The following is a 57,671-nucleotide window of genomic DNA, read 5'->3' as shown; positions in this document are numbered from 1 at the left end:
GATTAAAACAAAGTTTGTTGTTTGTGTTCGCTCTCATGATTTATAAGCCATTGCTTTCTGTGTAATCCTCCTGCATACCCTGTTAAGCTACCATCACTTCCAATAACACGATGACAAGGTATAATTACCCAAAGAGGGTTTTTGCCATTAGCATTGGCAACAGCTCTTATCGCTTTTGGGTCACCAATTTTCTTTGATAATTCTAGATAAGAACAGGTTTTGCCAAACGGAATTTGCTGTAAGTACTGCCAAACTTTTTTTTGAAAATCGGTACCACTAGGGTTTAACTTTAAGTCAAAATCTTGTAGCTCTTCTCTAAAATAGGCCTTGAGTTGCGTAACACAATCCAATAAATCTTCAGGAATAAGTTCTGATAACTCTTCAGTTGTATCTCCTATTGAAACTTTAGATATACCATTAGCGTCACCAGTAATTTTGGCGTGACCTAATGGCGTCTCAATAGTGCAGCTTTGCATTAATCTTCTGTATTATCTTCTTCAATAATGCCCAAACGTTTGGCTCTTGTTTCCCAACTTTTTCGTGCTAGCATTTGAAGGTCAGAAACATTATCACTCTCATCCATAATTTCAAGCCCAAGAAGCGTTTCAATAACATCTTCCATAGTCACTAAACCACTTACTGAACCATATTCATCTACAACTAAAGCCATGTGGTTTCGACTTTCTACCAATTGCTCAAATAAGGTTGGAATTGGCAAACTTCGATTAATGATAATGATATCTCGTTTTAACTCAGACAAGAGTTTAGCACCATTTCCAAAGGCCATTTCTTTAAAAACATCATCTTTTAAAACTAACCCTGTAATATTATCGGACTCGTCCGTATAAACAGGGATTCTAGAAAACCGTATGTTAGAATTAGCATTAAAAAAGGCTTCAACAGTCATGGTTTCATTCTCAGTTTTCATAACTGTTCTAGGTGTCATGACATCTTTGGCTTGTACATCTTTAAAGTTGAGTAAGTTTTTGATGACTTTACTTTCATTTTCTTCAAAAACGCCTTCTTCATGTGCAATTTCAGTCATAGCCACAAAACCTTCACGGCTTAAAACACTACCGTGACCTTTACCGCCAATAAGTTTTGTTGTGAGTTGTAATAGCCATAAAACACCTGTCCATTTCAATGGAAATATTAAAACATTGAGGGCTTTTGTAGTAAAGTTTGCGAGTTGTTTCCAATATGTAGCACCAATGGTTTTTGGGATAATCTCTGAAGCGACTAATATTAAAATGGTCATAACTGTTGATACGACACCAACCATAACATCTTCGGTAAATTCAATACCTAAAACAGAACGTGTTTCAGTGCCATAAATTTCTGCATAAGCTACTTTAGCTTGCACACCAACTAAGATGGCGCCAACAGTATGCGCAATGGTATTTAAGGTTAATATAGCAATTAACGGACGGTCCACGTCTTTTTTTAACGCTTCTAAATCGGAAGCATAAGTTTTGCCTTCATTCTTTTTAAGATTAAGAAAAGTAGGAGTGATACTTAAGAGTACAGCTTCTAAAATGGAACATAAAAACGAAAAGAATATTGAAATAACTGCGTAAAAAACGAGTAAACCCATTAATTGTATATTGAATTAGTTACTGCTAATTTACGAAATGAAAGATTAAAAATAAATCAAAAGCCCATAACTCTTAATGTTATGGGCTTTTATGTTTTTTAAAGGAATTTTATTAATTCTTTTTGGCGCGTTCAGCAGCTTTTTTACTACGTTCTAAATCTCTTTGGGCACGCTCAAGGTCACGTTGTGCACGTTCCATATCGCGTTTAGCACGCTCTACTTTTTTGGCTTGTTCTTCTTCCTTACTAGAACCTGAGATATAATATTTTAAATCTTGCCCCATGTTTTTAAGCTTTGCTAAAAATTTATCCGAAGTTGATTCTAAATCTAAATAGATTCGAAGTTTTCCACTGGTTAATTTACATTCAAAAACCTCATCTCCGTTTTTACTTTCTGACCATAAATAAGTATTCCCGTTTACTTTCAAACCTTCTCGACCAAGCTTATCTAGTAAAATTTGCTTTACGCCTTGGTTTTTAGATTTGTGATAACTTGCTCTAAACTTGTATGTATCATCTGATTGCGAGATAGATACAGAGCTGTTAAGTGTCTCATCGTCGTCATTATCAATAGTTATGGAATAAGACGTGCCTGATGATGTTACAGATGGAGGCGTTGGAGGTTCTGGCGTTGTTTGTGCACTAAGACTTAATGTTGAAAATAAAGCCATAATAAACATTAAACAAACAGTTCTTTTTACATCTACTATTCTGATGCTTTGATTTACGTTTTTTGATTTTTTGAAATTCATAAATATTCGTTTTTAATTGATTATGATACGAATGTAGATGACAAAACCCGTGTAAAAAAGAAAATGCTAAACGTTAACCTAGCATTAACCAAGCACTTATGTTGTATTAACTTACTTTGAATTCTAGTCCAACATTTCTAATACTTTCTATAGAAATTGATGGGTCTTGTTTGAAGTATTTACGAAGTCTACTAATAAAGACATCCATGCTACGGCCAGAAAAGAAGTCGTCATTTTTCCAAACGGCTTTTAAAATATCTTCTCGTTTTAAAAGCTGATTTTTATGATTATATAAAAAGAGGATGAGTTCGCCTTCTTTTTGAGTGAGTTGTTTTTTATAGTCGTTACAGGTCAATTCTAATCTTTTGGTGTCAAGACTGTAATTACTAATCTTTATAGTTTCAGATTGCTGTAATTGTGTCGAAGCTTTTTCTGTACGTTTTAGAATATTTTGAAGGCGTAAAACAAGCTCATCAGCTTCAAAAGGTTTAACGATATAATCATCAGCTCCGAGTTTAAGACCTTTAATTTTATCTTCTTTGAGTTTACGAGCTGTTAAGAATATAAAAGGAATCTCAGGATTATAATCTATTACCTTTTCTGCCAACGTAAAGCCATCCATTTTTGGCATCATCACATCAAAGACACAAATATTATAGGTGTCTTTTTTGAGTAATTCCAAAGCTTCTTTACCATCTTTTGCCCAAGTAATGGAGTAGCCAGAGATTTCTAAATATTGTTTTAGAATATTTCCGAAATCCAAATCATCTTCAGCTAATAAAATACGTTTCATAAGACAAGATTTTTTAGTTAAAAGGAATGATTAAAATAAAAGTAGTGCCTTTGTCTTTTTTACTTTTAACGTTAATATCTCCATGATGTGCTTTTATAATTTGATTGGTATAATACAAACCAAGTCCAAGCCCTTTTACATTATGAATCTCTTTATTTCCAGCTCGGAAAAACTTCTCGAAGATTTGCTGTTGGTCTTTGTCAGAAATACCAATACCATTGTCTTTAATTTTGATTTTTAGAGCCTTATCTGCTGTTACTTGACAATCGATTACTAATACGTTACCAGAATATTTCACAGCATTTTCTAAAATATTGAGTAAGGCTGTAGTAAAGTAAAACTTATCGATGTTTATAGTTTTAGTTTTACCAGAGAACATCCTATTTACAGTAACATTTTCATCATTTAGAGATAACTCAAAATCATTTAAAAGGGTATTGATATAGTCTTCTATAACAACGCTTTCTTTAGTGAGTTTAATTTCTTGATAGCCTAAACTATTATTTAGAACTTGGTCAATAAGTTTTTGTAAGCGCTTATTTTGGCGCTCAATCGTATTTACAGTATTGTCAATAATCTCAGGTTGTTGTTTTACATTGTCTGTTTTTAGCATTTTGGTAGCTAAAGTCAATGTGGCTAAAGGTGTTTTTAGCTCGTGTGTAATATTATTGACAAAGTCGGTTTTAATATCCGCAATTTTCTTTTGTGTGATTAAACTTTTAATAGAGTAGTAGAGTAAGCCAATAACAATCGCAAAAATAAAAAGCGAGAGCAATAAAAGACCACGCATTCTATTAAATACAAGTGTTTTCCAGCCTTCGATATCCATGACATCGTTAGTGAGTAGTGTAATGTCAAAAGTTATATTTTTTTGTTTGCCATCAACCACACGGTCAGTGGTATAATCTGTTTGCCATAGTGTATTACTGACGTTAATAGCTTTATCTTTTTCGATAAAATCCCCGAGAATAATATTTCGAGGTGTCTTTTCATTATCAAAAATGGTATCATTTCTAGTAGAATCTTGAATGATAAAAGCCTTAATTTTTTTATGAAATTTTATGCCATATGGAATATTTTTCTTTAATAACTCTTCCTGATACTTTTCAGCATAAGGCACATTTATGGAGTCTATTGTATTTTCTAAGGTTCTAATAATATCTTCTTTTGATGCTTTACCAATCGTATAGTCTGCCATTTTATTAAGAAAGGCATCTTGCCAGATTTCGGCAATAGAATCTAGTGTGGGTGAATAATCATCAATTCTGGAAATTGAGCCTCGAGTTTCACTTATAAAAGCATCTTTTTTAAGTTTGTAAGTGTTATTAATTAAGTAGCCTTGAATAACGGATAATGCAATTAATCCAAGGATAGAGGTAATTATTAGCAGTTTGATTTTTATTTTCATAAGATTCTGTAAGTTAAAAATAAAACAGCGTTTACAGTTTTAAGCTTGATTGATTTTTTTGATTGATGATTGTCGTAAACGCTGTCCTTAAATTTCGAAACCATTATCTAAAGCGTCTTTTAATATTCCAGTTATAGGCTCTAGTTTTTTGATTTCTTTCTGTGATTTGATTGTTGTTTAAAGTTCTCATGATTAAATAATTTTTTTGATTGATGATGATACAAATCTAGAACAGGAATTTTAGAAACACGCATAAACAATTAAGGTTAACCTATCGTTAACCTTAAAACATTGGAAAAGTACTGTGTTTACTAAGAAATAAAGAGTTTGATTAAACTCTTGTTAACAAAGAAAATTATATCTAAGACATTAATTTAACCACATCTTTTGCGAAGTATGACGCTATAATATCAGCGCCAGCACGCTTAATGGAAGTAATTTGTTCTAGCATTACACTATCATGGTCTAACCAACCTTTTTCTGCGGCAGCTTTAAGCATGGCGTACTCTCCAGAAACTTGGTAAACGGCAATTGGGACATCAAAACTGTTTCTGATATCACGAACAATATCTAAGTAAGATAATCCTGGTTTTACCATAACAATATCTGCGCCTTCGTTAATATCCATTTCTGTTTCACGTATGGCTTCTTCACGATTGGCAAAATCCATTTGGTATGTTTTCTTATTCTTTGGTACATTTTGAATATCTACCGGAGCAGAATCCAAAGCATCTCTAAATGGTCCATAAAAAGCAGAAGCATATTTTGCAGAGTAACTCATGATACCAACATCTATTAAATTAGATTGGTCCAAAGCTTCACGAATACCTATAATGCGACCGTCCATCATATCACTTGGTGCAACAAAATCTGCACCAGCTTCGGCATGAGAGATACTCATTTCGGCTAAAACTTCAACGGTAGTATCGTTAATGATTTTTCCGCCTTCGATAATGCCGTCATGACCGTAAGAAGAAAATGGGTCAAGTGCTACATCTGTCATTACCAACATATCTGGGCAAACAGATTTAACTGTTTTAATGGCGTGTTGCATTAATCCATCTGGGTTTAGGGCTTCTGTACCTTTATTATCTTTAAGATTATCCGGCACTTTTACAAAGAGTAAAACGGACTTGAGACCTAAACTCCAAAGTAGTTTTATCTCGTCTTTTAGTAGATCTAAACTGTATCGATAATAGTTAGGCATCGACCCAATTTCTTCTTTAATGCCAGAGCCTTCAACTACAAAAAGCGGTACTAAAAAGTCGTTTGGTGAGATATAGGTTTCTCTTACTAAACTTCTAATGGCTTCGTTAGTTCTTAGTCTTCTATTTCTTCTAATTGGGAACATATCTTTTAAGTCATAAGTTGTAAGTGTAAAGTTATGAGTTTCTTACTCAAACTCTAAACCCAATCTACGGGGTTCTCTAATGTTTTAATTAAGTGTTCTTCTTCGCTGCCCGCTTCTGGATGATGGTCATAAACCCATTGTACATGTGGTGGTAAACTCATAAGAATACTTTCTATGCGTCCATTTGTTTTTAATCCAAATAATGTGCCTTTATCGTGCACAAGATTGAATTCTACATAACGTCCACGACGGATTTCTTGCCAGTTACGTTGTGCTTCGGTATAATCTAAATCTTTTCGTTTTTCTACAATTGGCACGTAAGCATCTAGGAAGCTGTCGCCAACTTCGGTCACAAAATTATACCAATCTTGCATTTGTATTGTTCCATCAGCTTTACAATAATCAAAGAATAAGCCACCAATACCCCGAGCTTCGTTTCTATGCGCGTTGTAAAAATACTCATCGCAGCGTGCTTTGTATTTTGGATAGAATTCAGGGTTATGTCTGTCGCAAGCAGTTTTACAAATCTGATGAAAATGTTTAGCATCTTCATCAAACAAATAATAAGGCGTTAAGTCTTGACCACCGCCAAACCATTGGTCTGCAATATTTCCTTCGGCGTCATACATTTCAAAATAGCGCCAATTGGCATGTACTGTTGGCACCATTGGATTTTTAGGATGCAAAACTAAACTCAACCCACATGCAAAAAAATTAGCGTCTGCAACTCCAAAATGTTGTCGCATAGTTTTAGGTAGCTCGCCATGAACAGCAGAAATATTGACACCACCTTTTTCGAAAACACGACCGTTTTCTATAACTCGTGTGCGTCCGCCACCGCCTTCAGGACGTTCCCATAAATCTTCTTGAAATCTTGCAATGCCATCAACAGTTTCAAGTTTTGAGGTGATTCGGTCTTGTAAAATTTGTATGTATCCGTAAAATTTATCTTTCATTATATAATTCAAACAACTCCATGTCTAAATGTTTTTCACCAGGAGGAGCATATTCTTCTTTAAGCGTTTTAATCCATTTAAAACCATTCTTTTCAGCAACTTTTATACTTCCAATATTGGTTTTATGAGATATGATTTGCAGTATATCTAAGCCCAAATTCTTAAAAGCATACTCTGATAGCACTTCAACAGATTGAGAGATTAAGCCTTTGTTTTCAAAATTATAACCTATGCAATAAGCAAATTCGCCTTGTTTTTTGTTCCAAGCAAGCTCTTTAATATAAATCAGGCCTGCAATCTGTCGTGTTTCAATATATTTTAAAGTGAATAGAAATTCATCTTTAGCCTCAAACGCTTTCACCTTTTTATCTACAAAATATTGAGATAATGTTGGGTTCAGATTTTGTTCTAAAGTTTTCGGAAAATACTTTTTAAACCGTTCTGCATTAGCAACACATAAGTCACAAATTTTCCAAGCATCTCCATTATGCACCGGGTTTATTTCAAAGCCATTGAATTGTGCGACCATTATCTGTTTTCTATTATTTCAAAAGGCTCAAAGCCAATGTGCTCACCTTCATCATCATCAAATAATAAATCAACAGCAATTATAGACGCTGAGGTAACGCTCAATGGTAATACTAGTATTACACCAATTACAGGTATAAATAATAAAAGTAAAAAGCCAATACCATTCCCTATGGCTAATCCGCGATGTTTTTTGATAAAAGCAATGCTCTCTTTATAAGTAAAATGGCGTTCTAGAGTATAATCCATATTAGAAACACCTGCGTAATACGCCTGAACTAAAAATAATAATGCTGTTGAAAATATATTAACAACAGGAATAAACTTTAAAAGCAAAATTGGTAAAGTGAAAATTAACTCTTTAGTAAGGTTTCTAAGTCCTATTCTTATACTTCTAGCTAGCTGTTTTGTAAATGTAACATTGGTATAATTTTCAGCAGGTTGTCCCGTAAAGTAAGATTCAATTTTTTCTGAAACAGGACTCATAAATGGCGAGGATAACGCCATAATAATGTGTTTGTATAGAATAAGACCAATAGCAAAAATAAAAATCCCAGCTATAAAGGTTGAAATAGCCGTGAAGGTATCTTTGCCGAACTCCCAAGTCCAAATGCTGGCAATCCATTCTCCGAGATTGTCTGAAAGGCCGTAAGCCGTAACAAAAATCAAAATAAAAACGACAAGACTTATAAGCATTGGTATAACGAAATACTTCCATAATTTCAACTTAGAAATTAAGTCATAAGCACCAGTATAAACCTGTAGTCCTTTGAGTATATTTTGAATCATCTTTTTAATTTTTGATTAATAGAACTTGTCTATTAAACAAGACGCATAAACAGATAATGTGTTACGCGAAAAGTTTCTACAATTTAAGACTTATATTCTTTTACCGCATCTATAAATGCTTTGGCATTATCAAGCGGGATATTTGGTAAAATACCATGACCTAAATTTACGATGTATTTATCTTTTCCAAAATCGTCAATCATTTGATGTACCATCTTTTTGATTTCTGCAGGCGGAGAAAACAATCGTGTTGGGTCAAAATTACCTTGTAATGTTATGTTTCCACCTGTTAAATAACGTGCATTTCTAGCGGAACATGTCCAATCTACACCTAGTGCAGAAGCACCAGATTTTGCCATGTCACCAAGAGCAAACCAGCAGCCTTTACCAAAAGCAATAACGGGTGTTTCGTCTTTTAAAGCATCAATGATTTGTTGAATGTATTGCCATGAAAATTCTTGATAATCTACTGGAGACAACATGCCGCCCCAAGAATCAAATACCTGAACAGCATTAACACCAGCTTTCACTTTTTCTTTTAAATAAGCGATAGTCGTATCTGTTATTTTTTGAAGTAAATTATGCGCTGCAATAGGATTTGTAAAACAAAATTCTTTGGCCTTATCAAAGTTTTTAGAACCTTGTCCTTGCACACAATAGCAAAGAATAGTCCATGGTGAACCAGCGAAACCTATTAAGGGAATTTCGTCGTTTAGTTTTTCTTTAGTAGCTTTTATCGCTTGGTAAACGTAATCTAATTCTACCGTCACATTAGGCACGATCACATTGTCGACATCTTTTTGAGAACGCACAGGATTAGGCAAATAAGGTCCAAAATTTGGCTTCATCTGTACCTCAATATTCATTGCTTGAGGAATCACTAAAATGTCACTAAACAAAATTGCAGCGTCCATACCATATCTTCGGATAGGTTGTACGGTAATTTCACTTGCCAATTCAGGAGTTTGGCAACGTGTAAAGAAATCGTACTTAGCCTTTATTTCCATGAATTCTGGTAAATAACGACCAGCTTGACGCATCATCCAAACTGGAGGGCGTTCTACAGTTTCTCCCTTTAATGCCCTTAAAAATAAATCGTTCTTAATCATATTCTAAACGTAGTATTCGTTTACTAATTCTATAACACTTTCAATCGTTGGCACTTTTGCAACCCTAACATCTTCGAAGTGTTTTTTTGCAATATTTGCTGTTGTTTCTCCAATACAGAATGCAATACCGTTTGCTTTATTTTGTTTTAAGAAACTATCAATTGTGGATGGACTATAAAACATAATACCATCGACACTATCCTCTAGTTTTACAGCGTCATATTTAGTTTGATAAGCTTCAACTTCGTTAACTGCAATATTATTTTCAGTTAGAATGTTTGGTAAATCATCCAAACGTAAATCACTACAGAAATAAGTAATTTCAGTACCATCTATATATTCTACCAAATATTCTGCTAGCTTTTTCGCATTTGGTGCCATGTGCGTGACTTTACCAATACGTTTTTCAATCATACGTTTAGTACGTCGACCCACACAATAGATATTTTTGAATTGTAATTCTATAGCAGAAAAGTTAGTTAATAAAGCTTCAACAGCATTCTGACTTGTGATTATTACATTCTGAATTTCGTTTCTAACAATTTTTTTTGGAATTCGGTTGAGGCTAATTTTTATAGCATCATTACTTTCAGAAACCACTTCGTTATGAAACAATAACTTTTGATCTTCTGTTAATGTTTTTGTCGAATAAATAGTCGTCTTTTTGTCGCTACGCTGTAATTGGTCAATTAGTGTTTTCCCACCTTTTCCTATAATATAATTAGCGCAGAATTCTGCAATTTCATGATGCTTACCTAATGGGACAACTTTAGCCACTTCAATTTTTCGAGAACCATCTTTACTTAAAAGAATACCTTTAAAATGAACTTCTTCATCTTTATTCACATAACAAATAGCACCGATTGGGGCAGTACAACCACCTTCAAGACGATTTAAAAATTCACGCTCAATAGTTGTGCCTATCTCAGTTTCAGGATGATTAATTTCCTTACATATTTCTCTTACTTCATCATCGTCTTCCAAAGCAGCAACCATAACTGCACCTTGTGCAGGAGCAGGAATCATCCAATGTAGGTTGATGGAGTTTTCAGGTGTTATGTTTAAACGACCCAAACCAGCACCAGCAAATATGGCACCATTCCAATCATTATTTTCTAATTTCTCGAGTCTAGAATTTACATTTCCTCTCAATCCAACAATAGTATGAGTTGGGTAGCGATTAAGCCATTGTGCGCGACGACGTAAGCTACCAGTAGCAATGACAGCATCTTTAGCAGAAAGGAACTCTTCGTTTTTTTTGAAAACAAGTGTATCATTTATGTTTCCACGTTTTAAGACTGCTGCTTGTACAATACCTTTTGGTAAAATAGTTGGCACATCTTTTAAAGAATGTACAGCTACATCAATATCGCCATTAAGCATAGCAATATCTAGAGTTTTTGTAAAAATCCCAGTGATACCTAGCTCGTATAAAGGTTTGTCTAAAACAATATCTCCTGTAGATTTTACAGGAACTAATACGGTTTTATGACCTAAATGTTCAAGTTGAGATTGAACAGTTTTTGCTTGCCACATAGCGAGCTGGCTGTCGCGTGTGCCAATGCGAATTATTCTAGACATTATCGGTAGTTTCTAACTGAAATATTTTTTTGATGAGTTCTAAACTCTCATCAGAAGAATTGTTATCCTCTCTTAAGTGATGTGCAAATTGATTGGTGATTTTCTGAATCAAGTTATTAGTAATCAATTCGGCTTGTTCTTCGTTAAAATCGTTAAGCTTTTTACGTTGTGTAGAGACTTCAGAATTTTTTAAATCCGTCAGTTTGTGTTTTATGGCTTGTATTGTAGGGACAAATTTTAAAGTGTCTAACCAAGCATTAAACTCTGTCATGATTTCTGAAATAATAGCTTCAGCTTTAGGTATATAAGCTTTTCGCTTTTCTAAAGTCTCGTCAGTAATCTTAGCTAAATCATCCAAGTGTACTAAAGTGACGTTGTCCAAATCCCTAACATTTTCATTGACGTTTTTTGGAATGGATAAATCCAAAATCAATAATGGATTGTCTGTTTGTATTAGTGACTTGTAAATTGTTGGGTCTTGTGCACCAGTAGCTACAATTACGATATCAGAAGTATTTACTTCTTCTTGTAGATTACCATAATCTTTAACCAAAAGATTGAACTTACCTGCAACAGCTTCAGCCTTATCTTTGGTTCTATTGATAAGCGTAATATGTGGATTTTTAGTATGCTTTACTAGATTTTCACAAGTGTTACGTCCTATTTTACCAGTGCCAAAAAGTAGAATATTTTTGTCCGAAATATTCTTAATGTTGTTCATAATATAATGAACAGAAGCAAATGAAACAGATGTTGCGCCAGAGGATAATTCTGTCTCCGTTTTAATTCGTTTACTTGCCTGAATAACTGCATTTAGTAAACGTTCGATATAAGAATTAAGTAATCCAGCGGCTTTTGATTGTCGAGCACCAGCCTTTAGTTGACCGATAATTTCAAAGTCACCAAGGATTTGGCTATCCAAACCAGAGCCTACTCTAAACATATGAGAGATGGCATCACTATTTTTATGTACGTACGCTACTTTTTGAAACTCTTCAACAGTCCCTTTTGTGTTTTCACACAATAAATGTATAAGTTGATATGGATGTTCCGCAAAACCGTATATCTCCGTACGATTACAAGTAGATACAAGTAATAGACTTTCTATACCATTTGTTTTGGCTTGTTCCAAAACAGCATTCTTGGCAGCATCACTTAAACTAAAGTGCCCACGAACCTCAGCATCAGCTTTTTTGTAGCTGAGTCCAATAGCATAAAAATGTGTATTCTTTTGTTGCATTCGCTGTTTTACCTGACTAGGAATTAACAGCACAAAAATATATTTGTTAATTGCATAAAAATAACGCTCAAAGAACTTAAAGTGTCGTTTCGGGTTTTTTAAGTTTATTTTTTATTAAAATATGATAATTGTCATACTTTTGTACTGAATTCAAGGGTTTACAACAATATTGTTTAGAATGAATCTAAATAACAATTAAATGAAAATTGAAAAATCTAGCTTAAAAAGTGTCGCTGTAGGTTCTTTTGATGAGACCTTTCTAGAGGATGGCTTTTTTGTGTTAAGCTATAAGAATGATAATGAGGCTGTTGAGGTTGTAGAGCGTCGTATTGATAGTAGTTATATACAGTTTCATTTTTGTACAAAAGGAGAGGCTACTTTTGTCTTTAATCAAGGGACATACCGTCTTCCAATTCATCAAGATACGTCTTTATTGCTGTACAATCCACAACGTGATTTGCCTATTCATTTAGAAGTGCAACCAAATTGCTGGTTGTTGTCTTTGGTGATTTCTTTAGAGAAATTTCATGGATTATTTTCACAAGATGCCTCGTATGTTACATTTTTATCAGACGATAATCGGGATAAAAAATATTATAAGGATGGTGTTATATCACCATCAATGGCTGTAGTTTTAAATCAGTTGCTAAGTTTTAATCTAAATGCCTCAATCAAATCATTATACTTTAGAGGAAAAGCATACGAAATGCTAAGCCTCTTTTTTAATCGAAGTGAAGACGCTAATATTGAGCAATGTCCATTTTTAGTAGATGAAGAGAATGTTGCTAAATTAAAAAAGGCAAAAGATATTATAATAGCACAAATGGCAGAGCCGCCAACACTACAAGAATTGGCAGATACTATAGGCTTAAGTCTTAAAAAACTCAAAGAAGGTTTTAAACAAATCTATGGCGATTCGGTTTATAGTTTTCTCTTTGACTATAAGATGGAAGTCGCTAGAAAACTTCTAGAATCTGGAGATTATAACGTTAATGAAGTAGGTCTAAAAGTGGGTTACAGTACTGCTAGTCATTTTATTGCAGCGTTTAAGAAAAAATATGGTACTACGCCAAAGAAATATATCACTGAAACCAATTAGTGAAGTTTTGAAACTATACTAATATTACAAAATTCAATACCGCAAGCTTAATTGATAAACAAATTGAATTGTATTTTTACATTTGAAAAATTGAAAGATGAAAAAAGGAATATTACTCGTTAATTTAGGTTCACCAGATACACCAAACCCTAAAGACGTGAAACGTTATTTAGGTGAATTTTTAATGGATGAGCGTGTGATTGATGTGCCGCTTTGGGCACGAAATCTTTTGGTAAAAGGGATTATACTAAACACGCGACCTAAAGCCTCTGCGAAAGCGTATCAAAAAATTTGGTGGGATGAAGGTTCACCATTAATTGTGCTATCAGAAAGACTACAAGAAAAAGTACAAAATAAAGTCGATTATCCTGTTGCTTTAGCGATGCGCTATGGAAGTATGACTATTAAAAAAGGACTCCAAGAGCTAGTAGATAAAGGCTGTACCGAAATTAAGACGGTTCCTCTATATCCACAATTCGCCATGGCAACTACTGAGACTATCGATGTAAAAGTAGACGAATTGGTGTCTGAGTATTTTCCTGAAGTGAAAATTACCAGAACACCTGCTTTTTACCATCGTAAAGATTACATTAATGTACTTTCTAAAAGTATTGCCGAAAAGCTTGATGGTTTAGATTACGAACATATTTTGTTTAGTTATCACGGTGTCCCTGAGCGTCATATCCGTAAGAGTGATGTGACAAATGGTAATTGTAAAATGGATGGTAGATGCTGCTTCAAAAAAGGAAGTGAACAACACGAGTTTTGTTACCGTCATCAATGCGAAATCACTACGGTTAATATTGCCAAAGCTTTAGGCTTAAAGAATGGCACTTATTCAACTAGCTTTCAATCAAGATTAGGTTTTGATCCATGGTTAAAGCCATATACTGACCGTACGATTGAACGTTTGGGAAAAGAGGGTACTAAAAAAATGGCGATTGTAACTCCGGCATTTGTTAGTGATTGTCTAGAAACTTTGGAAGAAATTGCCATGGAAGGCGAAGAAATTTTTCATGAAGTTGGTGGTAAAGAGTTTACGGTAATTCCTTGCTTAAATGACCGTGACGATTTTGCTCAAGTACTTACCAATATTATTGAAGAATGGGCTTCTAAAGAAAAAGCTTTAACCGCTTAATGGCTAAAGTAACATCACAAGATTTAGGTCAAGAACCTATTGGGAAGTTATTAATAAAGCAAGCTGTACCAGCCTCAATAGGTATTCTGGTGATGTCACTTAACATCCTTATAGATACTATTTTTGTTGGTAATTGGATTGGTGCAAATGCTATTGCAGCTATTAATGTTGTATTGCCTGTTTCGTTTTTTATTGCTGCTTTAGGTATGGCAATTGGTGTTGGGGGCTCTTCGATTATTTCGCGAGCTTTAGGTGCAGACAATACTCCCAAAGCTTTAAAAACTTTTGGAAATCAGTTGACGCTTACCTTTTTATTTACCATTTCATTTGCTGTTTTTGGGTTATTATTTGTAGATACTTTAATTCCTGCCTTTGGAGGAAAGGGCAACATATTTGCACCTGCTAAAATCTATTACGAAATCATTCTTTATGGGGTGCCTGTTTTAGGTTTTGTGATGATGGGAAATAATGTGATTCGAGCAGAAGGCAAACCAAAATTTGCCATGTATGCTATGATGATTCCCTCTGTCGGGAACCTTCTTTTTGATTATATTTTTATAAATATTTTGGATTGGGGAATGGCTGGAGCTGCATGGGCAACCACAGGCTCATATATCGTATCATTTATATTCATTCTGTGGTTCTTTCTTTCAAAGAATTCAGAATTAAAAATTGATTTTTCACACTTTGCATTAAATAAAGAAATTGTTTCAGAAATCGGATCTCTAGGTTTTGTAACCTTAGCGCGACAAGCTGTGGTTAGTGTTACTTTTTTATTGGTAAATAACGCACTTTTCAATTATGGCGGAGAAACATCGATTACAGCTTATGCTATTGTTGGTCGAATGATGATGTTTGTGTTGTTTCCAGTCTTTGGTATTACCCAAGGATTTATTCCTATTGCAGGATATAATTATGGTGCGGAACAATTTGCAAGAGTAAAAGAGGTAATCTATACGGCCATAAAATATGCAACTGTTTTAGGGACAATTGTATTTATTGGATTAATGGTTTTTCCAGAAGTCATTACCAAATGGTTTACAGGCGATGCCGACGTCATAAGAATAACACCAAACAATATGAGGTTAGCATTTGCTGCTGTACCTATATTAGCAGTTCAGTTGGTAGGCGCAGCATATTTTCAAGCTGTAGGTAAAGCAATTCCTGCTTTGATTTTAACATTAACAAGACAAGCCATTTTCTTTATCCCGTTGATGTTTATTTTACCTGTTTTCTATGGAGAATTGGGTATTTGGATTGCTTTTCCAATATCAGATGTATTATCTACAATTGTAACGTATTACTTCTTAAAACGAGAGGTTAAGTTAAAGTTGGAAACTGCATAAATCTTCTGACTTTTATTCTTTATTTTTAGATTTCGAAAACTAACTAATAATTTCTCATGCGATTATCAACCATTCTGGCAGTTGTACTGCTATCGTTTTTTAGCTTAAATCTTGATGCACAAAATTTTGACGAATCTCATTATTCGGGATTAGAATATAGACTCGTTGGTCCTTTTAGAGGTGGGAGAAGCGCTGCTGTAACAGGCGTGCCAAATCAGCCAAATCTTTATTATTTTGGAGCCACAGGTGGTGGTATTTGGAAAACAACTAATGGTGGTCGTCAATGGGAAAATATTTCGGATGGCTTTTTTGGAGGAAGTATAGGTTCTATTTCAGTTTCAAAAAGTGACCCTAATGTAATTTATGTTGGTGGTGGTGAAAAAACGGTTAGAGGTAATGTATCTTCTGGTTATGGTATGTGGAAAAGTGTTGATGCAGGAAAAACATGGACAGCTTCAGGTTTACCAAAATCGCGTCATATTCCACGCATCGCAATTCATCCTACAAACCATAATATAGTGTTTGCAGGTGTTATGGGAAATCTATACAAACCTACTGAAGAGCGAGGTGTTTATAAAAGTATTGATGGCGGCAAAACGTGGAAGAAAACCTTGTTTGCAAATTCTAATGCTGGCGTAGTAGATTTAATAATTGACCCAACTAATCCGCGAATTTTATATGCATCTACATGGCGAATTAATAGAACACCTTACAGTTTAAATTCTGGAGGAGAAGGTTCTGCGTTGTGGAAGAGTACTGATAGCGGTGAGACATGGACAGAAATTTCTAAGATGAAAGGATTTCCTGAGGGCACATTAGGAATTATAGGCGTGACAGTATCTCCAATAAATAATCAACGTGTTTGGGCAATTGTTGAAAACAAGGATAAAGGCGGTTTATACCGAAGTGATAACGGCGGCGAATCTTGGACACAAGTTAATAGTGAACGTAAATTACGTCAACGTGCTTGGTATTATACACGGTTATATGCTGATACAAAAGATATCAATACCGTTTACGTATTGAATGTAAGCTACCATAAAAGTACCGATGGAGGAAAAACGTTTGGTAATTATAGAGCGCCACACGGAGACCATCACGATTTATGGATTGCACCAGAAGATCCAAATCGTATGATTATTGGCGACGATGGTGGTGCACAAGTCACTTATGATGGTGGCGAAACTTGGAGCACGTATCACAACCAACCAACGTCTCAATTTTATCGTGTGACAACAGATAACGCATTTCCTTATCGAATTTATGCAGCACAACAAGACAATTCAACTATAAGAATTTCGCATAGAACAAATGGCTTTTCTATAAGTGAAGACGATTGGGAAAGTACAGCTGGCGGAGAATCTGCTCACATAGCTGTTGACCCTAAAGACAATGATATTGTTTATGGTGGAAGTTATGATGGATTTTTAACGAGAAGAAATCATAAAACGGGAACGGTTAGAGCTATAAATGTATGGCCAGATAATCCAATGGGTCACGGTGCTGAAGGTATGAAATATCGTTTTCAGTGGAATTTCCCAATACTATTTTCTAAGCATAATCCAAACCGCATGTATACTTTTTCTCAGCATGTACATGTCACTGAAAATGAAGGACAATCTTGGGAGATTATTAGTCCAGATTTAACCCGAAACGACCCAGAAAAATTAAAATCATCTGGAGGTCCAATTACACAAGATAATACATCAGTAGAATATTACTGTACCATTTTTGCAGCTCAAGAGTCGCCATTAAAAGAAGGCTTACTCTGGGTTGGTAGTGATGATGGTTTGGTACATGTGTCTAAAGATGGTGGCAAAAACTGGGAGAACGTAACACCTAAAGGCATGCCAGATTGGATGATGATTAATAGCATTGAGCCAAGTGCTTTTGATGAAGGAACATGCTACGTCGCAGGAACAAAATACAAAACAGGAGATTTTGCACCGTATTTATATAAAACAACTGACTACGGAAAAAGCTGGACAAAAATCACAAATGGTATTAATAACGAGCATTTTACAAGAGTGTTACGCGAAGACCCAAAGAAAAAAGGATTGTTGTATGCAGGGACAGAAACAGGCATGTATATCTCTTTTAATGATGGAAAAAACTGGAAACCTTTTCAATTGAATTTGCCAATTGTTCCAATCACAGATTTAACAATTAAGGACAATAATTTAATTGTTGCAACTCAAGGAAGAAGTCTTTGGATTATTGACGATTTATCTGTTATTCATCAATTATACAATACTGATTTGAGTAAGAACATCTTATTCAAACCAAAAGACACATACCGCATGCGAGGTGGAAGTCGAAAAGGAAGCAAAACATCAGGCACAAATCATCCAAATGGTGTGATGACGTATTTCAATTTAAAGGACTTAAAGGATGATGATAAAGTCTCATTAACTTATTTTGATAAAAAAGGCGATACAATAAAGACCTATTCAAACAAGGATAAAAAGAATAAACTGACAGTGAAGAAAGGCGCTAATCAATTTGTTTGGAATATGACCTACGATGGTGCAGAGCGCTTAAAAGGCATGATTTTATGGTGGGCAAGTTTAGATGGACCAAGAGCTACCCCTGGAAGTTATAAAGTAAGTTTAAAAATTAATGATGAAGAGCAATCGCAAACATTCAAAATTTTAGCAGACCCAAGAGCAGAAAGCACATTAGCTGATATGGAACAGCAATTTGCATTTATTAAGGATGTTAATAAGACTATGGATGAGGCGCATAAGTCTATCAAAAAAATAAGAGCCGTTAATAAGCAATTAGGAGCTTTTCAAAAGCAATATAAAGACGATGAAAATGTAAAAGACTTAGTAGAAAAAGCAAAAGCATTACAAGAAAAACTAGGTGATATTGAAAAAGCTCTATACCAAACTAAAAATAGAAGCGGTCAAGACCCATTAAATTTCCCTATTCGATTAACTAATAAATTAGGGCATTTAAACTCATTGGTACGTATGGGAGATTTTGCGCCAACAGCTCAAGATGTTGCCGTAAAAAATGAATTGACAGGTAAAATTGAAACTCAATTATCGGTGTTCAATACCATTTTAAGTGATGAGGTAAAAGCGTTTAATGCTGCATTCAATTCAAAACAGTTAAACTATTTATTTGTTGAAGATTAATGACAGATTTTTTAGCAGAATATTATTATTACATTAAATCATTACATATTATCTTTGTGGTGACATGGTTTGCAGGCTTATTTTACATTCCAAGGTTATTTGTATATCAAATAGAAGCATTTCATAAACCTTCTCCAGAGAAAGAAATCTTAGGAAAACAATTAAAACTAATGGCCAAACGACTTTGGTTTATAATTACCTGGCCATCGAGTATACTAGCAATAACATTTGGAGTTTTATTAATTATTCCAAGGTTATTTTACCTTACAGATTCATGGATGCAGATTAAATTAGGTTTTGTTTTACTATTAATCATATACCAAATCCAAACACATGTGTATTACAAGCAATTGCAAAAAGATATTGTAAAAAAATCTTCAAGTTTTATGCGTATCTGGAACGAAGGCGCCACTTTTATTCTCTTTGCGGTGGTGTTTTTAGTGGTTTTAAAAAACGGACTCAATTGGATTTTTGGAATAGTCGGCATTGTTGTATTGGGAATCTTATTAATGTTAGGATTCAAAATTTACAAGAATATTAGAACCAAAAATCCTGAAGCTTAGTTGGCGTGATTATTGTTATATTTAGAAGACTATAAAAACCTCTATGGCATTAAAAAAAATATCTCTTCGTTCGCGCATATTTATAGCCATGATACTTTTGGTATTACTGGCTTCAATTTTAATTGCAGCGGTTACTATATACCAGTATCATGAAGAGGCAAGAGAGTATCATGCAGATAGATTAGAGCGTAAAGAGTCCGCAATAAGACGCAGTATTGACCATGTTTTGGACGAAACTTCTTTTGAGGTAATTACAGAAAAAATACCGTTTATTTTTAAAGACGAGATATACAGTATTGCAAATATTCACGGACTTCAGATTAATTTATACGATTTAGAAGGGCAATTATTAAAATCTTCAAAAGCCACTCTTCAAAGAGATACATTAAACCAATGCTTGAGTGCTGAGGTTCTAAATCAGATAACAAACACTGCAGAGCATCGTTACGTGATTAAAAACGAGACTAATGGTAAGGTTTTTCAATCGTCTTATTCATTTATAACAGATGAGAAGTTTAAAAACATAGCAATTCTTAATGTGCCTTACCTGCAAGATGATGACATTTTCGATAGAGAGCTAAACGAGTTTTTGTTACGATTGAGTTTCGCATATTTGGCAATGATTTTGGCAGCAATTGTATTGGCATATTTCATATCAAAATACATAACACGTTCATTAAAAACGATTAGTGATAAGATGAATGAATTCCGCCTCGAAAAGCGAAATAAAAAGATTGAAATAACATCATCGTCAATAGAAATTGAAACCCTTGTAAAATCATATAACGGTATGATTGATGAGCTCGAAGAATCTGCAGTACAGCTAGCAACTAGTGAGCGTGAGCAAGCATGGCGCGAAATGGCAAAACAAGTGGCACATGAAATTAAAAATCCACTGACGCCAATGCGATTAAGTGTTCAGAGCTTTCAACGTAAATTCGACCCACAAGATGAGAATATTAATCAGAAAGTATCTGAGTACAGTAATACATTGATTCAGCAAATAGATACTATGAGCTCCATCGCTTCCGCGTTTTCAAACTTTGCAAAGATGCCAGCACAGCAAAGCGAAGAACTTAATGTGGTTCATGTCGTAAAATTAGCCTTAGATATTTTTAACGAAAACTATATTAGATTCGAGCCAGAAGCCAAAGAAATCATTGCCAATTTTGACAGAACTCAGCTCATAAGAGTAGTGACAAATTTGGTTAAAAATGGTATTCAGGCTATTCCCGAAGATTCGGAACACCCAAAAATAGAAGTCCGAGTTTTTAATGACGGTGATAATGTTAATATTACAGTCGAGGATAATGGTTCGGGTATTACGGATGAAAACAAACCTAAAGTTTTTGAACCTAAATTTACGACTAAAACTAGCGGAATGGGCTTAGGCTTAGCGATGGTTAAAAATATAGTTGAAACCTACGGCGGAAGTATTACTTTTACTTCAGAATATGAAAAAGGCACTATCTTTACTGTGGCTTTTCCGAAACAATAAAACTAAATTATGGCTTACGAAAATATACTTTCAGATTTCTCAAATGGGATTACAACTATTACTATTAATAGACCTAGCAAACTTAATGCATTAAACAAAGCTACTATAGAAGAATTACATCATGCGTTTGATGATGCAAACCAATCTAAAGACACTAAAGTAATCATTGTGACAGGAAGCGGTGAAAAAGCTTTTGTTGCTGGTGCGGATATTAGTGAATTTGCCGATTTTAATGTCGAAGAAGGTGGAAGGTTAGCTGCAAAAGGACAAGAATTATTATTTGACTTTGTAGAGAATTTAAGCACACCAGTAATTGCAGCTGTTAATGGTTTTGCCCTAGGTGGCGGACTAGAATTAGCTATGGCATGCCATTTTAGGTTAGCGAGTAGTAATGCAAAAATGGGATTGCCAGAAGTATCTCTTGGTGTTATTCCTGGTTATGGTGGCACACAACGTTTACCTCAATTAGTTGGTAAAGGTCGTGCTATGGAAATGGTCATTACTGCAGGTATGATTGATGCCAACCAAGCCTTAAATTATGGTTTAGTAAATCATGTGGTTGAAGCTGATGAATTGTTACCCTTAGCTGAAAAATTCGCTAGTAAAATCATGAGAAATTCATCCGTTGCTATTGCAGAAGCCATTTCTGCCATTAATGCGAATTATAAAGATGGTGTTGATGGTTATCAAGCCGAAATAGAAGCCTTTGGAAACTGCTTTGGCACCCAAGATTTTAAAGAAGGCACAACGGCCTTTTTAGAAAAGCGTAAGGCTGATTTTCCTGGGAAATAATATAAAATCTCGTGTAATATTGAAAAATTTAGAGATAAAATTCTTAATTATCATTTCAATCTTTTTATGTTGTTTTAACTGCATATCAAATAACAATAGTTTTGATAATGATTCTTCTGTGATTGAGGTTGAACTGCCTCAAGATGAAAAAAACACTTTTGAATTTTTTCGAAGAATGGAAACGATTTTGGATTCTATTAATGAACCAAAACTAGGGGATTTAGGATTTGAAAGCTATAGATTTAGCCATTTTGATTCGTTTCAAAAGCATAAGCTTTTTAGGTTAAATCATTACAATGACGCGGATAATGAATTAGTTGTTAAGTTTTTTGAGAGTAAGGGTATAGAAAGTAATGAAATTTACACTTTGATATCTGAAGAAAAAATGGACTTAACAAATGAGCAGTTTCATGATTTTAGCAAATTAATAAAAGGTTCGTATTTCTGGAGCATGAATACTTTCGAAAATCCAATTCCACAATATCTTGATGGATATGTTTATATTCTCGAAGGAAATATTTCTTCAGATGATTACTCAAGTCTAAGAAATCATAAAGTTGTAAGAGTTGTTCCTCATGAAGGTAGCTTCAGAGAAGCTTGCGAAAAGTTAGAAGAGTTTTATGAGCAAGCAAAAACTAAAAAATAACATAATTCTTCCTACAAAATTTGTTCAAAACCTTTTGAGTAATTAACAGTCTTAAGACAGAATTACATCTAATTTTAGAAGTCCATTTCTAAGGAGTCTAAAGTTAGCATGAGTCATAAATCTGTCATAAAAGGTCGCGGCGCGCAAAGCAATGTTCACAACCGTTTTTTTGAGTTGTCTTACGAAATGCGTGATGATTTTTTAGAGTATTGCCATAAAGAAGGAGAAATTGCAGATAAAAATAAGACCCAATACCTTAATGTATTTCCAAAGACAATAGTCAATAAAGTCACAAGTCCAGATGTGGGTATGGCGTATTCTATGAACATGTATCAAGGTTGTGAGCATGGTTGTATTTATTGTTATGCACGTAATAGCCATGAGTATTGGGGCTATAGTGCAGGATTAGATTTCGAGCGTAGAATTCTAGTTAAAAAAGATGCCCCGAAATTGCTAGAAACTCTTCTAAAAAAGAAAAGCTGGAAAGCACATACTATTGTCATGTCTGGCAATACGGATTGTTATCAGCCTGCAGAAAAGCAGTTTCAATTGACTCGACAATGCCTTGAAGTTTTTTTAAAGTACAAACATCCAGTTGGCATTATTACAAAAAACAGTTTAATTCTCCGTGATTTAGAGGTATTAAAAGCATTAGCGAAGGATAATTTAATAGGCGTTAATATATCTATCACCTCATTATCTGAAGACACAAGACGAATTTTAGAGCCTAGAACTGCAACCATTAAAAAGCGTTTAGAAACAGTAAAGACTTTAAGTGAAAACGGAATACCAGTCAATGTAATGTTAGCACCAATAATTCCATCAATAAATAGTCATGAGATATTACCAATGGCACAAAAAGTATCAGAACTAGGTGCATTGAGTATTGCACATACTATTGTAAGACTTAATGGCGCAATCGGGGAAATTTTCACCGATTGGATAAGAAAGACTTTGCCCGATAGAGCAGATAAAGTATTGCACCAAATAGAAGATTGTCATGGCGGAACTCTCAACGAAAGCAGATATGGAAAACGCATGCGAGGCGAAGGGCATATTGCCCAACAAATTAATGACACAATTAGGTTGGCTAGGCTTAAGTATTTTAAAGGAAAATCAATGCCAAGACTTAATACGGATTTACATGAGCAATATAAAGATGGACAGCTAAGACTTTTTTAAATCTCAACTTTATTACAATATTGATTAGTATTAATAATTACCTATATTTATTCGATTAATAAATCACTCATGAAATCAAGACTTTTCGCTCTGATAATCCTAGTCTTCTTTGCATCATGTAAAGAAGAGACAAAACCAGATGCTCGGGTATTTAAAACAACAGATTTAAATAAAGCCAATACAGTATTGTTAGAGGCAGTAATGGAAGATGCTTTTACACCACCAGTCGCAAGCCGTATGTATGCCTACGCGCATTTGGCACATTATGTAACACTTCAAAGCTTACGAAAGGATAGTTTAAGTGTCATCACAAATAAAATAAATGGATTAGGGCAATTAAAAATAACAGAAAGTGATAATGTTAACCCAGAATTGTCAGCCCTTTTAGCCTTTTCTGAAACGGGGAAAAAACTAATTTATTCTGAGCATTTTTTTGAAGATTTAATAGATTCTCTAAAAGTAAAAGCAATTCAATTAGGGCTTTCAGAAAGTACTGTAAAGAACTCCCAAGATTACGCTTCAGAAATATCAAAGCAGTTGAGTAGTTGGATAGATAAAGACATGTATATTGAAACACGAACTTTTCCGCGTTTTACGAGTACTAAAAAGCCAGAAAATTGGCGAGAAACACCACCAGATTATTTATCAGGTTTAGAACCACATTGGGATAAGATTAGAACAATGGTGATTGATAGCGCCAATGTTTTTGCTTTTAAACCGCTACCAGAATATAGCACTGACAAAGATTCTGAATTTTACAAAATGGTAGATAAGGTTTACCAAGAGTCTAAAAACAGGACTGAAGAAAAAGAGAAAATCGCATGGTTTTGGGATTGTAATCCAATAATGACGGTTCATAAAGGGCATATGACAACGACCATTCATAAGTTTACGCCACCAGGACATTGGTTAAACATTGTGAATCAAATCACCGAGAAAGAACAATCTAATTATTATACAACAACAAAGGCATATACATATACGTCTATGGCGATGTTTGATGCTATTATCGGGGCTTGGCATGTAAAATACAAAACAGATTTAGTACGACCTGTCACCTTTATTCAAGAAAATATTGACTCGGAATGGACACCTGTTTTACAAACACCTCCCTTTCCAGAATATACAAGTGGTCATAGCGCAACATCAGCTTCAGCAGCAGAGATGTTGACTCATATTTTTGGAGATAACTACGCTTTTTCAGACAATACACAACTGCGTTTTGGATTAGAACAACGTACATTTAAATCCTTTAGAGAAGCCGCTAATCAGGTAAATCTCAGCCGTTTTTATGGCGGAATTCATTATATGCAAGGTGTTGAAGAAGGAGGTAGGCAAGGCAGAGAAATTGCAAATCTGATATTGAAAAAACTACAGTAAGACTATGAGGTTTTTGAAGCGTTTAAGCATTACAGTTTTTATTTTACTTCTTTTTGGTTGTAATGATGAAGAGAAAAAAAATGCTGTTGAAACAAATACAAGAACAGAAGAAACTAAGAAGTCAAGCGAGCCTTCGTTATTTACATATTTAGAACCTTCAACTACAAATATTAACTTTAAGAATGAGATTAATGAAACGGATAGGTTCAATATTATTACATACGAATATTTATATAATGGTGGAGGTGTTGCTGTAGGAGATATTAATAATGACGGTCTTGAAGACTTGTATTTTTCAGGCAATACAGTTGGTAATAAATTATATTTAAACCAAGGTGATTTTAAGTTCAAGGACATTACTGTTTCTGCAAAAGTCGATGGCGGTCAGGGTTTTAAAACTGGCGTTACTATGGCAGATGTAAACAATGATGGATTATTAGATATTTACGTTTGTAAATCGGCATCTACTAATGATGTTTTAAGAAAAAATGTACTCTATATTAACAATGGTGATTTAACCTTTGCCGAAAAAGCAGAAGAATATGGGCTAGCAGATATGGGCTATTCCGTACAGGCTTATTTTTTTGATTCGGATAACGATAACGACTTGGATATTTATGTTCTTAATCATCCTAGTAATCTAAAAGAAGCTAATGCGGTTAGAGTAGAGCGAAATGAAAAAGGTAAAATAGTACCTGCAATACCAAAAGATTTTACAAATTTATCCAATAGATTTTATGTAAATAAAGGCAATAAATTTTCTGACCAATCCAAAAGTGCTGGTGTTTTAAACGATGCCTTTAGTTTAAGTGCTGTTATCGGAGATTTTAATAACGATTTTAAGCCAGACATATACGTTTGTAATGATTATGTAAAGCCAGACAGATTGCTTATTAATAAAGGGAACAACACATTTGTGGACGAACTAGACAACTATTTTCGTCATACATCCTTTTCTTCAATGGGTTCAGATTTTGCAGATTTAAACAATAATGGTAATCCTGATTTAATTACTTTGGACATGGCACCAAATAAAAATCATCGTCGTAAAATGATGATGATGATGCAGAACTATGATAAGTTCGAAAAAATGGTGGATTATGAATATGGAACGCAATACGCCACAAATATTCTTAATGTTAATAACGGAAATGGAAGTTTCTCTGATATTTCTCTTCTAAATAATGTCGCCCAAACGGAGTGGAGTTGGTCTGTGCTTCTAGCAGATTTTGATAACGATGGTCTTAAAGATGCTCATATAACAAACGGTTACAAACGCGATGTCACAAACAATGATTATGCGAGGTATAAAATGGATGAACTTCAAAAGAAGCTAAATGCCAAGGAAATCACCTTAAAACAATGGGTAGAAGAAATTCCGAGTATTCCTGTACCTGCTTTTTTGTTCAAAAATAAAGGCAGCAATAATTTTGAAGATGTTTCCCAACAATGGAATAGCGGAAAACCAGCATTTTCAAATGGAGCGGCATATTCAGATTTAGATAATGATGGCTTTTTAGATGTAGTGGTAAATAATATTAATGAGGTGCCATTTATCATGAAAAACAATGGCAAACAACAACTAGAGAATGCTTTTATTTCTCTAAAGTTTGAATACACTAAAGGAAAACCATTAGAAGGCACAATAGCCAAACTCACTTTGTCTGATGGTTCAGTTTTAACGGAACAATATAATCCAACAAGAGGCTTTTTGTCATCGTCTCAACATAGGCTTCATTTTGGTGTAAAAAGAGGGTTATCGGCTAATAAATTAGAGATTATCTGGCCTAATCAAAAAATGCAAACTGTTGAAAATTTAAACTTAAATCAAATTATTTCAATACAATATAATCCGACATCAACATATGGCCAAACTACAGAATCGGAGACCTATTTTGAAGATCAAACAGACTTACTTGGAAAAGGATTTTCGCATACAGAAAATGAATTTATAGACTTTAAACGCGAGGCTTTATTGCATCATAAGTATAGCGAAGAAGGTCCAGCAGTTGCTATTGCAGATGTTAATGGCGATGGTTTAGAAGATGTTTATCTAGGAGGGGCAAAAGACTTTACAGGCAAATTGTTTTTGCAAACACAATCCGGAAAATTTGATTACAAGTATTTAGTAGGTTTTGAAATTGATAAAACGCATGAAGACACAGACGCTGTATTCTTTGATGCTAATGGAGATGATCAGCTTGATTTATATGTGGTCAGCGGCGGAAATGAGAATAGGGCCAATGCTCAAACCTATTTAGACAGGCTATATTTTGGAGATGGTAAAGGCAATTTTAATAGAGCGCGCAATGTATTGCCAGAACTATTTGCAAGTGGGTCAGTAGTTAAAATCCATGATATAGATGGAGATGGAGACCAAGATGTATTTATTGGTTCTAGAGTAACACCAGGACGTTATCCACAAACACCTAGAAGTTATATACTTAAAAATGATAATGGAATATTCAAAGATGTCACGTTGCAATGGGCAAAAGATATAGCTTCAATTGGTATGGTTACAGATGCCGAGTTTACCGATTTAGATAATGATGGCACAAAAGAGCTAATTGTATCTGGAGAATGGATGCCAATTTCTGTATTTAAATTTGAAAACAGTACATACCAAAATCGAACAAAAGAGTTTGGCTTAGATAAAAAAGTAGGTTGGTGGAATTCAGTAACAGTAGCAGATGTTAATGGTGATGGTTTTAAGGATATTGTGGCCGGAAATTTAGGTTTAAATTCAATTTTCAAAGCTTCGGATTCCGAACCAACAGAACTCTATTTTAAGGACTTTGATAATAACGGAAGTATTGACCCCGTAATTACAACTTATATCGAGGGTGTTAGTTATCCACTACATAATCGTGACAGAATGCTTGATCATATGGTGATGCTTAAAAAGCGTTTTACACGTTATGCGCCATATGCAAATGCTACAATAACAGATATTTTTACACCTCAAGAACTGCAGAATGTTAATGTATTAAAAGCCAATCATTTTCAGCATACTTTATTTGTAAATGACAACGGAAAAGGATTTAAAACCCAAAATCTACCAAGCGAAATACAGATTTCTGTACTTAATGATGCCGTAATAAAAGACTTGAATAAAGATGGAAATGTAGATATGATTACAGGCGGCAATTTCTATGGTACTGATGCCGAATATGGAAGATACGACGCTTCTATTGGCGCTACACTTATCAATAAAGGCAACTCAAATTTTGAAGCAATATCAGCATCTGAAAGTGGTTTAAAAATTTCAGGAAATGTACAACACATTAAAGAAATTTCTATAGCTGGACAACCCCATCTTTTGGTCATAAGAAATAATGAACCTGCGAGTTTAATAAAGATAACTAGTAATTAGTTTCCTATTTGAAAGTCTTTTCTGTGCCTTACATCTACGATATTATGTAATAAAAATAGAGGACCTACTAAGGCAAACGCAACTAAGAGGATAGGGCTTAATAGTAATAACAAAATAATCTTTTTCATAGCATTAGTTTTTGTTTTACGATTACAAATATCGTTGACAACAAAGTGTAAAAAGATTACAGGATTAACTTATTGTTATATAATGTTATCGGTTTTATCTAAAATAAACCTATACAATTTTATCAAAGCAACTTCTTTTTGTATGTTATATTAACATTAAATACATTTATGGATGCCAAATAGGTTAATATAGTATATTTTTTTAATAATTTTGAACATATTTCTTGTAGCATAGAACTATAACTTTGTTAATGTTGTGAAAAAGCTCAAACCAGTTTTAGAGAAAATAACTCCTGCATTTGGAAGTTCCATTCATGTTCATAAACATGGCGCTTATGTTGGTGAGAGCAACCCTTTTTGGCATTTCCACCCAGAAATAGAACTTGTATACATTAATAAAGGAAAAGGGAAGCGACATATTGGTAATCATTTATCTTACTATAATAACAGTCAATTGTTGCTCTTAGGCTCTAATTTACCACATTATGGTTTTGTGGATCGATTGACTTTAAATGGTTCTGAAACAGTCGTTCAATTCAAACCTGATTTTTTAGGTGATGATTTTTTTGATGTTCCAGAAATGAAATTGATTAGTCAACTTTTAGAACGATCGAAAATGGGAGTGCTTTTTGGCACAAATACTAAAAAGGAACTAGGCATTGCTATAGAAGCATTAGCAGACAAGAAAGGATTTGATAAAATAGTTGCATTGTTAAATATTCTTCAATCATTAGCAAATTCAGAAGATTATAAAATTTTGAATGCAGATGGATTTCTATTTGAAACTGAACCGCAAGACAATGCAAAAATCAATATTATATATAAATACATAAACGAAAATTTTCAACAACATATAAGTTTAGAAGTGATTGCAGAAAAAGTAAGCATGTCAATACCTGCATTTTGTAGATACTTTAAAAAAGTTACGGGTAAAACATTTACCAAACTAGTCAATGAATATAGGATTGTGCATGCTACCAAATTACTTTCCGAAAGTCAATTAAGTATTACGGACATCAGTTATGAATGCGGATTTAATAACTTTTCTCATTTCAACAAGCTATTTAATGAGTTTACTGGAAAAAGTGCTTCAAAATATAGGAAAGAATTAAAACGTATAGTACAATAAATTTTAATATCATGGGAGATAAAATCAATACAGCTATAGAGTACTATTTAATAAAACAGAAGGAAATTTTGGAACTTGTTAATAATAGCTTTTCTCTTTCTATTGAAGATATTATACGTTGTGGAGAAGAACTATCTGTTTTAGAAAGTAAAATAACAGCTTTAGAAGTTGCTAAGGAAAATTAACGTTATAATTCACCATGCCATTCGGCATAAAACTGTTTCAAAAAACCTTCCATATAGTTATGGCGTTCAGAAGCTATTCGCTTCCCGGCAACTGTATTCATTTTGTCTTTTAGTAATAATAATTTCTCGTAAAAATGATTTAGTGTTGGCGCATTAGAAGTTTTGTATTCTTCTTTAGACATATTAAGATTTGGTGCAATTTCGGGATTATATAATGCTCTATTTTTAAAACCACCATAATTAAAACAGCGTGCAATGCCTATAGCGCCAATAGCATCTAGACGGTCGGCATCTTGGACAACCTCTAATTCTTTTGAAGTAAATTTTTTACCATTTTCAAGAGAGTTTTTAAAAGACATATTTTCAATGATTGCAACAACATGTTCTATAATTTTACTATCTACATTTTGTTTAAATAAAAACTCACGTGTAATTCTTGGACCAACAGTTTCATCACCATTATGAAATTTTGGGTCTGCGATATCATGAAGGAGAGCTGCTAGCGAAACTACAAGAATATCTACATCCTCTTTTTTAGAAATAAGTAAAGTATTTTTATAAACACGCTCTATATGAAACCAATCATGCCCACCTTCTGCGTTTTCAAGTTCAGATTTTACAAATGATATTGTCGTTTCAATTAATTGATTCATGACTAAATTATGGCTTCAGTTATTGTTGTTTCAATCTGTTTTATCAAAGCGTCTTTATCTTCAAAATCACTAAGCTCTAAAGGCTTATGTACGGTAAACTTTACATGAGCACCTAATCCCATCGGGAATTTTCCATAACGCAAGGTTTTCCATGAATTATTGATACTTACAGGAGCTATAATAGCATCAGGAGCATGCTCAAACATGGTTAAAAGGCCTTTGGTTTTAAAAGGTTTAGGGTGTCCGGTTCTGCTCCTCGTGCCTTCAGGAAAAATGACAGCAGCCCAATTGTTTTTAGCAATTCGTTTTGCAAAATTTTGAATAGCAGTTATAGATTTTAAAGGTTCTTTTCTATCTATTAAAACCGAACCGCCATGCCTTAAATTATAAGATACACTTGGGATGCCTTTTCCTAATTCTTTTTTACTCACAAACTTTACATGATGTTTACGCAAATACCATATTAGTGGAGGGATGTCGTACATACTTTGATGATTAGCTACAATGATAAGAGGCCTTCCAAGAGGAATCTCATGAGGGTTATTAAAACTAAAACGTGTACCTAAAATATTAAGACAACGCAGGAGAAAAAATTGTAACCAATCCACACTAATCTTATGCACTTTATATCCAAACACATTGAAAGAAAACCATTGTATTGGATGAAAAATAATCAGGGTCAACCCAAAACATAAAAAGTAGATAACAGTAATAGGATATGCGAGTAATTTCATAGTGCTGTAAAAATAAAAAACCACGATGAAAATCGTGGTTTAAATTTAAAATCTTAATCAGAAACTAGCAATGCTCATTATAAGCATCCATTAAGTTTTCTGCTATTAATTCTGCTGGACGACCTTCAATATGGTGACGTTCTAGCATATGGACCAATTCTCCATCTTTAAACAAAGCCATACTTGGCGAGCTTGGAGGAAACGGTACCATGTGAGCTCTTGCTTGTTGCGTAGCTTCTCTATCTACACCTGCAAAAACGGTTACTAAATTTGTTGGACGCTTTGCATTTTCTAAGCTTATGCGAGCACCAGGTCTAGCATTTGCCGCAGCACAACCACAAACCGAGTTTACAACTACTAAAGTTGTACCTTCTTTTGCAATAGCGTTATCTACAGCCTCTGTTGTATGTAATTCTTCAAAACCAATATTAGTTAAATCTTCACGCATTGGTTTTACTAATTCTGCTGGATACATATTTTTCTTTTTTTATTTAACAAGTTTGAAGTGCAAAGATACCAAATGTGTAACAAAATAAGGTTGCAATACACTAACAAATAGTATATTTACGCATTCATAAAATCTATGATAGAATGAGTTTTTCAAAATGGATAGGCGCAGCAATTGGCTGGTCTTTTGGTGGACCAATAGGCGCTATAATTGGTATGGCTTTAGGGAGTATTGTAGACAACGCCACTGACTCTAGTCCACTTCTTGGAGAGCGTCAAGCTGGTAAAAAACGCAGACGAGACCCATACAGGCAACCGACTTACCAAAGACAACGTCAGCAACGTGCGCAAACTCAATCTGGAGATTTTGAAGTAAGCTTGCTTATTCTGGCGTCTGTAGTTATAAAAGCAGATGGAAAACAAGACCAGCGTGAACTCGATTTTGTACGTCAGCAGTTTACCAACATGTATGGTAAGGAGCGTGCCAATAAAGCGTTTAGATTATTTAAGGGTATTACAAAGCAAAATATTTCTACACGTCAAGTTTGCTTACAGATTAAGCAGATGATGGATCATGCATCGCGTTTACAATTACTTCATTTTTTATTCGGTATAGCAAAAGCTGATGGTTTGGTAACCAAAGATGAAATCAAACAAATTTATACCATTGCTGGTTATTTGGGTATTAGTAGTAGAGACTATGAAAGCATTAAAGCCATGTTTTATAATAGCACAAATAATGCTTATAAAATTTTAGAGATAGAAAAGACTGTTTCTGATGATGAGGTAAAACGTGCTTATCGTAAAATGGCTAAAAAATACCATCCAGACCGTTTAAGTCATTTAGGGGAAGAGCATCGTGATGGTGCTGAAGAAAAGTTTAGACAAGTACAAGAGGCCTATGAGCATATCCAAAAAGAACGCGGGTTTAAATAAGCTACTTAGAGTTTCGTTCTTTTTCTTTTTTTTCAATGTATTTAAAGTAGCGTTGGGTTTTATATTTCTTGTAAAATAATACAGAAACAACAATAAACCCTAGTAATATTAAGCCGCCTTTCCCAGTGATGTAATCGTATAGTTCCATGTTGATGATTTAGAGTTTAAGAGTCGTGATAATTTTAAATCCTTTCAAAATCTAAAAACCCCCGATAGAGAATTATCGGTTTTTTTGCTCCCCGTCATACCATATCTTCGAGCCAAATTAATGAACTAATAAATTCTATAAAAGAGAACATTATCCTAAACTCTTAATAATACAAAATTTGTCTATTAAATAAATATTGTTATTTTTGGTAAACCAATCTGGTAAACCAATTTTAAAATGAAACAATATTATTACAACCTAAAATATTTGATATTGGCATTTATGTCATTGACAATAGTAAGTTGCTCTGATAAAAATGAAGAAAGCATAACTCCTAATGGTGGTGATATTACTCTTGAGAATCCTAATGGTAATGATGATTCTTCAAATAATGACAATAATGAAGTGTATGCCGATATAGATTTTTCTAACTGGAAAGTTACACTGCCGGTTGATGAAAACAATAATGGTAAGCCAGATGAATATCAACCAGCTTCACTTAAAAACTTTGGTTATCAGACTTTAGAACCAGTTATGCCTTTTATGTACGATGACACTGATGATAGCTCTTTAATGTTCTACACCTATCCAGAATCCTCAACAACAAATAGTTCTTATTCCAGAACCGAACTAAGAGAGCTAATAAATCCTAGCAATTCAAGAGAAAACTGGACGCTTTTAGAAGGTGGGGAAATGACTGGGCGTTTAAAAGTTAAAGAAGTCTCAGAAAATAATAGTTCTAGTTACAATTACCACAGAGTAATCGTAATGCAAATTCATGGTATTATTTCTGAAGAAGATGTTAGTACCAACAGCTTTAGTAGTAATAACGGTCCCCCGCTTATAAAGATATACTGGGTAGACGGTTATATCTGGTGTCATAAAAAGTCATTAGTAGATGAAAATACCTCAGGCGATGACTTGATACAGCCATATTCGAGTTCAAACAATTTATGGACTGATGATAAAGATAATTTAGGGTACGTAGGTTATGATTCTTTTGATTTTAGAATTACTGCTTCTGATGCTAAAATTGAGGTGCAATTAAATAACGATACTCCTATTGTATATCAAGATATTAGTTTAGATAAATGGCAATATGAAAACTATTTTAAAGCTGGTAATTATTTAATTACAACAGATGCCGATGCATTTTCTTATGTAAAATACTATAATTTAAGTATAACTCACTAAAAATAATTAACTATGGAAATTTCTACACAGCGCTTTTTTATCACATTTATATTAATGGCGATAGGCTTTCAATTAACTGCTGCCACAGTTACATGGGATGGAGGTGGAGATGGCACCAACTGGACAGATCCTTTAAACTGGGATACTGATGCCTTACCAACAGCAGCTGATGATGTTGACCTAAATGGTGCTACAGTTGTTTTATCTGCTAATGCAACTGTACAACGCGTATTGGTAGACGGGAGTGGAGACCTTACTGTTAATACAGGTGTTACTTTAACGATTAGTGGATTTGCCGGAAACGATGAAGGACTTGAGATACAAACCTCTGCAAATGTTATTAATAATGGTACAATTGCTATTTCAAATATCCTTGGTGGAACTAGTGCAGACGGACTTTATAATAAAGGTACATGTACGAACAATGGTACTATTACAATTGATGGAATAGGTCAACATGGTTTATATGTTGTAGCCGGTTTATTTACTAATGCATCAACAGGAATAATCACAGTAACAAATACTGGACAAGTTAATGGTGATGGTGATGGAGTTTATGTAGATGATGCTAATTCAGGTACTCTATTTGGAAATTTAACAAACGAAGGAATGATTACTGTTACTATCACAACTGGTGATGACGGTATTTATGTCAATGATAATACGACATTGAATAATACTGGAATGATTACAGTTTCAGGAACTGGAGGTGATAATGGAATGCGTGTTGATGATAGTGGTGTTTTTAATAACAATACAGGCGGAACATTAACTATTAATGAAACTATTGATGACCAACTTTTTTTAGATAATGATGGAGCTGTTAATAATACAGGAACGATTAATTTAAATAATTCTCCTGATATTGCACTATATAATACTGATGCAGGAACATTTACAAATGAAGTAGGTGGGCAATTGAATATTTCTGATGCTGCGGATCATAGTATTCAAATTGATGCAAATTCAAATGCTTCTCCGGCTACTTTTTCTAATTCTGGTACTATTACAATCACTAATGGGGCAACTGATGGGTTAAGAATGCAAGAAGCAGGTATATTTACTAATAATGCTGGAGGAATTTTAAGCATAACTGGCCCTACTGATGATGGAATAGAATTAGATAATCCAAGTATCTTGAACAATAGTGGTACTATTAATATGACAGCTACTGACCATGGGATGGATATTGAAGGTACTTTTAATAACTTAACCGGAGGTGTTTACAATGCCACAAATTGTGGTGATGATGGAATAAGAGTTGTAACTGGTACAGTTAATAATGATGGTGCTATGAATATAGATGGTTCAGGTTCAGAAGATATTGAAGTAAATTTGACAGGTACTTTTACCAACACAGCAAATGCAACTTTTGCTCCAGGTTCTAGTCCTGGTGACTTTGAGATTAGAAATGTATTTGATTTAGGAACTTCTACAACTACATTTGAAATTAATGGTTTAACTCCAGTTACAGATTTTGACCAAATTTTGAATGCTAATGGTACAGGAATTACGAGTACACTTACTGTTACAAATGCAACATTAAACTTAGATTGGGGAAGTTATATACCTAATGTTGGAGATACATTTAAGATAGTAGATGGATCTGGACCTGTAAGTGGAACTTTTGCTAATATTACAACTACCAATTCAAATATAGTAACAACTATTAATTACACTGCCGATGAGGTAGAAGTTGAAGTTGTTGAAGTTTTATCTATTGATGATGTTTCAGTTATAGATTTTAGTTTGTATCCTAACCCAGCTAAAGATGTTTTAAATATCCAGACAAATAATGTCACAATCAACTCAGTTAGTATTTACGATATGTTAGGAAAAGAGGTCTTGTCTGTTAAAGAAGTTAATAACAGTATTGATATCTCTAACCTTAAAAGTGGTATTTATTTAATTAAAATAGCAACAAACGAGGCTAGCGTCACTAAAAAAATAGTAAAAGAATAATATTCAAATACTTAAAAAGGCATCAACTTACAACTGTGAATTGATGCCTTTTTGCTTAGCTTTAAACTTTCAGCCAAAATCAATTTGATCAATAATTTATAGTCTATGAATTTTAAAAAACCTAAATCAATTTTCATCTATTGCTTATTAATAGGTGCCGTTGTATGCTTTAACAGTTGTGCTGAAAATAAAAAGCAAAAACCAAATGATGTCATTCCTTTTTTTCAGCATTGGAATTTAATCTTGGGTGATGGCTCAAATATAGGACAAGCAATAGACTATAGTAATAAAGATTTCTTTTATACAAAGCATGATGAGAATGAAGACTGGGTGGTTTTTAAGACACCCAATGCAGGAAATACGCATGGTACATCTAATAACACCAGAACGGAATTGGCTCAACTAAAAAAATGGTCCCCAATGACTAATGCCTCAATGGATGCTACTCTTAAGGTCATGAACGTAGCTACTACTGGCGATGCCCGTGTTGCTTCAACATACTCCGTTGTGGTTGGTCAAATCCATAGTGCAGACGGACATGAAAACGAGCCATTGAAGATATTTTATAAAAAATTTCCAGGTCATACTAAAGGTTCTGTTTTTTGGAATTACGAAATCAATACAGCGGGTGATGATAACTCTGGTAGATGGGATTATTCTTATCCTATTTGGGGCTATAATTTTTCTGTTGTTGGTAATGATAAAAACAACTATCCACCTGAACCAGAAGATGGGATTGCTTTAGGAGAAGAATTCAGTTATAAAGTTGAAGTAGATAAAGGAATAATGACGCTAACATTTACTAGTGAAGATCATGAAACAAAAACATTTACTAAAAACCTCATATCCTCAGAATATGCAGAACGTTCAAATATGCCAGAACAAGTTGAAAATTTATTTGTACCAATAGGACAAGATGGTATTGAACGCGAAAAAGCCTACACGGGTGAAGGCCTATTTTTTAAGCTCGGTTCTTATAATCAAACCAACGGAAAAGACCCTAAGGTTAATAAAGTATGGTGTTCGGGTGCTGAAACTCATGGTGGTGATATCCAAAAACAATATGCAGATGGTAATTATGCAGAAGTATGGTTTAAATCAGCGGATATTACTATTAGCGAAGATGCCATCTCTAATGAAGGTTATTTTAAGGCAAATGACGGTTTAAGTACAAAAACAGTGTATCCAAGTGAAGTGATTCCTTTTATGGATAAATTTAAAATATTAATGGGTGATGGAACCAATGTTGATAATCTTGTTGAGTTTGAAGATAAAGATTTTTTCTATACTGTAATTGATGGTACAAGGCGTTGGGTAGTTTATAAAACGCCTAATTCTGGGGTGACTTCAAAAAATTCTAGTAACACAAGAACTGAGTTACATGAAAAAAGAGAATGGACACCTGAAGAAGGTGGAAAACTAACCGGTACGTGTAAGGTTATGCAAGTCTCCGTTTCTGGTGATGCTAGAGTTGCTGCATCTTACTCTGTAGTTGTTGGGCAGATTCATAGTGGTGAAGGACATGAGAATGAGCCTTTCAAATTATTTTATAAAAAATTCCCAGGGCACACTAAAGGTTCTGTTTTTTGGAATTATGAAATTAATACAGATGGCGAAGATAATTCTGGAAGGTGGGATTATTCAAGTGCTGTATGGGGTCATGATATGTCTGTTGTTGGAGCCAGTAAAAGTGATTTTCCAGCTGAACCTGAAGATGGTATTGAATTAGGTGAAGAGTTTAGCTATGAAGTAAATGTCTATAAAGGCATTATGTATCTTACTTTTAAAAGTGATGGTCATGAAACTAAAACTTTTACTAAAAATTTAATCGAATCAGAATATGCAAACAAATCAGATATACCTGATCAAACTAAAAAATTGTTTGTACCAATTGGTCAAGACGGAACAGAAAGAGCAATAGCTTACAGTGGTGAACTTGGTTATTTTAAGCAAGGTGCTTATAACCAGACGAATGGGAAAGACCCTGAAAAGAACATGGTTTGGTGTGCAGGTGCAGAAACTTATGGAGGGGATATTGCTAAGCAGTATAAAAATGGTTGTTACACTGAAGTATGGTTTAGAGAAGCAACTGTAGGGTCTGGAATACCACAAAAATAATTAACAGACAAGAGTTATAAAATATATAATTATGAAACGATTTAGCGAAAAGTACATCATAACAAAAGATATGGAATGGGAAGCACTCGGTGGAGGTGTATCAAGGAAGTTTTTAGGTTACGACAACCAAATTATGATGGTAAGAGTCAAGTTTGACAAAGGGGCATTAGGTGCGCCTCATCAACATTTTCACACACAAGCTACCTTTTGCGTTTCAGGCAAATTTGAATTTGAAATTGATGGCCAAAAAAAAATTGTAGAAGCAGGAGATGGTGTTTACATAGAACCTAACTTAATACATAGTGCAGTTTGTCTTGAAGAAGGAGAGTTAATTGACACTTTTAGTCCAGTAAGAGAAGATTTTTTAAGTGGCGGGAAGGTGTCTTATTTTGGAGATAAATAGTTATAATAAAAATCGGCTAGCCTAATGTTTGGATGCTTTGTCGCTTAATACAAGCCATAGCTGTAATGCGCTGAGAAAAATTTCACGAAAACGTTGTAATTAACATTTTTTTATATATATTTGGTAAACCAATCTGGTAAACCAATTTTTTATAAAACAAAAAAGGATAGGTTTTAAAGTCTATCCTTTTGCATCTACTTCTTTTGAGCTGGAAGTACAAAATTACTTAAAAGTAATCTTAATGCTAAGATACAAAATTAGGGACTTTTAATTTTTAATTTAGATGCTGTTTTTTCAAGAACTGGTTTTAAAATCAATTAATTAAACAATCAAGACTAACTAAAAATTCAATTTATGAAAGTAAAAATGAAATTTACAGCAATGGTTTTTCTCTTGTTCAGCGTCTTAGTATTTTCTCAAGACACTTATACACTAAAGGGAAAGGTAATAGCTGAATCAGACAATATGCCGATCCCCGGTGTAAATGTTCTTATTCTAAAAACAACGAAGGGAACTACGACTGACTTTGATGGTAATTATCAATTAGAAGTTAAAAATGGTGATGTTATCCAATTTTCTTATCTAGGTTATAAAACGCAAACCGTCATTATTGAAAACCAACAGACACTTAATATTACAATGCTTGATGATGCGAATACTCTAGATGAAGTCGTTGTCGTTGGATATGGTACTCAAAAGAAAAAACATTTAACAGGAGCAGTTTCAAGTGTTACTAATAAAAATCTAGATAAAATTCCTGTAGCAAGGGTAGATGATGCTTTAGTAGGACAAATCGCTGGTTTAAATGTTGCCGCAACTGAAGGTGAAGCAGGATCTGCACCTACTATACGTATTCGTGGGGTTGGCTCACTTAACGGTGACTCCACACCTTTAATTGTTGTTGACGGATTAGTTGTTGATAGTGATTTTCTTGGAAATTTAGATATGAACGAAGTCGAGTCTTTTGACGTATTAAAAGATGCTGCTTCTTCAGCAATTTATGGTTCTAGAGGTTCTAATGGTGTAATTATTATAACAACAAAACAAGGTAAAGAAGGAAAGACAAGATTCAATTATAACGCCTACACTGGTTTTAAAGAGGCTAGACAAAGTGATGATTATTACTTCAGAGTTTCAGAAACTGTAGATGCTGAATTAGCCGCTAATGGTGTGCTTTCTAATAGAACCGCTTACAAACAATTACTTACACAAGCAACTGGTATCGACAGAGACTGGCAAGATGTGATATTTGATGGTGGAGTGATTAGTTCTCATTCCTTTAGCGCAAGAGGAGGAAGTAAAAACACAAAATTTAGCGCATCACTTGGTTATCTTCATGATGAAGGTGTATTACTGACTGATGATTTTAAGCGTTACAATATGCGATTTAAATTAGACACAAAAGCCGGTGATAATTTTAAGCTTGGTGTTAATATTGCGCCTTCATATAGTAGAAGAAGACGTTTTGATGGCTCTACACATGATATTTTAAGGCAAGCACCTTGGTTACCATTATATCATGACGAAAATTCTATTCAGTTTGTAGATTTCAATACCTACCCTAATGTACAGGTTGGGGACTATGCCATCCAAAGACATTTTGATAATTATGATTTATTTGGAGACGGTTCAGTAGCGCAAGATATAAGTAACACCTCTAATACTAATCCTGCAGCCAAAGTTTTAGAAAGAGATAGAAATGATTATAAATTTAAACTTGCCGGTCGCTTTTTTGGTGAGTATAAAATATTAGATGGATTAAAATTTAGAGCCACTTTAGGTGGAGACTATCAAAACACCTTTAGAGATAGATGGCAAGGTGTCCTATCAAACAGAAATGGAGCAGCAGCGGCTAGTTATTTTGTTTCTAATGAAAATAGAATACATATCTTAGGAGAAGCTTTCTTTACCTATGATAAAGTCATAGGAGATCATGACATAAATGTTGTAGCTGGTATGTCTTCAGAAAAATGGGAGTATGAAGGAGAAAGTACTTTAGGCTCAGGTTATACCTCTGATCTTATTCAAACTTTAGGAGCAGCAACAATATTAAATCAAATTGATTCTTACAAATTAGATGAACGATTTAGATCTTATTTTGCAAGAGTCAACTATATCTATGCAGATAAATATTTAGCTTCATTGAGTTTTAGACGTGACGGCAGCTCTATTTTTGGTGTAAATAACAAATATGGAAATTTCCCTGCAGCTTCAGTAGGTTGGAGAATTTCGGAAGAAGACTTTTTAGTTGAAAGTGATGTCGTTAGTAATCTAAAATTTAGAGTGAGCTACGGTTTAACGGGTAACAAAGATTTTAATCTAGGTGATAGAAATGTAGAATTATTTCCTTCAATACCATTATTAGGAACAGATGTATATAATACTGATGCGGCTTTTATTGCTTTAAACATAGCTAATCCAGATTTGCAATGGGAAAGCTTAAAGGAGTTTAACCCAGGTATTGATTTTGGTTTATTTAATAATAAAGTAACCGGTTCTATAGATTATTATCAAAGAACAAGTAAAGATCTTTTATTAGACAATCCTGTTCCTTCAACAACAGGTTTTGCAAGTGCACTTGTAAATCTTGGAGAGGTAAGAAACACCGGTGTAGAAATTGAGTTAAGAACTAAGAACATTGTTAACGAAAACTTTAGCTGGAGTACAACACTTTTAGCCTCAATGAATGAAAATGAATTAATAGACTTTGCAGATTCTAACGGTCAAATTCAAAACGTAGATTCTAAAAGGGCTGCAGAATGGATTAACTTAGTTGGCAACCCTATATCTTCTTATTATGGATGGGTTGTGGATAGTGAAATTCCATTAGAGTTTATAAATGATCCTTTTCACCCGGTTGGAGGTCAAGCACAAGATGTATATGTAAAAGATTTAAATGGTGATGGTCTTATAGATGATGATGACAAAACAATACTTGGAGATCCGTATCCAGATTTAATTTGGAGTATTGGTAACGATATAAAGTATAAGAATTTTGATTTAAGTTTCTTATTTCAAGGAAGTCATGGGGCTGAAATAAGAAATATGGGAGATCAGTACTTATTCAATCACTTTAACAGTGCACAAGACTTTAATACATCTACCACTCCAAATCAAGGATTCATTAAAGAAAAGATATTTACAAATGCTATAATTCAAGATGCTTCATATGTGGCATTACGTAACCTCACTTTTGGATATAATCTACCTCAGGATACTTCAGAAAGATTAGGGTTATCATCATTAAGAATATATGCAACGGGTCAAAATCTATTATATTTTACTGCAAGTGATTATACAGGTTTTAATCCAGAATCAATTAACAACACAAGTCCAACTACTTACGGGTATCAAAGAGCAGGTTCTCCTGTTTTTAGAACAATCTCTGTAGGTTTAAACATGGGATTTTAAAAAATAACTGAAAGTATTATGAAACATTTAAAATTTATAGGCGTACTATTAACATTCAGTTTATTATTTGCCTGCAACGAAGACTTTTTAGAACCAATACCTGAAAACGTAATCAGTAGTGAAAACTATTTCCTTAACGATGAGCAAATTGAGACAGGTGTAATTGGCATTTACGATGCTATGCAAGGAATTAATTCTACTAGTTTAAACGATAATCGTGGAATACAACAAGAATTCTATGTTACAGAAATGCGAAGTGATAACACCAGAACAAAAAATCAAGAAGGTGAAGCAGCTCAATTTGAAAGTTATACCATAACACCAAACAATGGTATAGTAGAAAACTATTATCGAAGTACATATAATACAATATACCGAGCTAATTTAGTATTAGAAAATTTGGGTAATGCCTCACAAACAGCTGCCCCAATTTTTGAAGGAGAAGCTAAATTTGCAAGAGCTTATAGTTACTTTAATTTAGTTCGCTTGTTTGGTGATGTACCATTAGTTGATAGAGTAATAAGTCCTCTAGATGCTGAGACTGCATATACAAGAGTGTCCACTTCGACTATCTATGATTTAATTGTTAGTGATTTAGAAACTGCTGCTGCAAACCTAGAGAATGGTGAATATGCAAGAGCATCAAAAGCTGCTGCTGAAGCTTTGTTAGCTAAAGTACATTTAACACTAGGCAATTATTTAGAAGCACAAACACTATGTGAAAACATTATGGGTTACAGCTATATGCTCGAACCAAACTTTAATGATGTCTTTTATAACGAAGGCAATAATGAAATCATTTTTGCTATTGTATTTAGTCCAGGTATAGAAGCTGACAGCCAAGATTTTTCTGCAGAATTCATGAATGGTGTAGGTCGTACAGTTGGTGTTAACTACGTCACACAAGATGCAGTTGCATTTTTAGATGCAAATGGTGGTCCAGACAGAACACCTTTCTCCTATCGTATAGACCCTTTTCAGCCAACTCAAAACCAAGTTGTAAAATATTTACCTAATGGTGAAGATGGTGGTGCTGACGGCAAAACATTTATGTCTGATGCTACACTATCAGGTAACGATTGGGTTGTATTAAGATATGCAGACGTTCTATTGATGCATGTGGAGTCTATTATCGCTGGAGGTCAAGACACGAGTGTTTCTGCAGCACTTAACTCTTTTCAACAAATTAGAGATAGAGCTGGCTTAACGGATACAGTTACCAACATTACTAAGCAAGATTTATTAAATGAAAGGCGTGCAGAATTAGCGTTTGAGAACCAACGTCTATTTGATTTACTTCGATTTGGAGAAGCACAATCTATACTTTCTGCTCACGCAACTGCTACAGGAGGTTCTTACTCAGCAACAGATTTATTATTGCCAATTCCGCAACGTGAGATAAACCTTAGTAATGGGTTAATGCAACAAAATCCTGGCTATTAAAATTTAAAAGAATTAGATTATGAAAACAAAAAGAATATTTGGTATAATGCTGCTGTTTGTAGGCGCATTACTATGGGAATCATGTGATATAGATAAATTTGAACCTTTAGGTGAAAATTCAATCGAAGATGCTACACCACCTCAAGCTAATTTTAGTTTCTCAAATGGTGTTACTGTAGACGATTTTTTAGAGTATACATTTGCTAATTTATCAACTAGTGCAACAACATATGCTTGGGATTTTGGAGATGGTAATACATCAACCGATTTAGATGGCTTTAATGTATATCCGGCAGAAGGAACTTACACCGTTACACTTACAGTTTCAGATAATAATGGTCTTGTAAGTACTACATCGCAAACTATAGAGGTTATTGAGCCAGAAGCACCATTAGTCCCAGACCCTTTAATAGTAAACAGTGAATTCGTAAAGCTTCCAAAATCATCAGGTTCAGATTGTGCCTGTGCAGGTTGGATTAATAGAGACCTTGGAGATCAAGGAGAATCTAGTACTGCTAGTGGAGCAGATGTAGTTAAGTTTGACAATAACGAACCAGACCACGTATATCAAGAATTTGAAGTCGTGCCAAATGCCGATTACCTAATAGAAGTTTCCGTAAGACATAGTACAACAGACGGAACATTACCAAGTTCTCTTGAACTAAGAATGCTAGCTGGTAGTGGTTATGAGGCGGGTTATACACCTGTATATTATACAGATACTGCTGTAATGCCACAAGGAAATTCTTCAACAGGATATTGGGGTTATAGAACTGTAGCTCAAATGGAAGATGCTGCTAACAACCTTACAGTAGAAGTCATACCAAACCCTGGCAATGATGATTATAACACATACCAATATTCATTCAATGCAGGAGCTAATAATAGCGTGGCATTGTTTATGAGAGGCATTGGTGGAGCAGCATCAGGTAATTATGGTTACAATAGTGGTAACGAAGAAATTAGAGCTGCTTACGTAACAATTACAGCAGTTAATTAATGATTAATTTTTTAGATGAAATTTAAAACGCTTTTAATATTATTCTTCTCTTTAAATCTAAGTATTGCCTTTGCACAATCTGGTGAGCACAATAAAACCAATGCTGTAAAAAAAGAACGGAAGCAAAAAAAGAAGCGTAAAAAAAAGGTAAAGCTGCCTAAGATAGATTTGAGTCACTGGAAGGTAACGCTTCCAGTGAACAATGATAAAGGCAAACCCTATGAAATTTCGCCTCCTGAGATTCTAGATTTTGCCAGTGATGAAGTTGCTAAACCATATATGTATATAGATTCTACTAAAGGTGCCATTGTTTTTCATGCAATGCCTACAGAATCAAAAACTAAGAATACTAAATATACTAGGTCAGAGTTGAGGGAACAAATGGTCCCAGGTGAAAACAATGTAAATTGGACCTTTAAGGATGGTGGTTACATGAAAGGTAAATTGGCTATGGATCAAGTTACCAAAGATTCTAATGGTAAGTATCATCGTGTAATTATTATGCAAATCCATGGTAGATTAACAAATGAACAACGTGATTTAATTGGTGAAGATGATAATAACGCCCCACCTATATTAAAAATATATTGGGATAATGGGAAAGTAAGAGTAAAGACCAAAGTATTAAAAGATATAAATGCAACAGTACCAGAGATACTACACGAAGATGCATGGGGAAATGACGAAGGTTTTAACTTTGAAGAAAAAGTAGGCTTCAGGAAATTTACATTAGAAGTCAAAGTTTCAGAGGGCAAAATGGTAATTTCTCTTAACGGTAATGAATATAAAGTTTATGAGAGTATTCACATGAAAAAATGGGGAATTTTCGAAAATTATTTCAAAGCAGGTAATTATTTCCAAACAAGAGATAAAGGCGCATTTGCAAAAGTTCGTTTTTACGAACTAGAAGTAAGTCATTAAGTAAACAAATTTAATTGAATAGATGTATTTTTACATATGCATCTAGTAATCAAAGTTTAAAGTATGAAGTTAGAGACATTAGCAAAAAAAGATAGTTTAAATTCACAGAATGCAATTATTGCTCAAATTAGAGATTTAATAAATCTTAAAAACCTAGAGCCTGGTGATAAATTACCTTCAGAGCGTATGTTATCAGAAAGATTCAGTGTTTCTAGAAGCAATGTCAGAGAAGCTATACAAAAACTAGAATTTTATGGACTATTAAATTCTATTCCTCAAAGCGGAACTTTTGTAGCAAATATTGGAGTCATAGCAATGAATGGTATGATTGAAGATATTTTAAGATTAGAAGACCCTGACTTTAAGTCTTTAGTTGAAACAAGAATTCTTTTAGAACTAAAAACTGTACGTTTAGCAGCCTTAAGAAGAACAGAAGAGGATTTAGAAAAAATGAAAAATGCATTAGATGCATATACTGAAAAGGTATTAAATGGAGAAGATGCTGTTCAAGAAGATTTACTATTTCATCTTGCGATAGCAAAGGCTAGTGGAAATAGTACGATGAATACTTTTATGCTAATTATTACTCCAGAAATTATTACAAATTTTGAAAAATACCATGTTTGTGATAAAAACTTAGCGCAAAAAGGGATAGCAGAGCATCAAGCAATTTATGAAGCTATAAAAGACCAAACACCACAATTGGCTAAGCAAAAAATGAAAGAGCATTTTAGCGAGCTCTATAAATACTGTTATAATGTATAGCTAATATTGCGCTAACGATCAAAATAAATAGATGAAAAAAAAAGGACTAAGATGGTGGGTTATAGGATTAATTGCCTTAGCCGCTATAATAAATTATATCGATAGGCAAGCATTTTCTGTCTTATGGGAAGCTGGCATCGCCGAAGAGTTATACCCTGACTTAGATCAAGAAGGCCGAAAGAAAGTATATGGTAAAATAGGGTTTTACTTTATCATTGCCTACGCTTTAGGTCAAGCTCTTTTTGGTAGAATTTTTGACAAATTAGGCACTAGAATAGGATTTGTTTTATCCATTGGATTTTGGTCATTAGCAACAGCATTACATGCGCTGGTTAAAGGATTTGCAGGCTTCACCTTTGTAAGAGCACTACTAGGTTTATCAGAAGCAGGCAACTGGCCTGGAGCCGCAAAAGCAAACGCAGAATGGTTTCCTACAAATGAGCGCGCTGTAGCACAAGGAATATTCAATTTTGGCGCATCTTTTGGCGCCATGATTTCTATACCTGTTATTGGTTTATTAGCCCAAAATTTACACTGGCAATTAGTCTTTTTAATAATAGCATTGCTAGGTTTTTTATGGTTAATACCTTGGATGATTTATGTTAAATCTCCACCAAAAAAACATCCTTGGATTACTGATGATGAAAAAGAGTTTATTCTTAGTGGTCAAGAAAATGAAGATGTAAAAAATGACAATCATGAGGAGCAAAAAAGCTTAAGCTATGGTAAAATTCTAGGCAAGAAACAAAGTTGGGGTGTTATACTTGCATCAGCTGCAATTGACCCTATCTGGTGGATTTTTGTGATTTGGATACCAAATTATCTTGTGAATGTTTTTAATATGGATATTTCAGGTATAACAACATATGGCTGGATTCCTTTTTTAGGCGCAATGATTGGTGCTCCATTTGGTGGTCTGCTCGCTAAAGCCTTTTTCAAAAAAGGCTGGAGTGTAAATAAAGTAAGGAAAATGACTATCGGTATTGGTTGCGTTATAATGCTTCCAGCCCTATTAGCATTAAGCGCTCCAGGAAATGCCTTGTTTGCAGTATTAATTATGGCTGTTATTCTTTTTGGTTTTCAAACAGCAATCGGAAATATACAAACCTTACCAAGTGATTTATTTAATGGTAAATCTGTAGGTACATTATCAGGTCTTGCGGGCATGTCTGCAAAATTTGCTGCAGCTGGCTTAACTTGGTATATCGCTGACAAGCTTCCTGTAGAAAACTATTCATATGTTTTTCTCATAGGTGCAGCCTTAGTAGGTATAGTATTTCTATCTATTTGGCTACTAATTCCAAAAATTCAATTATTACAAAATAATAGTTAATACAACGAGAATATAAAAACTTAAAATTAAGATATACAATGAGTAAAAAAATAGCAATAATAACTGGCGCAACAGGTGGTATTGGTTTTTCAGTAGCTAAAAGATTAGGTGAAGACGGGTATACTGTAATACTTAATGGTATTGATGAAGAAGCTGGAGCAAAAAGAATAGAAGAACTTACTGCTCAAGGAATTAATGCCGAATATTATAATTTCGATGTAACAAAGGAAGACTTAGTTAAGTCAAACATTGAAGCCATAGGAAAGAAATACGGACAAATAGATGTGCTAGTTAATAATGCCGGTGGTTTAGGAGGCAGATCTCGTTTTGAAGAAATGACGACGGAATTTTACCGACATGTAATGGCTCTTAATCTTGATTCTGTGTTTTTTGCATCAAGAGCCGCAATACCTTTTCTTAAAAAAGGCGAACATCCTTCGATAATTAACTACACGTCTAATGCCGGATGGACTGCTGGTGGACCTGGAGCGGGAATATATGGTACATCAAAAGCTGGTGTTCATGCTATTACAAGGGCATTAGCTAAAGACTTAGCAGAATATGGCATTAGGGCAAATGCTGTTTCTCCAGGTACTATAGACACCCCATTTCATGCGCAAATAAAATCAACAAAACCCGAGGTTTTTGCTTCATGGGCAAATAATATAATGTTAGGTCGTTTAGGACAACCAGAAGATGTTGCAGGTGTTATTTCTTTTTTAGCGAGTAAGGATGCTTCATTTATAACAGCCGAAACGATTCAAATTGGAGGAGGTCAGGCCTTAGGTATATAGTTAAAGATGAATAAAGTAGCTACTTTTGGTGAAATTATGTTACGCTTATCTACAGAGCGCCATCTACGATTTATACAAGCTAAGTCATTTGCAGCTTCATATGGCGGAGGAGAGTTTAATGTGGCGGTGTCTCTAGCCAATTATGGTATTAAAACCGATTTTATTACTAAAGTTCCTGAAAATGATATAGGCGCTTGTGCAGTAAAAGAAATGCGGAAGTTAAAAGTAGGTTTAAGTAATATTGTTTATGGCGGAGACAGATTAGGAATTTATTATCTCGAAACTGGAGCTGGAACAAGAGGCAGTAAAGTGATTTATGATAGAGCAAATAGTGCTTTAGCAACAACTAAATCAGGAGACTTTGATTGGAATGACATATTAAAAGATGCTACATGGTTTCATTGGAGCGGAATAACGCCCGCTATTTCTAATAGTGCTGCAGAACAATGTTTATTAGCCGTTCAGACGGCTCACAAGTTAGGACTTAAAATATCTTGTGATTTAAATTATCGTTCGAAGCTATGGAAATATGGAAAAGCGCCACATGAAGTAATGCCAAAATTATTAGAATATAGCCATATTATATTAGGAGATATTGATACTGCTTATCTTATGTTGGGTGAAAATAAAGTAAGTCCTAATTATGAAGATGAAAAATCTTTACCTAAGCTTTATGAAAGAATATTTAACGTCTGCCCTAATTTACAACTCATAGCTACAACATTAAGATATTCAATTAGTGCTTCGCATCAAAGAATTGGCGGTATACTTTTTAATGGAAAAAAGATATACAATGCTGCAGTAAAAGAAGTTACTCCAGTTGTAGACAGAGTTGGTAGTGGAGATGCCTTTATGGGTGGTTTAATTTATGGGCTACTAAAATATGATAAAGATTTTCAAAAAGCTTTAGATTTTGCTGTTGCAGCTTGTTGTTTGAAACATACTATTTCAGGAGATTATAATTTAGCTACTATTGAAGAAATTGAAAAAATGATACAAGGAGATACTTCAGGAAAAGTCTCTAGATAAGGTAACACTATGGCACAATATTCAAGAATAGAAGTCGCAAATGTTATGAAGCAAACTGGCTTAGTCCCATTGTTTTATAGCTCAGATATAGACGTTAGTAAAAACGTAATCAAAGCTTGTTACGATGGTGGTGCTAGATTGTTAGAGTTCACTGCTCGTGGGGACTTTGCCCACGAAGTTTTCGGAGAACTCAACAAGTACGTAATTAAAGAACTCCCAGGAATGATTTTAGGAGTTGGGTCAGTGACTGATGCATCTTCTGCATCTCAATTTATGAACTTAGGCGCAAATTTTGTTGTAACACCAGTACTAAGAGAAGATGTTGCATTAGTATGTAATAGACGCAAAGTATTATGGTCGCCTGGATGTGGGTCATTAACAGAAATATGCCGTGCAGAAGAATTAGGATGTGAAATTGTAAAATTATTCCCAGGTGGTATCTATGGTCCAAACTTTGTAAAAGCAATACGAGGTCCTCAGCCATGGACAAGTATTATGCCTACAGGCGGAGTTTCACCAACCAGAGAAAACATAGAAGGCTGGTTTAATGCTGGAGTTACATGTGTTGGAATGGGCTCTAAATTGATTAAAAAAGACGTTAATGGCAATTATAATCTAGAGCAAATAGAGTCAGATACTAAATCGGCTTTAGAAATTATTAAATCGGTTCGACAATAATTTGAGAATAGTTAGAACCCAAAAGCCTTTCTAAATAAATTAGGAAGGCTTTTGTAATTAATAGTAAAATGAGAAAGGCTATAATTTTTATGTGCATAAGTGCGATGGCTTTTGCATTGCTAAATATCTTTGTAAAGAGTCTAGAGGACTTCAATGTTTATCAAATCGTATTTTTTAGATCTATAGGCACTCTATTCTTTACGATACCCTTTATTTTAAAACTTAAGCTAAACCTATTAGGGAATAAAAGAAAATTGCTTGTTGCTAGAGGACTTATTGGTTTTGTTGCGATGACTCTATTTTTTATGTCTCTCAAATATTTAACCACAGGTACAGCAGTTTCTATACGCTACATATCTCCTATTTTTGCTGCTTTTTTTGCTTTATTTATTTTAAAAGAAAAGATAAAACCTATACAATGGTTTTATTTTGGTATTGCATTTATTGGGGTTTTTATTCTTAAGGGGTTTGATGGAGAAATTTTAAATATTGGACTCTTATACATAGTTGTTTCTGCAATTTTTACAGGATTAGTTTTTATTATAATCAGAAAAATAGGTTCTAAAGATCACCCTTTGATTGTAGTAAACTATTTCATGGTTATTTCTACTGTACTGTCAGGTGTATTTACTTATTATAATTGGACCAATCCTAAGGGTGCCGAGTGGCTAATTTTATTAAGCTTAGGCGTTTTTGGGTATTTTGGACAATACTACATGACAAAGGCACTACAAGAATCTGAAGTAAACAGAATAGCTCCCCTAAAATATATTGAAGTTGTCTTTACTATGCTTATTGGATTAATCTGGTTAGATGAAACCTATACTTTATTAAGCGTATTAGGAATAATACTTATACTTATTGGGCTTACACTAAACACAGCTGTAAAGGGACTAAAATAAGTACCTATGTGATAATTGTTTGTAAATAGTCTAAGTCTTTTTGGATAACTGAGACTCAACAGATAAATAAATTACCACTAGTTATTAGACTAGAACAAAATCCAGAAATAATAACTTTTAATGATGTGGTAAAACTACAAGACAAAATTTAGTCAGGGATTATAGTTATAAGGATAAAATAATAACAAAGAAAAATAATAGATATGTAACTGAAGCTGTGGTCAATGAAATATTCATGCTTAATAACAATTAAAAATTATTCGATTAATATTTTAACTTGTACTTAATCAGCCTCCAGACAATTACAAACAATATTCAATAAATAATTAATCATTTGTTAATATATTTAACTTCAAACTTTTATTAAACATTTATGAGCCATCTATTCAGTTTGTCAAAATTCTTCTTGGTCAAATTATGTAGAAGACTAATTGTGTTTCTTGTAATTGGGATAATTAGTGCATGTTCAAATACACACAAAAAAGATGTGTTAATCGAGTCCAATAATTTAGAAAGTTCTTTACATTTTCCTGATAGTATCAGTAAAAACATCGAAGGTATAGTTTTCCCTTTCTCAATAGACACGTTACATGTAACTAGAACTTTAAAAACCATAAAACAACCTCCTGTCATTAAAGACTATCCTTTTTCTAAAGTAAAAATTACAAGATTACGATTGGATAAAAAGCCAAAGCTTCTTGACATAAAAATCAAACCCCAAGAAGAGCAAAAAAGGGTGCCTAAGTTTGGAGTATTGATAGAAGCACGAGACACAATTTACGGACCGGAAAAAGTGGATGTAATATGGCCCGAGTCTATAGATAATATCAAAATGACAAGAAGGGAAAACAGCAATACATCCATTAGCTATTTAAGTCTAGAAATATTTAATAAAGGAGGTAAATTTTTACATGGGGTTTTTAGAGATAGTCGTAATCATTTGTGGATTTCAGACTTCGAGCAAGGAGTAAGTCGGTTTGATGGACATTCAATAACCAAATTCACTAAAGAAAATGGCCTTAAAAATAATTATGCTCACGTCACTTACGAAGATAATAATAACAACTTATGGTTTGGTTTATATTCTTTTGGTGGACTAACTATGTTCGACGGAGAGTCGTTGCTAAACTTCAGTTCGGTTAAAGAACTTAAAATTCAACGTATTAATAGTATTTTTCAAGATAAATCAAATCGGTACTGGATAGGAACAAATGATGGTTTAATCTTACTTTATGAACATGAAGATAGTTGGAGTTTTCAATTGATTCAAAAGAAAGACGGTCTGCCTAATGCATATATCAATAAAATAAAAGAGGATCAAACAGGAACTATATGGATAGCTACCAATGGAGGATTAGTTAGCTATAGTCAAGACACTTTCAAACACCATAGAGTAGGACATATAATGGATCTAAGTCCAGTAGGTGATGATGGGATTTGGTTAGCCAGCTATCAAAGAGGCCTTATGAAGTACGAAAGAGGTTCGTTTTACGATTATAAATTTCAAGGAGATGATGATTTTCGTGAGCTCTTATCAGTCCATTGTGATGAAAACGAAGGAGTTTGGTTCGGAAGTGCTTGGGGAGAAGGGTTAGGCTATTTAAACGGAGAAGAGGTTTTGATTATTTCGAAAAATGAAGGTCTAAGCGGAGGCATTATTCGGGAAATAACTCCTGACGATAGCGGTAATTTATGGCTAGCGACATATGATGGGGGTCTAAATAAGCTCAACCCCAATTCATTTAAATACTGGGGCAAAGAAGATGAAATCACAGAAGGTTTTGTTATAGGATTAACTAAAGATACTGTAGGCAAAAAACATATAATATCTTTTCAGGGCGGTTTAACTACATTTAGCGATAATGGATTTCAGATTTACAAAAACGAATTTTCACTCGGTAGTGATAGGCTTATTTCATGTTTCATTGATTCAAAAGATAATCTTTGGTTGGGATCTCACGACTTTCCCTTTATTCGATATAAAGATGGAGTATCAGAAATATTTTGGTTAACAACCAAAGACGGTAAGGCCATAGCTATTTCTTCAATTAACGAAGATTCTGAAGGAAATATCTGGATGGGTACTATTTCAGATACAGTTATAAAGTATGATGGTAAACATTTTTTATATTTTAATTTTGGGAATAACCAGCCAAATAGGTGGATAAGTAATGTAGCTATAGATAATCAAGATGGAGTATGGTTTTGGAGACATGATGGTATAGTTCGATATATAAATAATAAATGTTTTCTTTTCTTCAATAATCCTGGTGCTTATTATGCTGATGAATTTTTTATAGAAGCTGGCAAAGACCAAACATTATGGTTTGGTGATGAGCGATATATAGGTAAAATTTACCCTAATACTAAGGGTGATCAATTGGTTGATGAAGTGTTATATTTTGGTAATTCGGGCTTACTGTATGGAGGAGCTCCGATGGATATTATATCTGAAGATAAAGGCATATTATGGGTCACCACAAATAATGGATTAAGCAGGTTAGCTCCTCAAAGCCAGAAAGGTGTTGTTGGATATCAAAGTACAAACATGGGGAGTAAGCAAGACCTTTTCAAGTCTGCAAATGGTAACTCTTTGGTGATTGAAAAAGATAAACTTTGGATGGGAGGTAACCAAGAGTTTGGATACAAAGATATTTCTAGTTACACACCAAATAACAAAATTCCAAAAATACAATTACATACAATTAATGTTAAACAAGAACATATACAGTATAACAAACTTAGTGATAGTACATATAGTAGTAGAACGCTAGTGCGAAAGATACTTGCCAGAACCGTAGACAGCTTAGTGCCTTTTACGAATCTCCCCGGAAATTTTATAGCACCGTATTATATAAACCATCTTACGTTCAGATTTTCAGCTGTAGATTGGTCAGCCCCTGCTAATGTAGAGTATCAGTTTATGCTAGAAGGTGTCGATAATCAATGGAGTGAACCCACATATTCCGAGTTTGCTGATTACAGAAATATCCCACATGGCGAGCATAACTTTTTAATTAGATCCAAGGGATCTTCAGGTATTTGGAGCGAACCATTTTCCTATCGTTTTTTAATACTGCCCCCTTGGTGGCAAACATGGTGGGCATATACTATGTACATACTCATAGTTATAGGGTTAATATATACCTTTAGTCAATGGCGAGTAAGTAAATTACGTCAGGAACAAGAGCGACAGGCCAATATTAAAGCTAAAATGAATCAGTTAGAACTAAACGCGTTAAGAGCTCAAATGAATCCACATTTTATTTTTAACACACTAAATAATATACAAAGTGCAATAATATTAAAAGGCGAACGCACTGCAAACAAGTTAATAAGTGCTTTTTCAAAACTGATGCGACTTACTTTAAATATGAGTAAGTCTGAATATTTGCCACTTGTAGACGAAATCTCATATATAAGTTCTTATTTAGAACTCGAAGAAAACCGTTTAGGAGGAAACCTTGAAACTAGCATTGAGGTTTCAGATGATATTGATCTAAAGAACACCTTGATTCCATGTATGCTTTTTCAGCCAATCATAGAAAATGCTTTGATACATGGACTTCAACCAAAAAAAGACAATAGAAAGCTTGATATAAAAATTAATCAGTCTGAAGGGTTTATTATTGGGCAGGTAGAAGATAATGGAATCGGAAGGGCTGCTGCCGAAACCAATAAGCAAAAACAGATTGCTAGACATAAATCATTAGCAACACAAATTTTGAATGAACGTATAGAAATAAATAATACAAATTCTAATTTAAAAATGAGTTATGATATAATTGACCTTTATAATAACGGTAAACCTTCTGGAACAAAAGTAATTCTCAATATTCCAATATACTTGACAAGTTAGTTAAGGTATAAGGTAACAACTAACTGAAATTCTGTTATTTTTATTGGATAGTCAGTTTAGCCAACTATATCACTCCTACTCAAATATCTGAATATCATTGATACAAGAATAATTAAAGTAATAGTATTCCAAATCACATCTAAGGCGCATTTATTACATTATCATCTGCCTCAAGTAAAGTACTAAATAATAAAAAATAGTCTTTCCATACATAATAAATTTCAAATGGTCAAACAATTATGGGGGATGCTACTCACCAGAGCCTTTACAGTTGCAGATTTAAAACGGCATGGGGATGCTATTGGGCTTACCACTTAAAATGGAAAACATCTATCACTGAACTCATACATCAATTGTTTAAAAACTCTTTTTACTGTGATTTTTTCTATTGGAAAAATGCAGAAAGTATAAAAACGATGTATGAAGGAAAGCATCAGAAAATAATTACTTATGTTTAGTTTGAGGATGCACAAAAAGTATTAGGGAATTACCATCGCCCCACTAGAACAAGAGAAAGAGATTATACATTTCCATTATTTTTTGAAGTTATTTCAGGAATTGTAGTAGAAGTAAAGTTGTTAGTCGAGTAAGAAGTATTACTTTTTATTAGCATCATATACAATAATCCAATAGACTCCAAATTGGTCAAATACCATACAGAAAAAAGTAAACCAATTTGTACGTCTTATACTTAAAACGGTTTTTCCATTATAAGATAAGTTTTGATGCAAATCAATCAATTCTTCTTTAGAGTCTGCGTCAATAAGCATAACATTAAAAGGAACATGAATCTCAAACTGATTAAAAAAGCTAGAGCGATTGCACCCTCTTAAATTAATAGTATCATTAATTTGCAACCAGATATTGTTAAGCTTCCCTTTTAAGTGCTCATTATTTAGCCCTATAACATCATTTTCCTCATAATTTTCTTCAACTACTGATGCGTTAAATACATCCTTGTAAAAAGAAAAGGCTTCTACGCATTGGTAGTCTATTATAAAAAAAGGTGTGATAGATTTCATAAGATATATGTATAATTTTGCAGCTCTTTAAAATTTCCCCTTTTTTGATTTATAAATTGTATGATAAAGTTGTCTTGCATAAAAACTTAGTTTAGCACTTTGGTAGTAGTTATTATAAAACGACAGGTTTTATATCTAATAAAATGTAGGTATAATAGGTAAATGTCTAAAAACAAGTACGTTTTTAAAAAAGTGAATGAATATATGTACCAAAAAGCAACATAAGTGTTTAGGATTCTGTGATAAGTGTAAGTTTTTACATTTAAAACCCCATATAACATACCAAATAATAGGTTTTTGCATGATTCGCATAATATTAATACGCTTTCAACGCTATCTGATGTTAAAATATAAAATAGATATATCTAATTTTTGACCGCTAATGAAAAAAAAATGACCACTTATTACTTTAGATTACCTAGTCAAAACTATATACATATATTTGTTGCATCCCCTGTAAATTAAAATCGTTTATAGTTTACAGTTTAGATTAGTTTAAAAGCGCAATACTTTAATTGCGCTTTTTTAGTTTAAAACCTACCCATAACAACTTCAAGGCTTTCATACAATCTTATACGCTTTCAACGCTATCTGATGTTAAAATATAAAAACAGATATATCTAGTTTTTGACCGCTAATGCAAAAAAACGACCACTTATTACTTTAGATTACCTAGTCAAAACTATATACATATATTTGTTGCATCCCCTGTAAACTTATAATATTGTTTATAGTTTACATTATAGTTTGCAGTTAGATTAGTTTAAAAGCGCAATACTTTAATTGCGCTTTTTTAGTTTAAAACCTACCCACAACAACTTCAAGGTTTTCATACAATCGTATACGCTTTTTACGTCATTTGATTTTAAAAATATAAAAACAGGTATATCTAGTTTTTGACCATCTATACAAAAAAACGACCACTTATTACTTTAGGCAGCCTATCAAAGCTATATACATATATATTTGTGCATACCTGTAAATTAAAATTGGTTTAAGTTTACAGTTAAATTTGGTTTAAAAGCGCAATACTTTAATTGCGCTTTTTTTATTGTAAAAATCTATCCTTAACCATAACAGACCAAAAGGCTTTTTTGCTTAAACAACTATAATTCATCAATATATACTTAGAATAATCTGACACTCAATAGTTCGAAAAACTGCCAGATATTGCATTTATTTCCCGTTTGTGTCACAAAACAGACCGATTATTACATCATCCTTTAATTATATCAATAAGTAAGCGTCATTTGTCACTCAATTACTAAACTTAAACAAAAAGCTATTAAAAATGAGGTCTCACACTTATAAATGCACGTAAACCTTTTTTCGGTAAACGATACAGACTTGATTCTCCCATTTAAATCTTGAACATATCGGTTTCTGGTTTTACTAAATACGATTCTTAATTAATACAATTAAAGAGATGCTTAGTAGGTCTGCGCATGTTGTAATCGAGACTAATGCTAATTAATAATCATTAAACTAAACTTTTATGAAAAAACTACTTACTTTTTTCTTTCTATGCATTATAGGCTTAGCCTATGGGCAAGTAGGTGTAGGTACACCTCTTCCAGACAATTCAGCACAACTAGATGTATTGTCCAATAACAAAGGCGTATTAATTCCTAGAATTCCTTTAACAAGTAGTACAGATGTAGCTACAATACCTAATCCGGCAAATAGTTTACTTGTATTTAATACGAATACAGTAACTAACGATATTACACCAGGTTATCATTATTGGGATGGTACAAAGTGGCAACGCATGACGAGTATGGACGATGTCGTTACGTTAATTCAAACTAATGAAACCATAACAAATCTGGTTCATAATGGTGATGGCACTATTACTTATACTAATGAAGCTGGTATGGATCAAACCGTAGATATTGTTGCTATGATTACTAATGACATTATTAATCAAGGCGATATCTACGATGAGATTATCAACGTCATCAACGCCAACTCTGATGTATTCCAAGATAATAATGACGGTACCTTTACACATACAGCAGCCGATGGCACGGAAGTAATATTCGATGCCAATACAACAACTTTAGAAGATAATGGAGATGGCTCTTATGAGCTTACCAATGCCAATGGAGATAGCATCACTATAGATGTGATTGCTGATGTAGTGAACAATATCACTAACCAAGGTGATATCTTTAATGAATTGATTACCGTAATCAATGCCAACTCTGATGTCTTTGA

General features: G+C 33.8%; 47 protein-coding genes and 1 pseudogene. 30 read left to right on the top strand and 18 right to left on the bottom strand.

What is annotated here, in order from left to right:
• Positions 1-2 precede the first annotated feature (2 nt).
• The 12 genes from Q0770_RS07125 to hemA form a co-directional block, all read right to left on the bottom strand.
• A complete protein-coding gene (locus Q0770_RS07125) occupies positions 3-476 on the bottom strand; it encodes a methylated-DNA--[protein]-cysteine S-methyltransferase (RefSeq protein WP_299115460.1) in 474 nt (157 codons plus the stop codon).
• Entirely contained in the window at positions 476-1,594 is a 1,119-nt protein-coding gene (locus Q0770_RS07120) for a CNNM domain-containing protein (RefSeq protein ID WP_299115459.1), read from the bottom strand. Before Q0770_RS07120 ends, Q0770_RS07125 begins: the two co-directional genes overlap by 1 nt.
• 112 nt (positions 1,595-1,706) lie before the next feature.
• Positions 1,707-2,345, bottom strand: coding sequence for a hypothetical protein (locus tag Q0770_RS07115; protein ID WP_299115457.1), 639 nt, complete (start codon positions 2,343-2,345; stop codon positions 1,707-1,709).
• Positions 2,346-2,451: 106 nt separating this feature from the next.
• Entirely contained in the window at positions 2,452-3,138 is a 687-nt protein-coding gene (locus Q0770_RS07110; RefSeq protein WP_299115455.1) for a response regulator transcription factor, read from the bottom strand.
• Positions 3,139-3,151: 13 nt separating this feature from the next.
• The gene (locus Q0770_RS07105) at positions 3,152-4,546 is read right to left on the bottom strand and encodes a sensor histidine kinase KdpD (RefSeq protein ID WP_299115454.1); all 1,395 of its coding nucleotides are present in this window, start codon (positions 4,544-4,546) and stop codon (positions 3,152-3,154) included.
• A gap of 361 nt (positions 4,547-4,907) precedes the next feature.
• Positions 4,908-5,897 (bottom strand): porphobilinogen synthase, encoded by a 990-nt coding sequence (hemB, locus tag Q0770_RS07100; RefSeq protein ID WP_299115452.1) that lies wholly within the window; start codon positions 5,895-5,897, stop codon positions 4,908-4,910.
• A 53-nt stretch (positions 5,898-5,950) separates the two neighbouring features.
• Positions 5,951-6,853 (bottom strand): oxygen-dependent coproporphyrinogen oxidase, encoded by a 903-nt coding sequence (hemF, locus tag Q0770_RS07095; RefSeq protein WP_299115450.1) that lies wholly within the window; start codon positions 6,851-6,853, stop codon positions 5,951-5,953.
• Positions 6,843-7,382, bottom strand: a complete 540-nt coding sequence (locus Q0770_RS07090; RefSeq protein ID WP_299115448.1) for a GNAT family N-acetyltransferase — start codon at positions 7,380-7,382, stop codon at positions 6,843-6,845. Before Q0770_RS07090 ends, hemF begins: the two co-directional genes overlap by 11 nt.
• Entirely contained in the window at positions 7,382-8,170 is a 789-nt protein-coding gene (locus Q0770_RS07085; RefSeq protein WP_299115446.1) for an EI24 domain-containing protein, read from the bottom strand. Before Q0770_RS07085 ends, Q0770_RS07090 begins: the two co-directional genes overlap by 1 nt.
• An 83-nt stretch (positions 8,171-8,253) precedes the next feature.
• Entirely contained in the window at positions 8,254-9,279 is a 1,026-nt protein-coding gene (gene hemE / locus Q0770_RS07080) for a uroporphyrinogen decarboxylase (protein ID WP_299115444.1), read from the bottom strand.
• A 3-nt stretch (positions 9,280-9,282) separates the two neighbouring features.
• Positions 9,283-10,860 (bottom strand): hydroxymethylbilane synthase, encoded by a 1,578-nt coding sequence (hemC, locus tag Q0770_RS07075; protein WP_299115442.1) that lies wholly within the window; start codon positions 10,858-10,860, stop codon positions 9,283-9,285.
• Positions 10,853-12,100, bottom strand: coding sequence for a glutamyl-tRNA reductase (gene hemA, locus Q0770_RS07070; RefSeq protein WP_299115440.1), 1,248 nt, complete (start codon positions 12,098-12,100; stop codon positions 10,853-10,855). The genes hemC and hemA overlap by 8 nt, the downstream gene beginning before the upstream one ends.
• Positions 12,101-12,299: 199 nt before the next feature.
• On the opposite strand from hemA, the gene Q0770_RS07065 reads away from it, so the two are divergent.
• The 11 genes from Q0770_RS07065 (at position 12,300) to Q0770_RS07015 (ending at position 28,260) form a co-directional block, all read left to right on the top strand.
• Entirely contained in the window at positions 12,300-13,199 is a 900-nt protein-coding gene (locus Q0770_RS07065) for a helix-turn-helix transcriptional regulator (RefSeq protein WP_299115438.1), read from the top strand.
• Between the two features lie 97 nt (positions 13,200-13,296).
• On the top strand, positions 13,297-14,337 hold the full coding sequence (hemH, locus tag Q0770_RS07060) for a ferrochelatase (protein WP_299115436.1): 1,041 nt from the start codon (positions 13,297-13,299) through the stop codon (positions 14,335-14,337).
• A complete protein-coding gene (locus tag Q0770_RS07055) occupies positions 14,337-15,683 on the top strand; it encodes an MATE family efflux transporter (protein WP_299115434.1) in 1,347 nt (448 codons plus the stop codon). Before hemH ends, Q0770_RS07055 begins: the two co-directional genes overlap by 1 nt.
• Before the next feature lie 56 nt (positions 15,684-15,739).
• Positions 15,740-18,826 carry a glycosyl hydrolase gene (locus tag Q0770_RS07050; RefSeq protein WP_299115432.1) on the top strand — a complete coding sequence of 1,029 codons (3,087 nt, stop codon included), beginning with the start codon at positions 15,740-15,742 and terminating at the stop codon, positions 18,824-18,826.
• Positions 18,826-19,389 carry a CopD family protein gene (locus tag Q0770_RS07045; protein WP_299115431.1) on the top strand — a complete coding sequence of 188 codons (564 nt, stop codon included), beginning with the start codon at positions 18,826-18,828 and terminating at the stop codon, positions 19,387-19,389. The genes Q0770_RS07050 and Q0770_RS07045 overlap by 1 nt, the downstream gene beginning before the upstream one ends.
• A 43-nt stretch (positions 19,390-19,432) precedes the next feature.
• Positions 19,433-20,887, top strand: a complete 1,455-nt coding sequence (locus Q0770_RS07040; RefSeq protein ID WP_299115429.1) for a HAMP domain-containing sensor histidine kinase — start codon at positions 19,433-19,435, stop codon at positions 20,885-20,887.
• A gap of 9 nt (positions 20,888-20,896) precedes the next feature.
• On the top strand, positions 20,897-21,679 hold the full coding sequence (locus Q0770_RS07035; protein WP_299115427.1) for an enoyl-CoA hydratase/isomerase family protein: 783 nt from the start codon (positions 20,897-20,899) through the stop codon (positions 21,677-21,679).
• Positions 21,680-21,698: 19 nt separating this feature from the next.
• A complete protein-coding gene (locus Q0770_RS07030; RefSeq protein WP_299115425.1) occupies positions 21,699-22,325 on the top strand; it encodes a hypothetical protein in 627 nt (208 codons plus the stop codon).
• Between the two features lie 108 nt (positions 22,326-22,433).
• Positions 22,434-23,507: a PA0069 family radical SAM protein gene (locus Q0770_RS07025; RefSeq protein WP_299115423.1), complete on the top strand. Its 1,074-nt coding sequence runs from the start codon at positions 22,434-22,436 to the stop codon at positions 23,505-23,507.
• A gap of 69 nt (positions 23,508-23,576) precedes the next feature.
• A complete protein-coding gene (locus tag Q0770_RS07020; RefSeq protein ID WP_299115421.1) occupies positions 23,577-24,887 on the top strand; it encodes a vanadium-dependent haloperoxidase in 1,311 nt (436 codons plus the stop codon).
• Between the two features lie 4 nt (positions 24,888-24,891).
• The gene (locus Q0770_RS07015; protein ID WP_299115419.1) at positions 24,892-28,260 is read left to right on the top strand and encodes a VCBS repeat-containing protein; all 3,369 of its coding nucleotides are present in this window, start codon (positions 24,892-24,894) and stop codon (positions 28,258-28,260) included.
• Here the strand turns inward: Q0770_RS07015 and Q0770_RS07010 are convergent.
• Complete coding sequence (locus Q0770_RS07010) at positions 28,257-28,388, bottom strand: hypothetical protein (RefSeq protein ID WP_299115417.1); 132 nt, start codon at positions 28,386-28,388, stop codon at positions 28,257-28,259. The two genes, Q0770_RS07015 and Q0770_RS07010, sit on opposite strands and share 4 nt — an antisense overlap.
• Positions 28,389-28,644: 256 nt before the next feature.
• Between Q0770_RS07010 and Q0770_RS07005 the strand changes: the two genes are divergently transcribed.
• Positions 28,645-29,517 carry an AraC family transcriptional regulator gene (locus Q0770_RS07005; RefSeq protein WP_299115416.1) on the top strand — a complete coding sequence of 291 codons (873 nt, stop codon included), beginning with the start codon at positions 28,645-28,647 and terminating at the stop codon, positions 29,515-29,517.
• 11 nt (positions 29,518-29,528) lie between these two features.
• Positions 29,529-29,702 carry a hypothetical protein gene (locus Q0770_RS07000; RefSeq protein ID WP_299115414.1) on the top strand — a complete coding sequence of 58 codons (174 nt, stop codon included), beginning with the start codon at positions 29,529-29,531 and terminating at the stop codon, positions 29,700-29,702.
• 2 nt (positions 29,703-29,704) lie between these two features.
• Here the strand turns inward: Q0770_RS07000 and Q0770_RS06995 are convergent, their stop codons facing one another.
• The 3 genes from Q0770_RS06995 to Q0770_RS06985 all read right to left on the bottom strand — a co-directional run bounded on the left by Q0770_RS06995 (position 29,705) and on the right by Q0770_RS06985 (position 31,564).
• On the bottom strand, positions 29,705-30,355 hold the full coding sequence (locus Q0770_RS06995) for an HD domain-containing protein (RefSeq protein WP_299115412.1): 651 nt from the start codon (positions 30,353-30,355) through the stop codon (positions 29,705-29,707).
• Positions 30,356-30,357: 2 nt separating this feature from the next.
• Complete coding sequence (locus tag Q0770_RS06990; protein WP_299115410.1) at positions 30,358-31,089, bottom strand: 1-acyl-sn-glycerol-3-phosphate acyltransferase; 732 nt, start codon at positions 31,087-31,089, stop codon at positions 30,358-30,360.
• A gap of 64 nt (positions 31,090-31,153) precedes the next feature.
• Positions 31,154-31,564, bottom strand: coding sequence for a BrxA/BrxB family bacilliredoxin (locus Q0770_RS06985; protein ID WP_299115408.1), 411 nt, complete (start codon positions 31,562-31,564; stop codon positions 31,154-31,156).
• Positions 31,565-31,680: 116 nt separating this feature from the next.
• On the opposite strand from Q0770_RS06985, the gene Q0770_RS06980 reads away from it, so the two are divergent.
• Positions 31,681-32,472, top strand: coding sequence for a TerB family tellurite resistance protein (locus Q0770_RS06980; RefSeq protein ID WP_299115406.1), 792 nt, complete (start codon positions 31,681-31,683; stop codon positions 32,470-32,472).
• A 1-nt stretch (position 32,473) separates the two neighbouring features.
• Here the strand turns inward: Q0770_RS06980 and Q0770_RS06975 are convergent, their stop codons facing one another.
• Positions 32,474-32,620, bottom strand: a complete 147-nt coding sequence (locus Q0770_RS06975) for a hypothetical protein (RefSeq protein ID WP_299115404.1) — start codon at positions 32,618-32,620, stop codon at positions 32,474-32,476.
• Positions 32,621-32,857: 237 nt separating this feature from the next.
• Between Q0770_RS06975 and Q0770_RS06970 the strand changes: the two genes are divergently transcribed.
• The 15 genes from Q0770_RS06970 (at position 32,858) to Q0770_RS06895 (ending at position 54,432) form a co-directional block, all read left to right on the top strand.
• Entirely contained in the window at positions 32,858-33,814 is a 957-nt protein-coding gene (locus Q0770_RS06970) for a polysaccharide lyase family 7 protein (RefSeq protein ID WP_299115402.1), read from the top strand.
• Positions 33,815-33,826: 12 nt separating this feature from the next.
• Entirely contained in the window at positions 33,827-35,776 is a 1,950-nt protein-coding gene (locus tag Q0770_RS06965) for a T9SS type A sorting domain-containing protein (RefSeq protein WP_299115400.1), read from the top strand.
• A gap of 105 nt (positions 35,777-35,881) precedes the next feature.
• Positions 35,882-37,894, top strand: coding sequence for a polysaccharide lyase family 7 protein (locus Q0770_RS14700; RefSeq protein WP_306420461.1), 2,013 nt, complete (start codon positions 35,882-35,884; stop codon positions 37,892-37,894).
• Positions 37,895-37,925: 31 nt separating this feature from the next.
• Complete coding sequence (locus Q0770_RS06950) at positions 37,926-38,297, top strand: cupin domain-containing protein (protein WP_299115398.1); 372 nt, start codon at positions 37,926-37,928, stop codon at positions 38,295-38,297.
• A 354-nt stretch (positions 38,298-38,651) separates the two neighbouring features.
• On the top strand, positions 38,652-41,708 hold the full coding sequence (locus Q0770_RS06945) for a TonB-dependent receptor (RefSeq protein WP_299115396.1): 3,057 nt from the start codon (positions 38,652-38,654) through the stop codon (positions 41,706-41,708).
• 18 nt (positions 41,709-41,726) lie between these two features.
• On the top strand, positions 41,727-43,151 hold the full coding sequence (locus Q0770_RS06940; RefSeq protein WP_299115394.1) for a RagB/SusD family nutrient uptake outer membrane protein: 1,425 nt from the start codon (positions 41,727-41,729) through the stop codon (positions 43,149-43,151).
• Positions 43,152-43,170: 19 nt separating this feature from the next.
• A complete protein-coding gene (locus Q0770_RS06935; protein ID WP_299115392.1) occupies positions 43,171-44,151 on the top strand; it encodes a PKD domain-containing protein in 981 nt (326 codons plus the stop codon).
• 15 nt (positions 44,152-44,166) lie between these two features.
• On the top strand, positions 44,167-45,072 hold the full coding sequence (locus Q0770_RS06930; protein WP_299115390.1) for a polysaccharide lyase family 7 protein: 906 nt from the start codon (positions 44,167-44,169) through the stop codon (positions 45,070-45,072).
• Between the two features lie 63 nt (positions 45,073-45,135).
• On the top strand, positions 45,136-45,837 hold the full coding sequence (locus Q0770_RS06925; RefSeq protein WP_299115387.1) for a FadR/GntR family transcriptional regulator: 702 nt from the start codon (positions 45,136-45,138) through the stop codon (positions 45,835-45,837).
• Between the two features lie 31 nt (positions 45,838-45,868).
• On the top strand, positions 45,869-47,170 hold the full coding sequence (locus tag Q0770_RS06920; RefSeq protein WP_299115385.1) for an MFS transporter: 1,302 nt from the start codon (positions 45,869-45,871) through the stop codon (positions 47,168-47,170).
• Between the two features lie 38 nt (positions 47,171-47,208).
• The gene (locus Q0770_RS06915; protein ID WP_299115383.1) at positions 47,209-47,964 is read left to right on the top strand and encodes an SDR family NAD(P)-dependent oxidoreductase; all 756 of its coding nucleotides are present in this window, start codon (positions 47,209-47,211) and stop codon (positions 47,962-47,964) included.
• A 6-nt stretch (positions 47,965-47,970) separates the two neighbouring features.
• Positions 47,971-48,993 (top strand): sugar kinase, encoded by a 1,023-nt coding sequence (locus Q0770_RS06910; protein WP_299115381.1) that lies wholly within the window; start codon positions 47,971-47,973, stop codon positions 48,991-48,993.
• Between the two features lie 9 nt (positions 48,994-49,002).
• Positions 49,003-49,671 (top strand): bifunctional 4-hydroxy-2-oxoglutarate aldolase/2-dehydro-3-deoxy-phosphogluconate aldolase, encoded by a 669-nt coding sequence (locus tag Q0770_RS06905; protein ID WP_299115379.1) that lies wholly within the window; start codon positions 49,003-49,005, stop codon positions 49,669-49,671.
• Positions 49,672-49,739: 68 nt separating this feature from the next.
• Complete coding sequence (locus Q0770_RS06900; RefSeq protein ID WP_299115377.1) at positions 49,740-50,573, top strand: DMT family transporter; 834 nt, start codon at positions 49,740-49,742, stop codon at positions 50,571-50,573.
• A 433-nt stretch (positions 50,574-51,006) separates the two neighbouring features.
• Positions 51,007-54,432, top strand: a complete 3,426-nt coding sequence (locus tag Q0770_RS06895; protein WP_299115375.1) for a two-component regulator propeller domain-containing protein — start codon at positions 51,007-51,009, stop codon at positions 54,430-54,432.
• A gap of 596 nt (positions 54,433-55,028) precedes the next feature.
• Here Q0770_RS06895 and Q0770_RS06890 read toward each other — a convergent pair.
• On the bottom strand, positions 55,029-55,454 hold the full coding sequence (locus tag Q0770_RS06890; RefSeq protein WP_299115373.1) for a VOC family protein: 426 nt from the start codon (positions 55,452-55,454) through the stop codon (positions 55,029-55,031).
• Positions 55,455-56,949: 1,495 nt separating this feature from the next.
• Here Q0770_RS06890 and Q0770_RS06885 point away from each other — a divergent pair.
• A pseudogene (locus Q0770_RS06885) lies at positions 56,950-57,671 on the top strand (hypothetical protein); the annotation flags it as partial.

Source organism: uncultured Winogradskyella sp. (assembly GCF_947501905.1).
Lineage (GTDB): Bacteria > Bacteroidota > Bacteroidia > Flavobacteriales > Flavobacteriaceae > Winogradskyella.
This window is presented reverse-complemented; position numbering and strand designations above follow the sequence as displayed.

Bases quoted from the DNA above. Each gene is read 5' to 3' on its own strand.
- Q0770_RS07125 (WP_299115460.1), bottom strand. From the start codon at position 476: ATGCAAAGCTGCACTATTGAGACGCCATTAGGTCACGCCAAAATTACT.
- Q0770_RS07120 (WP_299115459.1), bottom strand. From the start codon at position 1,594: ATGGGTTTACTCGTTTTTTACGCAGTTATTTCAATATTCTTTTCGTTT.
- Q0770_RS07115 (WP_299115457.1), bottom strand. From the start codon at position 2,345: ATGAATTTCAAAAAATCAAAAAACGTAAATCAAAGCATCAGAATAGTA.
- Q0770_RS07110 (WP_299115455.1), bottom strand. From the start codon at position 3,138: ATGAAACGTATTTTATTAGCTGAAGATGATTTGGATTTCGGAAATATT.
- Q0770_RS07105 (WP_299115454.1), bottom strand. From the start codon at position 4,546: ATGAAAATAAAAATCAAACTGCTAATAATTACCTCTATCCTTGGATTA.
- hemB (WP_299115452.1), bottom strand. From the start codon at position 5,897: ATGTTCCCAATTAGAAGAAATAGAAGACTAAGAACTAACGAAGCCATT.
- hemF (WP_299115450.1), bottom strand. From the start codon at position 6,853: ATGAAAGATAAATTTTACGGATACATACAAATTTTACAAGACCGAATC.
- Q0770_RS07090 (WP_299115448.1), bottom strand. From the start codon at position 7,382: ATGGTCGCACAATTCAATGGCTTTGAAATAAACCCGGTGCATAATGGA.
- Q0770_RS07085 (WP_299115446.1), bottom strand. From the start codon at position 8,170: ATGATTCAAAATATACTCAAAGGACTACAGGTTTATACTGGTGCTTAT.
- hemE (WP_299115444.1), bottom strand. From the start codon at position 9,279: ATGATTAAGAACGATTTATTTTTAAGGGCATTAAAGGGAGAAACTGTA.
- hemC (WP_299115442.1), bottom strand. From the start codon at position 10,860: ATGTCTAGAATAATTCGCATTGGCACACGCGACAGCCAGCTCGCTATG.
- hemA (WP_299115440.1), bottom strand. From the start codon at position 12,100: ATGCAACAAAAGAATACACATTTTTATGCTATTGGACTCAGCTACAAA.
- Q0770_RS07065 (WP_299115438.1), top strand. From the start codon at position 12,300: ATGAAAATTGAAAAATCTAGCTTAAAAAGTGTCGCTGTAGGTTCTTTT.
- hemH (WP_299115436.1), top strand. From the start codon at position 13,297: ATGAAAAAAGGAATATTACTCGTTAATTTAGGTTCACCAGATACACCA.
- Q0770_RS07055 (WP_299115434.1), top strand. From the start codon at position 14,337: ATGGCTAAAGTAACATCACAAGATTTAGGTCAAGAACCTATTGGGAAG.
- Q0770_RS07050 (WP_299115432.1), top strand. From the start codon at position 15,740: ATGCGATTATCAACCATTCTGGCAGTTGTACTGCTATCGTTTTTTAGC.
- Q0770_RS07045 (WP_299115431.1), top strand. From the start codon at position 18,826: ATGACAGATTTTTTAGCAGAATATTATTATTACATTAAATCATTACAT.
- Q0770_RS07040 (WP_299115429.1), top strand. From the start codon at position 19,433: ATGGCATTAAAAAAAATATCTCTTCGTTCGCGCATATTTATAGCCATG.
- Q0770_RS07035 (WP_299115427.1), top strand. From the start codon at position 20,897: ATGGCTTACGAAAATATACTTTCAGATTTCTCAAATGGGATTACAACT.
- Q0770_RS07025 (WP_299115423.1), top strand. From the start codon at position 22,434: ATGAGTCATAAATCTGTCATAAAAGGTCGCGGCGCGCAAAGCAATGTT.
- Q0770_RS07020 (WP_299115421.1), top strand. From the start codon at position 23,577: ATGAAATCAAGACTTTTCGCTCTGATAATCCTAGTCTTCTTTGCATCA.
- Q0770_RS07015 (WP_299115419.1), top strand. From the start codon at position 24,892: ATGAGGTTTTTGAAGCGTTTAAGCATTACAGTTTTTATTTTACTTCTT.
- Q0770_RS07010 (WP_299115417.1), bottom strand. From the start codon at position 28,388: ATGAAAAAGATTATTTTGTTATTACTATTAAGCCCTATCCTCTTAGTT.
- Q0770_RS07000 (WP_299115414.1), top strand. From the start codon at position 29,529: ATGGGAGATAAAATCAATACAGCTATAGAGTACTATTTAATAAAACAG.
- Q0770_RS06995 (WP_299115412.1), bottom strand. From the start codon at position 30,355: ATGAATCAATTAATTGAAACGACAATATCATTTGTAAAATCTGAACTT.
- Q0770_RS06990 (WP_299115410.1), bottom strand. From the start codon at position 31,089: ATGAAATTACTCGCATATCCTATTACTGTTATCTACTTTTTATGTTTT.
- Q0770_RS06985 (WP_299115408.1), bottom strand. From the start codon at position 31,564: ATGTATCCAGCAGAATTAGTAAAACCAATGCGTGAAGATTTAACTAAT.
- Q0770_RS06980 (WP_299115406.1), top strand. From the start codon at position 31,681: ATGAGTTTTTCAAAATGGATAGGCGCAGCAATTGGCTGGTCTTTTGGT.
- Q0770_RS06975 (WP_299115404.1), bottom strand. From the start codon at position 32,620: ATGGAACTATACGATTACATCACTGGGAAAGGCGGCTTAATATTACTA.
- Q0770_RS06970 (WP_299115402.1), top strand. From the start codon at position 32,858: ATGAAACAATATTATTACAACCTAAAATATTTGATATTGGCATTTATG.
- Q0770_RS06965 (WP_299115400.1), top strand. From the start codon at position 33,827: ATGGAAATTTCTACACAGCGCTTTTTTATCACATTTATATTAATGGCG.
- Q0770_RS14700 (WP_306420461.1), top strand. From the start codon at position 35,882: ATGAATTTTAAAAAACCTAAATCAATTTTCATCTATTGCTTATTAATA.
- Q0770_RS06950 (WP_299115398.1), top strand. From the start codon at position 37,926: ATGAAACGATTTAGCGAAAAGTACATCATAACAAAAGATATGGAATGG.
- Q0770_RS06945 (WP_299115396.1), top strand. From the start codon at position 38,652: ATGAAAGTAAAAATGAAATTTACAGCAATGGTTTTTCTCTTGTTCAGC.
- Q0770_RS06940 (WP_299115394.1), top strand. From the start codon at position 41,727: ATGAAACATTTAAAATTTATAGGCGTACTATTAACATTCAGTTTATTA.
- Q0770_RS06935 (WP_299115392.1), top strand. From the start codon at position 43,171: ATGAAAACAAAAAGAATATTTGGTATAATGCTGCTGTTTGTAGGCGCA.
- Q0770_RS06930 (WP_299115390.1), top strand. From the start codon at position 44,167: ATGAAATTTAAAACGCTTTTAATATTATTCTTCTCTTTAAATCTAAGT.
- Q0770_RS06925 (WP_299115387.1), top strand. From the start codon at position 45,136: ATGAAGTTAGAGACATTAGCAAAAAAAGATAGTTTAAATTCACAGAAT.
- Q0770_RS06920 (WP_299115385.1), top strand. From the start codon at position 45,869: ATGAAAAAAAAAGGACTAAGATGGTGGGTTATAGGATTAATTGCCTTA.
- Q0770_RS06915 (WP_299115383.1), top strand. From the start codon at position 47,209: ATGAGTAAAAAAATAGCAATAATAACTGGCGCAACAGGTGGTATTGGT.
- Q0770_RS06910 (WP_299115381.1), top strand. From the start codon at position 47,971: ATGAATAAAGTAGCTACTTTTGGTGAAATTATGTTACGCTTATCTACA.
- Q0770_RS06905 (WP_299115379.1), top strand. From the start codon at position 49,003: ATGGCACAATATTCAAGAATAGAAGTCGCAAATGTTATGAAGCAAACT.
- Q0770_RS06900 (WP_299115377.1), top strand. From the start codon at position 49,740: ATGAGAAAGGCTATAATTTTTATGTGCATAAGTGCGATGGCTTTTGCA.
- Q0770_RS06890 (WP_299115373.1), bottom strand. From the start codon at position 55,454: ATGAAATCTATCACACCTTTTTTTATAATAGACTACCAATGCGTAGAA.